At 65.8% G+C, this 51,939-nt stretch carries 56 protein-coding genes and 1 pseudogene; 33 read left to right on the top strand and 24 right to left on the bottom strand.

All coding sequences use genetic code 11. From position 1 onward, the window contains the following. The 3 genes from rsgA to QAA18_RS05135 all read left to right on the top strand — a co-directional run. A partial coding sequence (rsgA, locus tag QAA18_RS05145) for a ribosome small subunit-dependent GTPase A (protein ID WP_279411578.1) occupies window positions 1-938 on the top strand: 938 nt, incomplete at its 5' end. A 166-nt stretch (window positions 939-1,104) separates the two neighbouring features. Continuing rightward, a complete protein-coding gene (locus QAA18_RS05140) occupies window positions 1,105-2,391 on the top strand; it encodes a flavohemoglobin expression-modulating QEGLA motif protein (RefSeq protein WP_279411575.1) in 1,287 nt (428 codons plus the stop codon). 52 nt (window positions 2,392-2,443) lie between these two features. Then, a complete protein-coding gene (locus tag QAA18_RS05135; RefSeq protein WP_279411573.1) occupies window positions 2,444-4,753 on the top strand; it encodes an NADP-dependent malic enzyme in 2,310 nt (769 codons plus the stop codon). Window positions 4,754-4,813: 60 nt separating this feature from the next. Here the strand turns inward: QAA18_RS05135 and QAA18_RS05130 are convergent, their stop codons facing one another. Genes QAA18_RS05130 through QAA18_RS05105 form a run of 6 tightly spaced genes read right to left on the bottom strand, consistent with a single transcriptional unit; the run spans window position 4,814 to window position 7,944 of the window. Next, complete coding sequence (locus QAA18_RS05130) at window positions 4,814-5,308, bottom strand: SRPBCC family protein (protein WP_279411572.1); 495 nt, start codon at window positions 5,306-5,308, stop codon at window positions 4,814-4,816. After that, entirely contained in the window at window positions 5,280-5,648 is a 369-nt protein-coding gene (locus tag QAA18_RS05125; protein WP_279411570.1) for a metalloregulator ArsR/SmtB family transcription factor, read from the bottom strand. Before QAA18_RS05125 ends, QAA18_RS05130 begins: the two co-directional genes overlap by 29 nt. Before the next feature lie 56 nt (window positions 5,649-5,704). After that, window positions 5,705-6,727: an ACR3 family arsenite efflux transporter gene (gene arsB / locus QAA18_RS05120; protein WP_279411569.1), complete on the bottom strand. Its 1,023-nt coding sequence runs from the start codon at window positions 6,725-6,727 to the stop codon at window positions 5,705-5,707. Beyond that, a complete protein-coding gene (locus QAA18_RS05115) occupies window positions 6,724-7,107 on the bottom strand; it encodes an arsenate reductase ArsC (RefSeq protein WP_279411567.1) in 384 nt (127 codons plus the stop codon). The genes arsB and QAA18_RS05115 overlap by 4 nt, the downstream gene beginning before the upstream one ends. 10 nt (window positions 7,108-7,117) lie before the next feature. Beyond that, complete coding sequence (locus QAA18_RS05110; protein ID WP_279411565.1) at window positions 7,118-7,606, bottom strand: ArsI/CadI family heavy metal resistance metalloenzyme; 489 nt, start codon at window positions 7,604-7,606, stop codon at window positions 7,118-7,120. Then, a complete protein-coding gene (locus QAA18_RS05105; RefSeq protein WP_279411563.1) occupies window positions 7,603-7,944 on the bottom strand; it encodes a metalloregulator ArsR/SmtB family transcription factor in 342 nt (113 codons plus the stop codon). The genes QAA18_RS05110 and QAA18_RS05105 overlap by 4 nt, the downstream gene beginning before the upstream one ends. Before the next feature lie 121 nt (window positions 7,945-8,065). On the opposite strand from QAA18_RS05105, the gene aceE reads away from it, so the two are divergent. Beyond that, the gene (gene aceE, locus QAA18_RS05100; RefSeq protein WP_279411561.1) at window positions 8,066-10,783 is read left to right on the top strand and encodes a pyruvate dehydrogenase (acetyl-transferring), homodimeric type; all 2,718 of its coding nucleotides are present in this window, start codon (window positions 8,066-8,068) and stop codon (window positions 10,781-10,783) included. Window positions 10,784-10,893: 110 nt separating this feature from the next. On the opposite strand, the gene QAA18_RS05095 is transcribed toward aceE, so the two are convergent. The 4 genes from QAA18_RS05095 to QAA18_RS05080 form a co-directional block, all read right to left on the bottom strand. Beyond that, window positions 10,894-12,105 (bottom strand): hypothetical protein, encoded by a 1,212-nt coding sequence (locus tag QAA18_RS05095; protein WP_279411559.1) that lies wholly within the window; start codon window positions 12,103-12,105, stop codon window positions 10,894-10,896. Window positions 12,106-12,319: 214 nt separating this feature from the next. Next, window positions 12,320-14,092 carry an SIR2 family protein gene (locus tag QAA18_RS05090; RefSeq protein ID WP_279411557.1) on the bottom strand — a complete coding sequence of 591 codons (1,773 nt, stop codon included), beginning with the start codon at window positions 14,090-14,092 and terminating at the stop codon, window positions 12,320-12,322. A gap of 495 nt (window positions 14,093-14,587) precedes the next feature. Further along, the gene (locus tag QAA18_RS05085; protein ID WP_279411556.1) at window positions 14,588-16,078 is read right to left on the bottom strand and encodes a reverse transcriptase domain-containing protein; all 1,491 of its coding nucleotides are present in this window, start codon (window positions 16,076-16,078) and stop codon (window positions 14,588-14,590) included. 256 nt (window positions 16,079-16,334) lie between these two features. Next, window positions 16,335-17,285 carry an HNH endonuclease gene (locus QAA18_RS05080; protein ID WP_279411552.1) on the bottom strand — a complete coding sequence of 317 codons (951 nt, stop codon included), beginning with the start codon at window positions 17,283-17,285 and terminating at the stop codon, window positions 16,335-16,337. 72 nt (window positions 17,286-17,357) lie between these two features. Between QAA18_RS05080 and QAA18_RS05075 the strand changes: the two genes are divergently transcribed. The 4 genes from QAA18_RS05075 (at window position 17,358) to QAA18_RS05060 (ending at window position 20,327) form a co-directional block, all read left to right on the top strand. After that, a complete protein-coding gene (locus QAA18_RS05075) occupies window positions 17,358-18,302 on the top strand; it encodes an ABC transporter ATP-binding protein (RefSeq protein WP_279411550.1) in 945 nt (314 codons plus the stop codon). Between the two features lie 5 nt (window positions 18,303-18,307). Further along, complete coding sequence (locus QAA18_RS05070; protein WP_279411579.1) at window positions 18,308-19,075, top strand: ABC transporter permease; 768 nt, start codon at window positions 18,308-18,310, stop codon at window positions 19,073-19,075. Between the two features lie 20 nt (window positions 19,076-19,095). Beyond that, on the top strand, window positions 19,096-19,926 hold the full coding sequence (locus tag QAA18_RS05065) for an AraC family transcriptional regulator (RefSeq protein WP_279411548.1): 831 nt from the start codon (window positions 19,096-19,098) through the stop codon (window positions 19,924-19,926). A gap of 104 nt (window positions 19,927-20,030) precedes the next feature. Continuing rightward, window positions 20,031-20,327 (top strand): HigA family addiction module antitoxin, encoded by a 297-nt coding sequence (locus QAA18_RS05060; RefSeq protein WP_279411545.1) that lies wholly within the window; start codon window positions 20,031-20,033, stop codon window positions 20,325-20,327. Here the strand turns inward: QAA18_RS05060 and QAA18_RS05055 are convergent. Then, window positions 20,324-21,067, bottom strand: coding sequence for a TerC family protein (locus QAA18_RS05055; RefSeq protein ID WP_279411544.1), 744 nt, complete (start codon window positions 21,065-21,067; stop codon window positions 20,324-20,326). The genes QAA18_RS05060 and QAA18_RS05055 overlap by 4 nt on opposite strands. Before the next feature lie 260 nt (window positions 21,068-21,327). On the opposite strand from QAA18_RS05055, the gene QAA18_RS05050 reads away from it, so the two are divergent. Continuing rightward, a complete protein-coding gene (locus QAA18_RS05050; protein WP_279411542.1) occupies window positions 21,328-21,498 on the top strand; it encodes a hypothetical protein in 171 nt (56 codons plus the stop codon). Continuing rightward, window positions 21,495-22,265: an isocitrate lyase/phosphoenolpyruvate mutase family protein gene (locus QAA18_RS05045; RefSeq protein WP_279411540.1), complete on the top strand. Its 771-nt coding sequence runs from the start codon at window positions 21,495-21,497 to the stop codon at window positions 22,263-22,265. The genes QAA18_RS05050 and QAA18_RS05045 overlap by 4 nt, the downstream gene beginning before the upstream one ends. A 21-nt stretch (window positions 22,266-22,286) precedes the next feature. On the opposite strand, the gene QAA18_RS05040 is transcribed toward QAA18_RS05045, so the two are convergent. Continuing rightward, the gene (locus QAA18_RS05040) at window positions 22,287-22,580 is read right to left on the bottom strand and encodes a YkgJ family cysteine cluster protein (RefSeq protein ID WP_279411539.1); all 294 of its coding nucleotides are present in this window, start codon (window positions 22,578-22,580) and stop codon (window positions 22,287-22,289) included. Continuing rightward, window positions 22,577-23,239: a methyltransferase domain-containing protein gene (locus tag QAA18_RS05035; RefSeq protein WP_279411537.1), complete on the bottom strand. Its 663-nt coding sequence runs from the start codon at window positions 23,237-23,239 to the stop codon at window positions 22,577-22,579. Before QAA18_RS05035 ends, QAA18_RS05040 begins: the two co-directional genes overlap by 4 nt. A 251-nt stretch (window positions 23,240-23,490) precedes the next feature. Between QAA18_RS05035 and QAA18_RS05030 the strand changes: the two genes are divergently transcribed. The 3 genes from QAA18_RS05030 to QAA18_RS05020 all read left to right on the top strand — a co-directional run bounded on the left by QAA18_RS05030 (window position 23,491) and on the right by QAA18_RS05020 (window position 27,574). Then, window positions 23,491-25,461: a hypothetical protein gene (locus QAA18_RS05030; RefSeq protein WP_279411536.1), complete on the top strand. Its 1,971-nt coding sequence runs from the start codon at window positions 23,491-23,493 to the stop codon at window positions 25,459-25,461. Next, entirely contained in the window at window positions 25,458-26,957 is a 1,500-nt protein-coding gene (locus QAA18_RS05025; protein ID WP_279411534.1) for a metallophosphoesterase, read from the top strand. Before QAA18_RS05030 ends, QAA18_RS05025 begins: the two co-directional genes overlap by 4 nt. A gap of 95 nt (window positions 26,958-27,052) precedes the next feature. Continuing rightward, entirely contained in the window at window positions 27,053-27,574 is a 522-nt protein-coding gene (locus tag QAA18_RS05020; RefSeq protein WP_279411533.1) for a hypothetical protein, read from the top strand. 386 nt (window positions 27,575-27,960) lie between these two features. On the opposite strand, the gene QAA18_RS05015 is transcribed toward QAA18_RS05020, so the two are convergent. Further along, the gene (locus QAA18_RS05015) at window positions 27,961-28,113 is read right to left on the bottom strand and encodes a hypothetical protein (RefSeq protein WP_279411532.1); all 153 of its coding nucleotides are present in this window, start codon (window positions 28,111-28,113) and stop codon (window positions 27,961-27,963) included. A 76-nt stretch (window positions 28,114-28,189) separates the two neighbouring features. Between QAA18_RS05015 and QAA18_RS05010 the strand changes: the two genes are divergently transcribed. Then, window positions 28,190-29,386, top strand: a complete 1,197-nt coding sequence (locus QAA18_RS05010) for a HAMP domain-containing sensor histidine kinase (protein ID WP_279411531.1) — start codon at window positions 28,190-28,192, stop codon at window positions 29,384-29,386. Here QAA18_RS05010 and QAA18_RS05005 read toward each other — a convergent pair. Continuing rightward, on the bottom strand, window positions 29,352-30,689 hold the full coding sequence (locus tag QAA18_RS05005; RefSeq protein WP_279411528.1) for an APC family permease: 1,338 nt from the start codon (window positions 30,687-30,689) through the stop codon (window positions 29,352-29,354). The genes QAA18_RS05010 and QAA18_RS05005 overlap by 35 nt on opposite strands. Before the next feature lie 131 nt (window positions 30,690-30,820). Between QAA18_RS05005 and QAA18_RS05000 the strand changes: the two genes are divergently transcribed. Genes QAA18_RS05000 through QAA18_RS04990 form a run of 3 tightly spaced genes read left to right on the top strand, consistent with a single transcriptional unit; the run spans window position 30,821 to window position 33,362 of the window. Beyond that, the gene (locus QAA18_RS05000) at window positions 30,821-31,852 is read left to right on the top strand and encodes a hypothetical protein (protein WP_279411527.1); all 1,032 of its coding nucleotides are present in this window, start codon (window positions 30,821-30,823) and stop codon (window positions 31,850-31,852) included. Next, entirely contained in the window at window positions 31,849-32,853 is a 1,005-nt protein-coding gene (locus QAA18_RS04995; protein WP_279411525.1) for a hypothetical protein, read from the top strand. The genes QAA18_RS05000 and QAA18_RS04995 overlap by 4 nt, the downstream gene beginning before the upstream one ends. A gap of 14 nt (window positions 32,854-32,867) precedes the next feature. Then, window positions 32,868-33,362 (top strand): PH domain-containing protein, encoded by a 495-nt coding sequence (locus QAA18_RS04990; protein WP_279411524.1) that lies wholly within the window; start codon window positions 32,868-32,870, stop codon window positions 33,360-33,362. 14 nt (window positions 33,363-33,376) lie between these two features. Here the strand turns inward: QAA18_RS04990 and QAA18_RS04985 are convergent, their stop codons facing one another. Beyond that, complete coding sequence (locus tag QAA18_RS04985) at window positions 33,377-34,438, bottom strand: transcriptional regulator (protein ID WP_279411521.1); 1,062 nt, start codon at window positions 34,436-34,438, stop codon at window positions 33,377-33,379. 104 nt (window positions 34,439-34,542) lie between these two features. Between QAA18_RS04985 and QAA18_RS04980 the strand changes: the two genes are divergently transcribed. The 4 genes from QAA18_RS04980 to mddA all read left to right on the top strand — a co-directional run bounded on the left by QAA18_RS04980 (window position 34,543) and on the right by mddA (window position 39,016). Continuing rightward, complete coding sequence (locus QAA18_RS04980) at window positions 34,543-35,277, top strand: hypothetical protein (RefSeq protein WP_279411520.1); 735 nt, start codon at window positions 34,543-34,545, stop codon at window positions 35,275-35,277. 62 nt (window positions 35,278-35,339) lie between these two features. After that, window positions 35,340-37,058 carry a DUF885 domain-containing protein gene (locus QAA18_RS04975; RefSeq protein WP_279411519.1) on the top strand — a complete coding sequence of 573 codons (1,719 nt, stop codon included), beginning with the start codon at window positions 35,340-35,342 and terminating at the stop codon, window positions 37,056-37,058. Beyond that, a complete protein-coding gene (locus tag QAA18_RS04970) occupies window positions 37,055-38,134 on the top strand; it encodes an alpha/beta fold hydrolase (RefSeq protein WP_279411518.1) in 1,080 nt (359 codons plus the stop codon). Before QAA18_RS04975 ends, QAA18_RS04970 begins: the two co-directional genes overlap by 4 nt. A 114-nt stretch (window positions 38,135-38,248) precedes the next feature. Beyond that, on the top strand, window positions 38,249-39,016 hold the full coding sequence (gene mddA, locus QAA18_RS04965) for a methanethiol S-methyltransferase (RefSeq protein WP_279411516.1): 768 nt from the start codon (window positions 38,249-38,251) through the stop codon (window positions 39,014-39,016). Here mddA and QAA18_RS04960 read toward each other — a convergent pair. Beyond that, entirely contained in the window at window positions 39,004-39,984 is a 981-nt protein-coding gene (locus QAA18_RS04960; RefSeq protein WP_279411513.1) for a mechanosensitive ion channel domain-containing protein, read from the bottom strand. The genes mddA and QAA18_RS04960 overlap by 13 nt on opposite strands. A gap of 61 nt (window positions 39,985-40,045) precedes the next feature. Between QAA18_RS04960 and msrB the strand changes: the two genes are divergently transcribed. The 5 genes from msrB to QAA18_RS04935 are packed head-to-tail and all read left to right on the top strand — an operon-like array spanning window position 40,046 to window position 43,050. Beyond that, window positions 40,046-40,498: a peptide-methionine (R)-S-oxide reductase MsrB gene (gene msrB, locus QAA18_RS04955; RefSeq protein ID WP_279411511.1), complete on the top strand. Its 453-nt coding sequence runs from the start codon at window positions 40,046-40,048 to the stop codon at window positions 40,496-40,498. Continuing rightward, a complete protein-coding gene (msrA, locus tag QAA18_RS04950; protein WP_279411509.1) occupies window positions 40,495-40,995 on the top strand; it encodes a peptide-methionine (S)-S-oxide reductase MsrA in 501 nt (166 codons plus the stop codon). Before msrB ends, msrA begins: the two co-directional genes overlap by 4 nt. A 45-nt stretch (window positions 40,996-41,040) precedes the next feature. Next, a complete protein-coding gene (locus QAA18_RS04945) occupies window positions 41,041-41,979 on the top strand; it encodes an OmpA family protein (RefSeq protein WP_279411507.1) in 939 nt (312 codons plus the stop codon). Window positions 41,980-41,983: 4 nt separating this feature from the next. Further along, window positions 41,984-42,628 carry a DUF5671 domain-containing protein gene (locus QAA18_RS04940; RefSeq protein WP_279411505.1) on the top strand — a complete coding sequence of 215 codons (645 nt, stop codon included), beginning with the start codon at window positions 41,984-41,986 and terminating at the stop codon, window positions 42,626-42,628. Then, window positions 42,625-43,050, top strand: coding sequence for a hypothetical protein (locus tag QAA18_RS04935; RefSeq protein ID WP_279411503.1), 426 nt, complete (start codon window positions 42,625-42,627; stop codon window positions 43,048-43,050). Before QAA18_RS04940 ends, QAA18_RS04935 begins: the two co-directional genes overlap by 4 nt. On the opposite strand, the gene QAA18_RS04930 is transcribed toward QAA18_RS04935, so the two are convergent. After that, the gene (locus QAA18_RS04930) at window positions 43,016-44,050 is read right to left on the bottom strand and encodes a diguanylate cyclase (protein ID WP_279411502.1); all 1,035 of its coding nucleotides are present in this window, start codon (window positions 44,048-44,050) and stop codon (window positions 43,016-43,018) included. The genes QAA18_RS04935 and QAA18_RS04930 overlap by 35 nt on opposite strands. A 61-nt stretch (window positions 44,051-44,111) precedes the next feature. Continuing rightward, window positions 44,112-44,486 (bottom strand): hypothetical protein, encoded by a 375-nt coding sequence (locus QAA18_RS04925; RefSeq protein WP_279411500.1) that lies wholly within the window; start codon window positions 44,484-44,486, stop codon window positions 44,112-44,114. Between the two features lie 65 nt (window positions 44,487-44,551). On the opposite strand from QAA18_RS04925, the gene QAA18_RS04920 reads away from it, so the two are divergent. Then, on the top strand, window positions 44,552-45,640 hold the full coding sequence (locus QAA18_RS04920; RefSeq protein ID WP_279411498.1) for a PAS domain-containing sensor histidine kinase: 1,089 nt from the start codon (window positions 44,552-44,554) through the stop codon (window positions 45,638-45,640). On the opposite strand, the gene QAA18_RS04915 is transcribed toward QAA18_RS04920, so the two are convergent. Then, a complete protein-coding gene (locus QAA18_RS04915; protein ID WP_279411496.1) occupies window positions 45,579-46,535 on the bottom strand; it encodes a DNA ligase in 957 nt (318 codons plus the stop codon). The two genes, QAA18_RS04920 and QAA18_RS04915, sit on opposite strands and share 62 nt — an antisense overlap. 123 nt (window positions 46,536-46,658) lie before the next feature. Here QAA18_RS04915 and QAA18_RS04910 point away from each other — a divergent pair, with 123 nt between their 5' ends. Continuing rightward, window positions 46,659-47,711 (top strand): diguanylate cyclase, encoded by a 1,053-nt coding sequence (locus QAA18_RS04910; protein WP_279411494.1) that lies wholly within the window; start codon window positions 46,659-46,661, stop codon window positions 47,709-47,711. Here the strand turns inward: QAA18_RS04910 and QAA18_RS04905 are convergent. Both QAA18_RS04905 and QAA18_RS04900 read right to left on the bottom strand, forming a co-directional pair. After that, entirely contained in the window at window positions 47,708-47,992 is a 285-nt protein-coding gene (locus QAA18_RS04905; protein WP_279411493.1) for a DUF4031 domain-containing protein, read from the bottom strand. The two genes, QAA18_RS04910 and QAA18_RS04905, sit on opposite strands and share 4 nt — an antisense overlap. Window positions 47,993-47,999: 7 nt before the next feature. After that, entirely contained in the window at window positions 48,000-48,266 is a 267-nt protein-coding gene (locus QAA18_RS04900; RefSeq protein WP_279411492.1) for a DUF3297 family protein, read from the bottom strand. Between the two features lie 24 nt (window positions 48,267-48,290). Between QAA18_RS04900 and QAA18_RS04895 the strand changes: the two genes are divergently transcribed. The 4 genes from QAA18_RS04895 to QAA18_RS04880 are packed head-to-tail and all read left to right on the top strand — an operon-like array spanning window position 48,291 to window position 50,803. Continuing rightward, on the top strand, window positions 48,291-49,487 hold the full coding sequence (locus QAA18_RS04895) for an EAL domain-containing protein (RefSeq protein WP_279411489.1): 1,197 nt from the start codon (window positions 48,291-48,293) through the stop codon (window positions 49,485-49,487). A gap of 48 nt (window positions 49,488-49,535) precedes the next feature. Next, window positions 49,536-49,862, top strand: coding sequence for a hypothetical protein (locus tag QAA18_RS04890; protein WP_279411487.1), 327 nt, complete (start codon window positions 49,536-49,538; stop codon window positions 49,860-49,862). A 33-nt stretch (window positions 49,863-49,895) separates the two neighbouring features. Further along, window positions 49,896-50,426 (top strand): sigma-70 family RNA polymerase sigma factor, encoded by a 531-nt coding sequence (locus tag QAA18_RS04885; RefSeq protein ID WP_279411485.1) that lies wholly within the window; start codon window positions 49,896-49,898, stop codon window positions 50,424-50,426. After that, window positions 50,423-50,803 carry a hypothetical protein gene (locus QAA18_RS04880; protein ID WP_279411484.1) on the top strand — a complete coding sequence of 127 codons (381 nt, stop codon included), beginning with the start codon at window positions 50,423-50,425 and terminating at the stop codon, window positions 50,801-50,803. Before QAA18_RS04885 ends, QAA18_RS04880 begins: the two co-directional genes overlap by 4 nt. Window positions 50,804-50,808: 5 nt before the next feature. On the opposite strand, the gene QAA18_RS04875 is transcribed toward QAA18_RS04880, so the two are convergent. Together QAA18_RS04875 and QAA18_RS04870 are read right to left on the bottom strand one after the other, a co-directional pair. Then, a complete protein-coding gene (locus QAA18_RS04875; protein WP_279411483.1) occupies window positions 50,809-51,159 on the bottom strand; it encodes a DUF3247 family protein in 351 nt (116 codons plus the stop codon). After that, window positions 51,156-51,431, bottom strand: coding sequence for a hypothetical protein (locus tag QAA18_RS04870; protein WP_279411481.1), 276 nt, complete (start codon window positions 51,429-51,431; stop codon window positions 51,156-51,158). The genes QAA18_RS04875 and QAA18_RS04870 overlap by 4 nt, the downstream gene beginning before the upstream one ends. Before the next feature lie 105 nt (window positions 51,432-51,536). Between QAA18_RS04870 and QAA18_RS04865 the strand changes: the two are divergent. After that, window positions 51,537-51,939: pseudogene (locus QAA18_RS04865) on the top strand (16S rRNA methyltransferase); the annotation flags it as partial.

The raw sequence follows: 51,939 nt of genomic DNA, 5'->3' as shown, positions 1-51,939 counted from the left end.
AGCGCCCGGCCGGGTACCGCAAGGGCCAGGCCTCGCCGGAGGACCGGGCCGCGGTCGGCGACTGGGTCCTGGTCGAAGGCGGCGACGGCGCGCCCGGCAAGATCGTCGCCCTGCTGCCGCGGCACTCGGCGATCAAGCGCGGCGCCGCCGGCGAGCATTACCGGCAGCAGCTGATCGCGGCCAACATCGACACCGTATTCGTGGTCTGCGGCCTGGACGCGGACTTCAACCCGCGCCGGATCGAACGCTACCTGCTGCTGGTCCAGGGCAGTGGCGCGGGCGCGGTGGTGGTCCTGACCAAGGCCGACAAGGCGCTGGCCGACAACGCGGATGCCGTCACCGACGCGCTGCACGCGCTTGCCGACACCGCCGCCAACGGCACCGCCGTGGTCGCGGTCAACGCCAAGGACGCCGACACGCTGCGCGCGCTGGCGCCCTGGCTGCAGCCTGGGCGCAGCATCGTGCTGGTGGGTTCGTCGGGCGCCGGCAAGTCCACGCTGACCAACACTCTGCTCGGCGTGGAGCGGATGAAGACCGGAGAAGTGCGCGAGAGCGATTCGCGCGGGCGCCACACCACTACGCACCGTGCACTGGTACCGCTGCCGTCGGGCGCCTGCCTGATCGACACGCCGGGCATGCGCGAGCTGAAGCTGACGGGCGAGGAGGATGTCGAGCAGAACTTCGCCGACATCGAGGCGCTGGCCGAGCAGTGCCGTTTCCGCGACTGCCGCCACGACCGCGAACCCGGCTGCGCGGTGCGCGCGGCGATCGAGGCGGGCACCCTGGACCCGGACCGCTACGCGAACTTCCTCAAGCTCCGCGACGAAGTCGCCGGCGCCGCCAACCAGCTCGCGACCCGCCTCGCCCAGAAATCCGAAGCCCGCGTCCTCGGCAAGGCCCTGCACAAGCGCCTCGACGACAAGTACGGGCGACATTGAGACATATTTTTGACGCGGATCAACGCGGATGGAAAAGCGGATCAACGCGGATCAAGCGAAGAAGGATTGGCCCCACGGCAAGCGAAGTTCCACTAGTGGTTGCTCTATCCGCGTGAATCCGGCTCTTGATCCGCGTTGATCCGCGTCCAAGGAACACCCACACACCATGAACCCCCGGGAAAGCGAGATCGCCAGGTACGCCGAGCTCGACGCGCGGATGGTGCGGGCGGCGCGGGGGTTGCGGTGGTTGTCGCTGGTGAGCTGGCCGGTGGCGGTGCAGGAGGCGTTCCTGGCGGGGTGGCGGCGGTGTGAAGCGGTGCTGCCGCAATACGAATATCCGCGCCACGACTTCGGGGATGCGCGGCGCGAGCTGGAGGCGGTCGCGGCCGAAGCCGGTGCGGGCGATCCGGATCATCCGCTGGCGCAGTACCTGGTCGAATCCAGCCGCGACTGGAACCTCGCCGCGCAGCTGCTCGAGTCGCTGGGCACACCGCGGGTGGGCGAACTGTCGCAGCAGTTGTTCGGGCGGCCGGACGCGCCGCTGCCAGGCAACGGGCCGAGCACGCGCGACGCGGCGCGGCATTTCATCGACATCGCGGGCGAACTCGACCGCGAACTGCTCGCGCCCGAGGAGCGCGTCGAGATCTCCGCCACCGCGCTGCGCCTGCAGCTGCAGTCCGACCTCGACGACTTCTTCGACTCGCGCGTGATCGAGGTCGTGCTCGATCCGGAACTGATCGCCAAGGCCGCCGCCGGTTCCACCCGCATCCGCCTGCGCGCCGGCGCCGCGTTCAGCGACTACGACCGCCAGCAACTGCTGCAGCACGAGGCCTTCGTGCATTCGCTCACCGGCCTCAATGGCCGGCAGCAGCCGGTGCTCAAGAGCCTGGCGCTGTCCTCGCCGCGCACCACCGCCACCCAGGAAGGCCTGGCCACCTTCGCCGAGCAGATCACCGGGGCGATCGACATCGAGCGCATGAAGCGCGTATCGCTCCGCATCGAGGCGGTGGCGATGGCGCTGGACGGCGCCGACTTCGTGCAGGTGTTCCGCTACTTCCTCGACGCCGGGCAGGACGAGGTCGAAAGCTTCTCGTCCGCGCAGCGCGTGTTCCGTGGCGTCCCCACCGGCGGCGGCCACGCTTTCGCCAAGGACGTGGTCTACCTGCGCGGGCTGATCGGCGTGCACACCTTCTTTCGCTGGGCGCTCAAGACCGACCGCCTGCACCTGTGCCGGCAGCTGTTCGCCGGCAAGATGACGCTGGAGGACGCGATGCGGTTCGAGCCGCTGTTCAAGGGCCAGGGCGATGCCGCGCCGGTGCTGGCGCCGCCGCGCTGGTTGCCGCGCTGGCTGTCGCGCGCCAACGGCCTGGCCGGGATGCTCGCGTTCTCCCTGTTCGCCAACCGGATCCGGCTCGACGCGGTGGACCAGGCACCGATGCTGTCGCCGGAGTGACTAGAATGGTCGTTCCGCAGTCCCTGCTCCAGGCAAGACGAGTCCCGGCAAGATGACCGACCAGCCCGAAAGCCCCGCCAATTCGGTGGACGACCTGAAAAAGGCCGCCCTCGACTACCACCGCTTCCCGCCGCACGGGAAGATCAAGGTGGTCGCGACCAAGCCGATGGTGACCCAGCGCGACCTCGCCCTGGCGTACTCGCCGGGCGTGGCCTATGCCTGCGAGGCGATCGTGGCCGACCCGAACGCGGCCAGCGAGCTCACCGCGCGGGCCAACCTGGTGGCGGTGATCAGCAACGGCACCGCCGTGCTTGGCCTGGGCGACATCGGGCCGCTGGCGGGCAAGCCGGTGATGGAAGGCAAGGGCATCCTGTTCCAGAAGTTCGCCGGCATCGACGTGTTCGACATCGAATTGAACGAACGCGACCCCGACAGGCTGGTCGAGATCATCGCCGCGATGGAGCCGACCTTCGGTGGCATCAACCTCGAGGACATCAAGGCGCCGGAGTGCTTCATCGTCGAACGCAAGCTGCGCGAGCGGATGAACATCCCGGTGTTCCACGACGACCAGCACGGCACCGCGATCATCGTCGGCGCAGCGGTGGTCAACGCGCTGGAAGTGGTCGGCAAGAAGATCGAGGACGTGAAGCTGGCCACCGCCGGCGCCGGCGCCGCGGGCATCGCCTGCCTGGACATGCTGGAGGCGCTGGGCATGACGCCGGACAACATCCTGGCGGTCGACCGCGACGGCGTGCTGTACACCGGCCGCGACAACATGGATCCGGACAAGCAGCGCTACGCGCGCGACACGACCAAGCGCAGCCTGGCGGAGATAGTGGAGGGCGTCGACATCTTCCTCGGCCTGTCCGCCGGCGGCGTGCTCAAGCCGGAAATGCTGGCGACGATGGCCGACAGGCCGATCATCCTCGCGCTGGCCAACCCGCACCCGGAGATCCTGCCGGAGGACGCGAAACGCGTGCGTCCGGACTGCATCATCGCCACGGGCCGCAGCGACTACCCGAACCAGGTCAACAACGCGCTGTGCTTCCCGTACATCTTCCGCGGCGCGCTCGACGTGGGCGCGCGCGAGATCAACGAGGCGATGAAGCTGGCCTGCGTGCACGCCATCGCCAGGCTCGCGCGCATGGAATCCGGCGACCTGGCCGCTGCCTACGGCGGCGACATCCCGTGTTTCGGCCCGGAATACCTGATCCCGCGCCCGTTCGATCCGCGCCTGCTGGTGATGCTCGCGCCGGCCGTGGCGAAAGCGGCGATGGACTCGGGCATCGCCTCACGCCCGATCAAGGATTTCGACGCCTACGAGGAAAAGCTCGGCCAGTTCATCCACCGCACCGGCCTGCTGATGAAGCCGGTATACGACCGCGCGCGCGCCGACCGCCAGCGCGTGGTGTATGCCGAGGGCGAAGAGGAAGTGACCCTGCGCGCGGTGCAGACGGTGATCGACGAACAGCTGGCGACGCCGATCCTGATCGGCCGCCCGGACGTGATCCAGTCGCGCATCGAGCGCCTGGGCCTGCGCATGCGCCCCGGCGTCGACTTCGAACTGACCAACATCAACGACGACCCGCGCTTCCACGAATACTGGCAGCAGTACCACGCGCTGACCGAGCGCCGCGGCGTGACCCCGGCGGCCGCCAAGAACCTGATCCGTTCGCGGCCGACCCTGATCGCGGCGCTGATGGTCGAGCGCGGCGAGGCCGACGCGATGATCTGCGGCCTGGTCGGCCGTTACCACAAGAAGCTCGGCTACCTGCGCAGCGTGTTCGACTTCGACAAGGGCGTGACCGGCACGGCGGCCATGACCGGCGTGATCAACGACCGCGGCGTGTGGTTCTTCCTCGACACCCACGTGCAGCTCGACCCGAGCCCGGAGCAGATCGCCGAGGCCACGCTGCAGGCGACGTACCGGCTCAAGCTGTTCGGCATCGAACCCAAGGTCGCGCTGCTGTCGCACTCCAACTTCGGCAGCCACGACGACGCCAGCGCGCAGAAGATGCGCAAGGCGCTGCAGCTGATCCGCGCGCGCGCGCCCAAGCTGGAGATCGACGGCGAGATGATGGCCGACACCGCCTGGAACCAGGAGCTGCGCCAGCACATGTTCCCCAACACCACGCTGAGCGGCCGGGCCAACCTGTTCGTCATGCCCAACCTGGACGCGGCCAACATCGCCTACAACATCACCCGGGTGATGACCGACGGCGTGGCCCTGGGCCCGATCCTGATGGGCCTGGACCAGCCGGCGCACATCCTGACCACCGCCTCGACCCCGCGCCGCGTGATCAACATGACCGCCATAGCGGCAGTCGACGCCCAGATCCGCAAAGAGCGCGCCCGCCGCTAGCAAAAAAAGGGGACGGAGGGGATTAAGCGCATGCGCTTAATCCCCTCCGTCCCCTTTTTCTTACCACCCGGCAGCCAGCATCGCATCCAGCTGCTTGAACTGCTCGGGCAGCCCCTCCGCCGAGCCGGCCAGCGCTTCATCCAGCGCCTCCGCAGTCGGATACCGCTCCGAGTAGGTGACCAGCGTGCGCCCGTCGCGCTCCTCGAACACCACGGTGGTCACGCCACCCTGGTCGCCGCTCTCCTCGTTGCTCCACACCATGCGCTTGCCCGGCACGACCTCCTGGTAGGTGCCGAAGAACGCCATGCCGTCCGGCGCGGCCGGGTGCGCGAACACCAGGCGGTACTTGCCGCCGGTGCGCACGTCCATCTCGCACGAGAGCAGGGTGAGGCCCGCGCCTTCGGGCACCCACCAGCGCTTGAACAGGTCCGGGTTGCTCCAGGCCTCGAACACGAGGCGGGCGGGCGCGTCGAACACGCGCGTGACCACGAACTCGAGATCGGACTTGCGTTCCACCTTGGTGGGGTTAACGGCGGTGCTGTTTGCGCTTGCCATCTGCCTTCTCCTTGCGCTTCAGGTCTTCGACGATCCCGTCCAGAGCGTCGAAGCGGGCGCTCCAGAGCTGGCGATGCTTCTCGATCCAGGCGGCCTCGTCCTCGAGCCGGCGCGGCCCGAGTCGACAGGTGCGCACGCGCCCGACCTTCTCGGTGCGCACCAGCCCGGCCTGCTCCAGCACGCCGACGTGCTTCTTCATGCCGGTCAGGGTCATGTCGAAGCGCCGGGCCAGCTCGCTGATCGAGGCGTCGGCGCTGCCGAGCTGCTCCAGCACCCCGCGCCGGGTGACGTCGGAGAGGGCGGCGAAGGTGGCGTCGAGGTGGGCTTGATACTGAACCATATGGTTCACTGTATGCCTGCCCCGGGGGATTTGCAAGCGGCGGGACGGGACCCTCGTCAGCGGGCCTCGTACCAGGGCTTGCTGGCGTTGACGATGCGCACCACCGACAGCATCACCGGCACCTCGACCAGCACGCCCACCACGGTGGCCAGCGCCGCCCCCGAGTGCACGCCGAACACGGCCACGGCGGTCGCGACGGCCAGCTCGAAGAAGTTGCTCGCACCGATCAGGGCCGACGGCCCGGCCACGCAATGGGCGACGCCGAACCTGCGATTGAGCCAGTAGGCCAGGCCTGCATTGAAGTAGACCTGGATCAGGATCGGCACTGCGAGGATCGCGATGATCAGCGGCTGGGCGAGGATCTGCCCGCCCTGGAAACCGAACAGCAGCACCAGCATGACCAGCAGCGCGAGCAGCGACGCCGGATGCAGGCTTTGCAACAACGATCCCAGCGCGGCCTCGCCGTGCCGGCGCAGGATCCATCGGCGCATCGACACCGCAACCACGACGGGAACGACGATGTACAGCCCGACCGACAACAACAGCGTCGACCACGGCACGGTGATCGAGGAAATCCCCAGCAGCAGCGCCACGATCGGCGCGAAGGCGACGATCATGATCAGGTCGTTCAGCGCGACCTGGCTCAACGTGAAGCGCGGCTCGCCATCGCACAGGTGGCTCCAGACGAAGACCATCGCCGTGCACGGCGCCGCCGCCAGCAGGATCAGCCCGGCCACATAGGAGTCGAGCTGGTCGGCGGGCAGGTAGTCGGCAAACACGCGGCGGATGAAGATCCAGCCCAGCAGCGCCATCGAGAAAGGCTTGATCGCCCAGTTGATGAAGACCGTGACGCCGATGCCGCGCCAGTGTCGCCGGACTTCGCCCATTGCACCGAAGTCGATCTTCAGCAGCATGGGAATGATCATCAGCCAGATCAGCACCGCGACCGGCAGGTTGACGTTGGCGACCTCGGCCGCAGCGAGCTGCGCGAACACGCCGGGCGCCACCGCGCCCAGGGCGATGCCCGCGGCCATGCACAGCGCGACCCAAAGGGTCAGGTAACGCTCGAAGATCGTCACAGCGAGGCCAGCAGGTCGCGCACGCGACGTCCGATGTCGTCGCGCACCGCGCGGTAGCCGTCGTCGTCCATGTCCTTCGGGTCGGGCAGCGCCCAGTCCTCGCGCCGCTTCGCCGGCACCCACGGGCAGCTGTCGCCGCAGCCCATGGTCACCACCGCGTCGAACTCTCCGTTGATGTCGTCCAGTGATTTGGAAGCGTGGGCCGTGAGGTCATAGCCCACTTCGGCCATGAAGCGGACCGCCTTCGGATTGATCCGCCCGGAGGGGCGCGAGCCCGCGCTCAGTGCCTCGACCTCCGCGCCGCCATGCATGCGCGCGAAGGCCTCGGCCATCTGGCTGCGGTTGGCGTTCTCGATGCAGACGAAAAGAATCCGCTTCATGGCCGCCGCCTCAGCAGCACGCCGACTTCGGCCCGCAGCACGCGGCGCCATCTCCCACCTTCGGGCCGACGCTGGCGATGTCCGGGCTGCACGACGCGCCATCGGTCGCGCAAGGCGCGCCGGCCGCGTGGTACTGCGTGGCCTCGCCGGTGGTGTGGAAGGTCTCCCAGCGCGTGCCCTGCGGATCGGACGTCCACAGCTTGTCCGACTGCGCGTAGCAGCAGATCGTCGCTTCCTCCGGCACCACGGTGCCGCCGGCGGCGTCCAGGCGCGTGCCCAGCGCCGCGAGCGCCTCGCCGCTGTCGGCCTGGATGCCCAGGTGGTCGATGCCGGGTGCGCGCCCGGTGTTGGAGATCGCGAAGTTGACGCGCGGATCCTCGAGCATCCATTTGGCGTAGTCGTCCTTCAGCACGGTGGGCTGCGCGCCGAACAGCTCGGCATAGAAGCGGACGCTGGCCGCCAGGTCGGCGACGTTGAGGTGGACGTGGAAGCGGTTCATCGTTTCGTTCCCTTGGTGGGCGGTGGGCAGCAGGAAGCCGGTCCGCAGTCGGCGGCACCGGCGCAGCAGTTTTCGGTGAGGTAGGCGAGCAGGGCATCCATCCCCGCGTAATTGGCGCGGACCCGGATGACCCGGCCCTCGCGCTGGTCAAGGACCAGCCCCGCTGCGCGCAGCACGTTGAGGTGCGCGGTCAACGTGGCCGGCGGCAGGTCGAGCCGCTCGCGCAGCTCGCCGACCGACAGGCCCCCCGGCCCGGCCTGCACGAGCGCGCGGAAGGCGGCCAGCCGGGATTCCTGGCCGAGGGCGCTGAGGGCGGAAAGGGCGTTGGCGGTCTCCATGGTTCGTATATTCCAGAATTATCGAATTATGTCAACAGGACATCGGGATTTATTTTCGTCCGGACGATAATTTAATCATTGCCGCTCGCTGCTAACATCGGGCCATCAACGGAGCCCCGACATGACCCACGACAACGCCCTCCTGCGCGAAGACCCCGATCCGATCGAGACCCGCGAGTGGCTCGACTCGATCCAGGCCGTGCTCGACCGGGACGGCCCCGGCCGCGCCCACCAGCTGCTGGAGAACGTGGTCGAGGTCACCCGCCGCGCGGGCGCGAACCTGCCGTTCGACCCCACCACCGAGTACATCAACACCATTCCCCCGGGCGAAGAAGCCAGGAGCCCCGGCGACGCCGCGATGGAATGGCGGATCCGCTCGCTGATCCGCTGGAACGCCATGGCCATGGTCGTGGCCGCCAACCGCAAGCCCGGCGAGCTCGGCGGCCACATCGCCACCTTCGGCTCCAGCGCCACCCTCTACGACGTCGGCTTCAACCACTTCTGGCGCGCCCCGTCCGAGGACCACCCCGGCGACCTGCTCTACATCCAGGGCCACGGCTCCCCCGGCGTCTATGCCCGCTCCTTCCTCGAAGGCCGCATCAGCGACGAGCAGCTGCACAACTTCCGCATGGAGGTGGGCGGCAAGGGCCTGAGCTCCTACCCGCACCCCTGGCTGATGCCCGACTACTGGCAGACCGCCACCGTCTCCATGGGCCTGGGGCCGATCGCCGCCATCTACCAGGCGCGCAACTTCAAGTACCTGGAAGCGCGCGGCCTGATGCCCAAGAGCGACCGCAAGGTCTGGTGCTTCCTCGGCGACGGCGAGACCGACGAGCCCGAGAGCCTGGGCGCAATCTCCGTGGCCGGCCGCGAAGGCCTGGACAACCTCATCTTCGTCATCAACTGCAACCTGCAGCGCCTGGACGGCCCGGTGCGCGGCAACGGCAAGATCATCCAGGAGCTGGAAGGCAACTTCCGCGGCGCCGGCTGGAACGTGATCAAGACCATCTGGGGCAGCTACTGGGATCCGCTCCTGGCCCGCGACACCGGCGGCCAGCTGCGCCGGGTGATGATGGAGACCGTCGACGGCGAGTACCAGAACTGCAAGGCCTTCGGTGGCGCCTACACGCGCGAGCACTTCTTCGGCAAGACCCCGGAGACCGCCGCGCTGGTCGCCAACCTCTCCGACGACGACATCTGGCGCCTCAACCGCGGCGGCCACGACCCGCACAAGGTCTACGCCGCCTACCACGCCGCGGTGAACACCAAGGGCATGCCCACCGTGATCCTGGCCAAGACGGTCAAGGGCTACGGCATGGGCAAGGCCGGCGAAGCGCTGAACCCCACGCACGGCACCAAGAAGATGGACGACGAGGACGTCAAGGCGTTCCGCGACCGCTTCCAGATCCCGGTCACCGACAAGCAGCTCGAAGAGCACAAGGTGCCGTTCTACCACCCAGGCAAGGACTCGCCGGAAGTCGAATACATGCTCGAGCGCCGCCGCGCGCTGGGCGGCTTCCTGCCGCAGCGCCGGCGCAAGGCCACCCAGTCGCTGGAAGTGCAGCCGCTGCAGACCTACGAGCGCCTGCTCAAGGGCACCGGCGACCGCGAGATCAGCACCACCATGGCCTTCGTGCAGATGCTCAACATTGCCCTGCGCGACAAGCAGGTCGGCCCGCGCCTGGTGCCGATCGTCGCCGACGAGGCCCGCACCTTCGGCATGGAAGGCCTGTTCCGGCAGATCGGCATCTACGCCCCCAACGGACAGAAGTACAAGCCGGTCGACGCCGACCAGCTCATGTACTACCGCGAGGACGCCGCCGGGCAGGTGCTGCAGGAAGGCATCACCGAGGCTGGCGCGTTCGCCAGCTGGCTGGCCTGCGCCACCAGCTACAGCACCAACGACCTGCAGATGCTGCCGTTCTACATCTACTACTCGATGTTCGGCTTCCAGCGCATCGGCGACGCCGCCTGGCAGGCCGGCGACATGCGCTCGCGCGGCTTCCTGCTCGGCGCCACCGCCGGCAGGACCACGCTCAACGGCGAAGGCCTGCAGCACGAGGACGGCCACAGCCTGGTCCAGGCCGCGCTGATCCCCAACGTGCGCAGCTACGACCCTACCTTCGCCTACGAAGTGGTCACCATCATCCAGCACGGCATGCAGCGCATGCTGGCCGAGCAGAAGGACGAGTACTGGTACGTCACCCTCATGAACGAGAACTACGCGCACCCGGAGATGCCGGAAGGCAGCGCGGAAGGGATCCTCAAGGGCATGTATTTGTTCCGGGACTCGGGACTCGGGACTCGGGACTCGGGGAAAGCGAAGGGCAAGGGCAAGGACGCGCTCTGTGTGCAGCTGATGGGCTCGGGGACGATCCTGCGCGAGGTGATTGCCGCGGCGGAGCTGCTGGAGAAGGACTTCGGCATCAAGGCCGACATCTGGTCCTGCCCGAGCTTCAACGAGCTGGCCCGCGACGGCCAGGACGTGGAGCGCCACAACCGCCTCAACCCCGAGGCCAAGCCGCGCAAGGCCTATGTGACCGAGCTGCTGGAAGGACGGCAGGGGCCGGCCATCGCCGCCACCGACTACATCCGCCTGTACCCCGAGCAGATCCGCCAGTTCGTGCCGATGCGTTACACCGTGCTAGGCACGGACGGCTTCGGCCGCAGCGACACCCGCGAGAACCTGCGCAAGCACTTCGAGGTGGACCGGTACTACGTGGCGCAGGCGGCTGTGGCGGCGTTGGCGGCTGAGGGGAAGCTCGCAGCGAAGGATGTGGCGAAGGCGATTGAGCTTTACGGGATCGATGGGAAGAAGCCGAATCCGTTGGGGGCTTAAGACCATAGCCCTTGCAACGTTAGATATGTGGATTAGTGTCGACCCATCCCGGACTCAATTGCATTGCTAAAGCCGCATGACTTAACCGAATTCTATTCCACGAATGTCCACTACATGAACATCCGATAATCATAGACATCGTTCACGATATCCGGCGACTGCTTTACGACCTCAGCGAATACCTGCGAGTACACGAGTGTTACCGGCAATGTCTTATAGAGCGTGTTGTTGTTCCAATCGACCTTTGTAAGGGCGAGAATGCTCGCACACGTCGCATGCCATCCGCCATCTCCAGAGAACCGACGCAGCATTATCGGGTTGGGAAGAGGTTTAAGCGGTGCTTCTTTGAACACAGGTTGATTGGGCCTGTGTTGATTGATGTCATGGACGGACCCCTGCGTCCAAAGAAGACACTCGTTTCCGGTGAGCGGCTGGTAGAGGCCTCGATCAACGGAATACCCGGCAGGGGATGGCTTATTGTTCCACCTATTCGGGCCGTCAATCTTCAGGCCATACCAATTACTTCCGCGCACGATTTGAACTAGCTCGATTTCCATCCTCGAGCCGAATGCATCGAGCGCGCCTTGGATCTCGTCTTCCGTGAAGTGCGTGGTTTTATGGACATAGATCTTTTTTGGCAAGCGTCCGTTGTGGGAGTTCTGATAGAGCAATAGACTTTTCGAGAGCACTGACTGCATCTCTTGATAGGTCAAGTAGGGGTTGCCCTTACGATCAGTCTCGTACTCGCGCGTATCGTAGGCGATGAACTCAAATCCGGTGCCGTCCGGATCGAAAACCTGGCTGCAACAAGTGCTGTACTCGGCGCCATTCTCGAGGGTCTTGATGGCATAGCTGAGCCCGATATAGGCCTCGTCTTTGTCCCAGTCGGCGAGCTTCCATGGGATCCCGTTTGCCTTTGCATAAAGGGCGACGCTCAATCCCCACGCAACCTGTGCGCGACAAGTACGCTCGAATACTGTGTCATTGAGAATTTGGATTGGAATGTTGAGTGGCGCGAGCTTCGCTTTGATTCTGTCGTGAAGATCGAAGCCTTCGTACAGATAGGACGCTTTCCATGCGGCAGGCAGATAAATAACTAGCACGTCAAACGTATACTTGATCTTTTGCAGTGGAAGGATTGCATGCAAAATCAAATCGACCAGAGCGTTGCCGTTGCCTGCGACCGCCATAGCGTTGCATTCATTCGGGGTGGAAACGCGTAGAGATTCTGTCGGCGGTATAAGTTGTGCGCGAAAGACTTTTTCAAATCCTTCATACGCGATGTAGTAGTTCGGGGCTTCGCGAACCTGCTGCTTGTTCATCAATTCTCTTACAAGGGCATCGAGTCTTGGAAGAAGGGCGTTAGGCGCAAGAAAAGCAAGGCGGACCACTCTTGGTGCTCCGATGTCGAGGCTGTATGGCCCGTGGTCTGTTAGGCCGCGAAGCGGATGAGCGTGAGTCTTTGCGCTCGCGAAGAGTAAGCGCGGTTCGGGAAGAATAGAGCTGGCTGGCAATGCATTTGGATCATTACTCATACTAGCCCCCAATTCTGCTGAACGCGGAGCGCATGCTGATCTGAAACTGCGCTGGGTAGTTGGACCCATCGTATGCGGTGATAATGGCGTCTCCCTTTCCAAGGCCTCCAAGAAGAATCGCAATCCAAGCGCTCAGAATTTCGGATGCCTGTTTGTTATAGCGGCGTATCTTCTTCCTGTAGAGAAAATCTGTTGCTTCTTCGCGCATCTTACTCGGAGAAATCCAAACATCAGGTCGTAGGAGCAGCCACAGCCGACCGTTCCGCTCTTCCACTTTCAGCGAAATGGCCTCAGCCCAATACACATCTTTGAGGCCAAAGACCTGACCGTTCACGACTCCGCTGTGAAACTTGCCGTCTCGATCCTTCCAAGAAAGCGCATCTCGCAATGGTTTCAAGGCTTCGCTGTTTTCCTCTTTGTGGCTAGTGATGGCGTACCAAGTATTACCCTGCTTACGCAGAACTAGGGGGGCATTCGAGACCAGTGCTGATGCTATAGTGTGCTCCACCATCGATTTGAAGTAAGTCGAATCGTTAATCGCACGGAGCATGTCACCGATCTCGAACGACGAAACGGACTTCGCCCGATCGGACTCGTATATCTTGGCGAGCGCCTCGCCATCTCCCCAAAATAGGACGCGGTCCGTGTAGCAGGCTGAACATGGAGGTTGCTCTTCGAACAAAGCCCTTTTCAGCTGTCCAATGTCCAGAGTTCCGTCATAATCGATTGTGCCGCAGGCACTCGGAAACCCGGTAATTTGAAGCGCATTCGTTCGAAGCATAGGGTACGCGGTGCCAACAGGCGGAAGCGGAATATTTACGGACTTAGCCGCGGCGCTTCTGACTTTGCTGTCAATGCTTGGGTTCTTTTCGGCGACCAGACGCCAGATTTTTGACAACATCTCGTCGAACGTACCCGTTTCGACTATTCCAGCCTTTATTCCCTTCCTGTGCGCGTATTCGATCAATTCACGTACTGGCGCTTCTACTGCGGAAATTCGCGGAACCGTCCAATACAAGCCATGCGGAAAGGCATTGTTCTGATCGATAGCTTCGTGAAACATTGCGATTACGTTGCCATCGCGCCCACTGTATCCACTGACCACAATTCCGAAGCGAACAGCGGCGGCCACAAAGCACCTCTGAACTTCACGGTCGTTGTGTAGCAGATCGTCAGAAAGATTCTTCACGGTCTGATACCGAAAATCACCGTGAATTTTCGCGTAGAACGGGAACTTCTCCGCGTTTAACGCTTCAACCGCGGCGTAAGAGCCTTCAAGATGGAAGGTCGCTAGATTCTTGCCTGAAATAGAGGCGTAGGCGGATTCGACAACTTCGTCAAAATTTGTCGTGAAGATTATTCTGGCAAGGCCGAGATGCAACAGCGCGGCTAACGCGCGGTGGCCGATGGCTGAGGAAACCTTCTCTGTTGCAAGTGCCTTGCTGAGGTACCTCTGCTGTGCCGCATAGTCTCTTCCGAATAGCAGCTCGAAATAGAAAGAATATTCCGTGGGATCTCCAGGGGGCGGAAAGCCTTTACTGTCCATATACGTCTGTATGCGCGCTTGGACAGCTCGATTGCTCACGTCATGAGCAACAATGTCTTGATTTTCCTGGGAACAGTAGTAGCGAAGCTTAAGATCCCAAATTAGGTCTGTTGCAGTTGGAAGTCCGGAACTGCGTGACGCCCCGGCTCCGAGGAACCACATCAAATGCTGCCCATTCTGGGCGACATATTGGCGGAGCTCGATTTCCTTGATCTCTGGCGCAGACATTGCGAGCCGTACCTCTATTTCGAGTATCGCAGCTATACGAGAAATGGTGACGGGCCGCAAGCGATTCGGCTCGCAATTGGCCGAATGCCGCAATCCTTACGCCCGGGCCCGCGGAGCGCGTGCGATCGACCCGGAAGGGCTTTGAGATCGTCGGCGTCGCCGGTGACCTTCACCGCTGCGCTAGCGTCGGGCGACCCTAAGCGAATCGCGCTGGCGAGAAGGCCGTGGCGGTGCTGGGTAGTGGTGCTGCGATGCGCGGTTGGTTACTGCGTTTCTGGCGGCCATCGCGGCACTGTTAGCGTAGGGGAGGTTACGGCAAAGACTGTTTCGAAGGCGATCGAGCTGAAAGGGTAGAAGGGAAAAACCCTACTCGATTAGCGGTTTGAATGTTGAAGTAAAGCAATGCAGAAGGCGGCCGATTTGGATCTCCCTTGCGTTAGGGATCACAACGTCCACGGCGGGGAGAGGAAGTAGACCCAAGTGAGGCTTAGTAATTCAGTATTTGTAGGCATTCGATTGACTATTCATAACATGCTGAATTCCGTGCTCGCGGAGCCCATGCTGCATGGCAGTTTGCACTACGACGAAACTCGGAATTTCTAGTAGAGGCTTGCCGCGAATTTGGTGCTTATCAAAATGCTCAACCAAATCGCTTCTTGGCACATTAAATGGAAACATCGAATGGCGAGTGAATCCATGGGCGGCGAGGAGCTGGACTCGAAGCTGCAATGCCCGATATATCGTGGAGACAAGCCAGCCATCTAGTGCCCTCAACTGATCAATGTCGTCCACCAATGGATAAAAACTCATTGCCCCCTTGAATCTCAGCTGCCCACCATGACCGAATGTGTAGCGCCTCAGTGTTGCCTTGTATAGCCCGCCACAAACGTATCGACGGACCTGCATCATGGCGGTAAGGAGGCCTTCATCTCTGCCGCCGGATGGGATGGATATGCCTGCTAATGCAGGAACCTTCAAGGGTTGAATAAGATTGCGATAGAGAAGATAGGAAATTTCTTTCTTTATCTTCAAGACAGAGGAGCTCTTAATCGATAGCCTTCCCGGCGCGAGTGCGTAGCCAAGGAAGTCAAACGATGACTTCGCGCGTATTTCTGCGTTCTTTGGCTGGCTAGAAATTAGGTGAATGCCAGCAGATTTCTTAAAATTGATCGGTACAGCTGATCTTTCCGAAAAGTTGAACAGAGCTTGCACGGCCGCGCAGGTTGCCTCGTAGCTGGGGCTGCAAATGACTGTATCGTCAGCGTATCGCGCGAATTTAACGCCTAAGCGCTCTAGCTCTCGATCTAATTCAAAGCAGGCTACATTTGCGAGAAAGAGCGAAACAGAAGTTCCCTGGGGAACTCCGTCTCGTCCTGAAAGAAACGCTTTGATGATGCGCAGATCCTGCTCACTGAGCAATAGGCCATGTTTTCCTAGTTCGCCAAGTAGATAGGCGTGATCGATTTTTCCGAAGAAGTCGGAAAAATCGAATTCCGCAATAAAGGCGCGATCTTTCTTAGAAAGGTCGACATACATGTCTTGTATGGCGAAATGTACATTCCGGTCGTCACGGTACGCATATGCGAACGAACTAAATCTATGCCTATTCTTGGTTAGCAGCCTCGAATAGACAATTTTGGAGACAGCTGCGTCAGGAATTTGGTAAATGTGAACGGTTCGCGTACCGCCTAACGTTTTTGGAATTATTTTTACATGTGGTGTGTGTGGTGCGTACGTGCCGAGCTTGATCTTTCGTGCGATCGATCGTGCAATCGCCTTCGCTTTATGCTTGCAGTAAAAAGGGTCGAACTTTGGATCGATGAGCCAATAATCTGGCCGCAAAACTACTTTTGGACCGATCGTGGGAAATCGCCTTTTATTTCTAGTCCAATCGACATGTAAGTTGTTGTGATACGAGTTGAATCGTTCTATGAGTTTCGCCGATTCTTCGGCGATCGCTTTTTCGATGTTGCGCGCGTCAAGCATGTTGGCTCCTTAGCGATTTCGCAACTAAAAAAGGCCCGAGCGAACTCGGGCCTTCCACGGACACCAACCTAGTTAAAGTAAGTTTCAGTTGCCATGGATTTTGAACTCCATGCCCCAAAGTACAAGTACCGCTGAGGGGTGCCGTTACTCCCCTTGGGAGATGCCGAAGTGTTGCATGCGTGAAGGATGACATCAAGCGACCTGTTTTTTTGTCAACCGGCCTGCTGAGCGTCGTGTCGAAGGCCAGTCAGCGGAACTAAGCGCCTGATTTAGTCAGAAGCTCTAAGAGGGTGTCGGGCATCGTCTTGAAGGTCTTCTCAAAAATCTTGTTACGGTGATATTGGAGATATTTCTTTTGAACTTGGCTGAAAGTCCCGCACTTTCGACCTTGCGTAAGATCTATTCCGATTCGGCTAATGACATCACCGGGAAGCGCATCCGATCGAACGAGAGCACCGTCATCTTCAAAAGTAATCCAACCACGATCAAACAGATGATCCGCTGCAGGACTCAGCAACAGGCCATTGCTGCCATCAATGCGTTCGTCCCCAGAGGCGCATTTCGACCATGGCTTGATATGGCTCGCGCGTAGAAAACGCAAATCAGCGATCCGAGTCAAGCGACATTCCTTTTCTACGGTCAACAGACGGCGCTTAAAGAGTGACTGCTTAGTTCTGACTTCCAATACTTGCGACGAAATGGTGGAAGAAAGTTCAATCTCCGGACTCCGCGCGTCGCCAATTGATTTGTCGAATGGTTCGAATGAAGATTCGATCGGTTGCAGCATAAATACAAGCGCTTTACGTAGCTCACCGCTTGTATCCGGGATTCCGGATTGCTCGTAGGCATGCACGAAGCGGAATTCGCCCAAGAACCTGCATGGCCGACCATGACCCATCATCTGGAAAAGCAACAGGCGCTTAAGATTGTTCAGATGTTCGCGAATGGCTAGGTTGCCACCCGAGAACTTCATATCGCCCCGTTGTCCCTCACCATAATAGTGAAGGACTCCGTTGTCGTCCCAGAAGTCGTGATAGCCGTGCTGTTTGCCCGCTTCGCCTGTAAATAGGATGACGAAGGGGCTGGTAGCAGGTGTGGAGATGCCACCTTGCCGCTGTCCGCCCAATGGGCCATGGATTTGATCGCGGCGACTGTAAAGCGCCCCTACTTCGAAGGGCAGATCGGTCGCGGGCGGGAGGCGCTCCATGGCCCCAGGATACTAATTTCCGGAGCAGCATAGCTGTCGCTCTCCTGCCTGCTGCTAGCTATGATCGGCCCCATGCCCCCCATCATCTCCATCAGCAACCTGACCAAAACCTACGCCTCCGGCTTCCAGGCCCTAAAGGGCATCGACCTGGACATCCACCCCGGCGAGATCTTCGCCCTGCTCGGGCCAAACGGCGCCGGCAAGACCACCCTGATCAGCATCGTCTGCGGAATCGTCAACGCCAGCGGGGGCACGGTCACGGTGGACGGGCACGACCACGTCCGCGACGCCCGGGCCGCCCGGGCGCTGATCGGCCTGGTCCCGCAGGAGCTGTCCACGGACTCCTTCGAGTCGGTCTGGGCCACCTGCCGGTTCAGCCGGGGGCTGTTCGGCAAGCCGCCGGATCCGGCGCACCTGGAGAAGGTGCTGCGCCAGCTGTCCCTGTGGGACAAGCGCGACAGCCGGATCATGGCGCTGTCGGGCGGCATGAAGCGGCGGGTGCTGATCGCCAAGGCGCTGGCCCACGAGCCGCGCATCCTGTTCCTGGACGAGCCCACCGCCGGGGTGGACGTGGAACTGCGCCACGACATGTGGCAGATGGTGCGCGGGCTGCGCGAGCAGGGGGTGACGATCATCCTGACCACGCACTACATCGAGGAGGCCGAGGAGATGGCCGACCGCATCGGCGTGATCAACCACGGCGAGCTGGTGGTGGTGGAGGACAAGGCCACGCTGATGCGCAAGCTGGGCAAGCGCCAGCTCGCGCTGACCCTGCAGGCGCCGCTGCCGGCGATCCCGGAAGCGCTGGCGGACCTGCCGCTGGAGCTCTCGGACGACGGCACCACGCTCACCTACACCTTCGACGTGCAGCAGGAGGAGCGCACCGGCATCGCCGGGCTGCTGCGGCGGCTGTCGGAGCTGGGCGTGGACTTCAAGGACCTGCATTCGAGCGAGAGCTCGCTGGAGGACATCTTCGTCAGCCTGGTGAGGGACACACCGATGGAAGCCGGCGCATGAGCCGCATGGGCCTCAACCTGCACGCCATCCGCGCGATCTATCGCTTCGAGATGGCCCGCACCGGGCGCACGCTGATGCAGTCCATCGCCGCGCCGGTGCTCACGACCTCGCTGTACTTCGTGGTGTTCGGCTCGGCGATCGGTTCGCGCATGGGCGAGATCGACGGGGTCGGCTACGGCGCCTTCATCATTCCCGGCCTGATCATGCTGTCGCTGCTGGGCGAGAGCATCTCCAACGCCTCGTTCGGGATCTACATGCCCAAGTGGTCGGGCACGATCTACGAGCTGCTGTCGGCGCCGGTGTCCTTCGTCGAGGTGGTGATCGGCTACGTCGGCGCGGCGGCGACCAAGTCGCTGATCCTGGGCGTGCTGATCCTGGCCACGGCGCGGGTGTTCGTAGACTACGAAATCCAGCATCCGTTCTGGATGCTGGCCTTCCTGCTGCTCACGGCGACCAGCTTCAGCCTGTTCGGTTTCATCATCGGGCTCTGGGCCGACGACTTCCAGAAGCTGCAGGTGGTGCCGCTGATGGTGATCACCCCGCTGACCTTCCTCGGCGGCGCGTTCTACTCGATCAAGATGCTGCCGCCGGTGTGGCAGACCATCACCCTGTTCAACCCGGTGGTGTACCTGATCAGCGGATTCCGCTGGAGCTTCTACGGCAATGCCGACGTCCCGGTGGGGATCAGCATCGCCGCCATCCTCGGGTTCCTGGTGGCCTGCCTGGTGGCGGTGTGGTGGATCTTCCGCAGCGGGTGGAAGCTCAAGGCCTGAGGCCTCGGCTGGGCGCGCGCATGTCGGAGTTCCAGGTCCAGACGCTGCTGACCACGCCGCTGGTGGAGATCCGCGACGTCGCCTGCACGGGCACCCACCGCCACAAGGGCGACACCGAGCGCTCGCCGCGCACTACCCTGGGCTTCCCCTATCGCGGCACCTACGTGCGCCACACCGGCGACGAGGAGGCCGTGGCCGATGCGAGCCAGGTGTTGTTCTTCAACGCCGGCGAGGACTATCAGGTGAGCCATCCGAACCCGGGTGGCGATGCGACGTTGTCGTTGTGGGTGGACCCGCACCTGTTGCGCGAGATAGCGCCGCCAGGGCTCGTGCACGAAGGCAAGCCGCTACGCTTCCGCCTGCCGCGGCTGCGCATCGATCCGCGCGCGCAGGTGCTGGTGGCGATGCTGCGGCATTCGCTGCTCGAGGGCATCGCCGAGCCGCTGGAAGGCGAGAGCCTGGCGCTGACGTTGGTGCATCGTGCGTTGGCGCCGCGGACCACGCATGCGGCCGGTTCCAGCCACGTTCGCCAGCGCCTGGTCGATCGCGCCAAGCTGGTGCTGGCCAGCGACCTGGCGCGGCGATGGACCCTGGCCGAAGTCGCGGCGGAAGTCGGCGTGTCCGCGGTGTACCTGACCCAGAGCTTCCGCCAGGTCGAGGGCGTGCCGCTGTACCAGTACCAGTTGCGCCTGCGCCTGGCGCGCGCGCTGGACCTGCTGCGCGAGTTCGACGACCTCACCGCGCTCGGCCTGCACCTTGGCTTCTCCAGCCACAGCCATTTCACCGCGGCGTTCCAGAAGGTCTACGGGCGCACGCCAAGCGAGTTCAGGCAGGCGGTGCTGGGAAAGTGAGTCGCCCGATACGCTTGACGTAGTACGTGATACGTACTAACATTCGCACATGATCGCGTCGTTCCGCGGCAAGGAAGCCGAAGCGCTTACCACTGAGCATCACCATGAGCAAACACCTCGATCCCATTCCGCCAGGCGAAATCCTGTTTGAAGAGTTCATGCAGCCCCTCGGCATCAGCATGAACGCGCTGGCCCGCGACCTGGGTGTCCCGCCGAATCGCATCAGCGAGATTGTTGCCGGGCGTCGGGCGCTCACTGCTGATACCGCCTTGCGCCTGGCAGTGTATTTCCGCACCAACCCCGAGCTCTGGCTCAATCTGCAGACAGACTATGATCTGCGAATGCTTCGTCGCGAGCGCGGACCTGATATCGAAGCACAGGTCAGAAGGCGCGCTGCCTAGGGGCGAGCTCCCTGCCGCTCCGCCCGCCGCCTGATCCACAAATTGATCATCTCCACGAACACCGAGAACGCCATCGCGGTGTAGACGTAGCCCTTGGGTACGTGGTGGCCGAAGCCGTCGGCGACCAGCACCAGGCCGATCATGATCAGGAAGCTCAGCGCGAGCACCTTGACCGTGGGGTGGCGCTCTACGAACTCGCCGATGGGGCGGGCGAAGGCGAGCATGAACACGATCGAGGCCAGGATTGCGGTGACCATGACCCAGCGCTGGTCGACCATGCCGACCGCGGTGATGATCGAGTCCAGCGAGAACACGATGTCGAGCAGCATGATCTGGCCGATCACGGCGCCGAAGGTCGCGGTGCCGGCGGCGGTGGCCGCGCTCGCGACCGAGGGCGGCATGCCCGCGCCTTCGACCTTCTGGTGGATCTCGTGCGTGGCCTTGGCGATCAGGAACAGGCCACCGCCGATCAGGATCAGGTCGCGCCAGGAGAACGGGTGGCCGAACACCGAGAACAGCGGCGCGGTGAGGCCGACGATCCAGGCGATGGCCATCAGCAGCGCCAGCCGGGTCACTGCGGCGAGCAGGATGCCGACCTTGCGTGCGCGGTCGCGCTGCGCCGGCGGCAACTTCCCTGCCAGGATCGAGATGAAGATGATGTTGTCGATACCCAGCACCAGTTCCAGCGCGGTGAGGGTCGCGAGCGCGATCCAGATTTCCGGGTTCGCAAGCTGTTCCATTGTGTGGTTTTCCGAAAGGGAGGGACGCCATGCATGGCGAAGGTCTCGCTCACAGGCGTCTAGCCTGCTGCCGCACCGGAGCATGGGGCGTGAAGCCCGGCTCGTAATGACGGTGGTGGCAATTGGGAGCTACTCCCCTTCGAGGCAAAGCCTAGCACGCGAATCCCGTCGGCCGCTAAAGTTTTCGACAGCCGCCGGGGGCCGCCCGCGGTCCAATGGTCCTGCCCGATCCCGGGCGTCAATCCAAACGGAGCAAGACCATGAGCGAGAAGACCTGCGCCGCCTGCGACTACCCGCTGGACGAGAACGCCATCCAGGTCCGCGTCGGCGGCAAGACCGTCGAAGTGTGCTGCGAGGACTGTGCCATCAAGCTGCGCGAGGCCTATGCCGCAGCCTCCGCCACCATCCAGCAGGCGTCGACCCGCGCATGAGCGGCCAGCAGCAGAAGGCAGCCGCGTTCCGGGGGCTGCACGTCGCCGGCGATCCGCTGGTGTTGTTCAACGCTTGGGACGCGGGCAGTGCACGCGCGGTGGCCGAAGCCGGGGCAAGGGCGATCGCGACCGGGAGTTGGTCGGTGGCCGCGGCCAACGGCTACCCCGATGGCGAGAACCTGCCGCTGTCGGTGGCGCTGGACAACCTGCGCCGTATCGCCGCCGCGGTCGCGGCGCTGCCGGTGACCATCGACCTGGAGAGCGGCTACGGCGAGGCGCCCGGCATCGTGGCCGCAACCGTCGCCGCCGCCATCGACGCCGGCGCCATCGGCTGCAACCTCGAGGACAGCTTCCCCGTCGACGGCATGCTGCGCGACACGGGCGACCAGGCCGTGCGCCTGGCCGCCGCGCGCAAGGCGGCCGACGCCGCAGGCGTGGCGATGTTCATCAACGCGCGCACCGACGTGTTCTTCCAGAAGCCCGCCCCCGAACACGACGCGGCCATGGCCGACGCCGCGCTGGAACGTGCGCGTGCCTACGCCGATGTCGGCGCCAGCGGCCTGTTCGTACCCGGCCTGGTGGCCGAGGCGCTGATCGCGCGCATCGCCGAGGCCTCGCCGCTGCCGGTCAACGTGATGGCGATGCCGGGCCTGCCGCCGCGCGCGCGCCTGGCCGAACTCGGCGTGGCCCGCATCAGCCACGGACCCGGTCCCTACAGCGGGGCAATGCGCTGGCTCACCGAGGCCGCGAAAGCCGCGATGGCCTGATCGCGACCGCGCGGTGATGCATCAGTAGAGTTGCAGCGGAATCCCGCGCAGGTTGCGGTCGCGGTAATCGGCCCGGATCTCGCGGCAATACGGGCCGGACATGACGAACCGGCGGCACACCTGCGGCCGCGTCTGGTAGATGCCGCATTGCATGCTCGCGCCGTCGATCGCCACGCACCAACCCTCGGCGTCGCGCGCCATCACGTGCAGGCCGGCGTCGGTATGCGTGGTGTAGTGGTCGGGAATGCGGTCTTCGGGTTGCAGCACGACCGTGAGCCGGCAACACACCGCATCGCATGTGCTGCAGCCGCTCATGCGGGCATGCCGCGGCGGAAATGCAGCAGCCGCCCGCGGTGCGGCGGCGGATCGCCGTCGTCCATCGGGCATCGCTCGGTTTCGACGCTGAATCCCAGTCCTGCGAGCAGCGCGGTGAAACGCCCGCTGTTGCCGCGGCCGGGATCGGCGACCAGCACTTCGGCCATCGGCAGCGCGTGGCGTTCGACCATTCCGGCGATGAGCTCGGCGTGGCCGCGTTCGTACAGCACGTCGCTGGCGACGATGGCGTCGAACATGCCCAGGTTGGGCGTGTCCAGGTCCCAGTGGATGTGCCGGAAAGGCACGGCCGGCAAGTCGTTCAGCGCGGCGTTGTAGGCCAGGAACACCTCGGCCAGCGGATGAAGGTCGGAGGCGACCACATCGGCGCCGCGCCGCTGCAGCACCAGGCTGGCCAGGCCGATGCCGCAGCCGAGTTCGAGGATGCGCTTGCCGGCGATGTCGAAGCGGTCCATCGCCTGCGCGAGCATGCGCCCGGCCGGCCACAACTGGCCGAACAGGCTCCATTGCGCCGACGAGACGCCGGCGCGCGCGCCATGGCCGTCGGGATCGGCGAACTGCTGGGTGTCGCTGAGCAGGCGCAGCCGATAGCGGTGGCCACCGATCGGTTGCTCGATTTCGCGGACCTGGTAACCCGGCATGCGTGCTCCGGTATGGCGTCGCCCGGAACGAGCGGGGCGGAAACGCGTGAAGGAGCGGCCAGCGGTGCTGGGAGGGGATAGCGTGTGTCGCGGCGAACGCCTGGGTGGCGCCCATGCTACGCCAATCAGCGATTGCTCACCCTTTGCCCAGACGCAGCTCATGCGCCCTCCGGAGACCGGGCTGACCTGAATCGGCCCATATCCCCGTTCCACGCTTCAAACGCCCATGGAGTTCGGGCGAAGGGGGCGGGATGAAGAAGGAACTTCCCTTGTTGGCCATTGCGACCGCGCTTCTGGTCGCCGCAGTGGCATCGACCTGTTCGATGCGGGCCAATCGAGACGCCCCTGGCGATTCGAGCGTAGGGGGTGGTGGCGGCGGCGGTGGTTTCCAGGATGTCGAGGCGGCCGCAGCGGCGGATGCCGCAGCGGCTGAGGCCGCTGCCGTCGCCGAGGCCGCCAGACGGCTCGAGATGCAGCAGGCGTCCGGAGCCGTGGTCCCGCAACCTGCGCAACCTCCGCCGCCGGAGGAAAATCCCGCGCCCACGCCCGGCCTGTACTGGAAGGCGGCTGCCTTGTCGCCATACTGCGACGAAGAGTGCGAGGACCAGACGCAGGTCCGGCGCGGTGATGAATACCGCCTTCGTGTCCGCCTCAATGAACGCGTGGAAGATCGCGGCAGGGCAACGGAAAGCCTGGGCAGGGCGGTCGCCGACGGGAAGGTGCACCGGTTCAAGCTGATTCCCCTGTATCTGGATGGCGTGGGTTTCGGTGGGGGCGTCCACGCGGTCGACCTGACGATCATGCGGCCCGGTAGCGCCTTGGAGGATTGGGGAACTGCAGACATCCCGTTTTCGGTGCTGCCGGAAGCGCGAAGGTGCGCACAGATGATCGTCTCGGTGTGGGACACGGGAATGCGCCAGGCCTTCGATGCCTTCCTGGTGACCTTCCCGGTGGTGGACGCGGGTGCTCCCGGGTGCCAGGACCCCCTCCACCCCGCGACGATCCTGGCGGAGCCGTCGCTCGTCAGCGTTACGGATGTCTTCCACCCATGGGTGGCAAGCGAGTTCGAAACGGCCCAGGACCGTATCTCCATCTACGCGTTCGAACTGCCGCTAACAACCAGGGACAGCTATGGCGTTGCCGTCCTCGATCATGGTGGCACGAAGTCTTTCGAGGGGTGGAAGCTCAACTGGCCGTTGTCGAGAGGCTTTGGTGACCATGCGGCCAACTTCAGCGCGGTCGCCGAGCAGGACCGGCAACGGATGCGTGGCGCGACTCCGGGGCAATGGATCTACCGGCAGACCGCCGAATTCATCCGCGACAACCTTTTCACAGACAAGGCGGGGCGACGCGACGCTTTCGATCGCATCAGGGGGTTCGTCAATGCGCATGAGGGCGTCGATGTTTCGTTGCAGCTCTATGTGCCGCTGCCCGGGGGCGATGAATACGGATTGATGTTTCTCCCGCTGCGGATCATGGCCGCGCCGGGCTCCGAAATCTTCAGCAACGATTTCAACCAGTATTCGCCACTATCCGGCGCGGTGGAGCCGGTCGATCGCTGCATTTCACGCTGGCAGGTCATCGTCAATCCGGATTTCGCGAAGTCCGATGGCTCGCCGGCCGGCATGTCGTTCGCCGTCGCCGACGCAATCGCCAGGTTGAAGGCACTGGAAAAGAACAGTTGGCGAAATGCGTCGCTGTCGTCCTACGACGATATCAGGGAGTATCTCGGCGCCGACGAAGACGGGAACGATACCGGCGACGACGGTGCCACGGGACTGGTCGTCATCGCGCACTACGGCCGCGGGATGCTGGGCCTCGAGAACGAAGAGAAGCTGCCGATCTCCGCCATCAGGAGGCGGTTTCCGCCAGGCAGTGCTGCCTTCCTGGCGGCATGCGAGACGGCGATTCCCACGGAGGCCGATGGTCTCATTCGACAACTGCGGAATGGCAACGTCGAAACGTTCGTCGCGTCCCCCCTCCAGGTTCCCGTGACCTACGCGGTACCGCTGATGGACCGCTTCGTCACGCAGCTCGGCGATGCCTATGCCAAAGGCAGGACGCCCACCGTGGGAGAGCTGTATCGCGATGCGATCGAGGCGATGAAGGCGGAATCCGGCGCTGGTATCGGCGACCGGGTGCTCGGTCGCGAGTTCGTGCTGGTCGGGAATCCCGACCGACGCCTGTGCAAGCTGGAGTCGACACTGGAGAATGAACAATGAAGACCCGAATGGCCGTAATCGCCTTGCTGGCAGCGTGCAGCCTGCTCCTCCCGTTTCAGCCTGCGGCGCAGTCGGCGCGGCCAACCGAACGTGCCCTGGTGTTCATCAGCGACGTGCACTTGGGCGTCGGCAAGGATGCCGGCGGCAACTGGATGCCGATCGAGGATTTCCGTTGGCCGAACGCACTGGACGGCTTCCTGGCCTACGTGGAGCGAACCTACGAAGGCAAGGCGGATCTGGTCATCCTCGGCGACTTCCTCGAATTGTGGCAGCCGTTCCCGGGACTGGCCTGCACGGATCCGGAGGCCGAGGCCGGCTGCAGCGTGGCGGAGACCGCGGTCCTTGCGGCGCATGTTGCCGCCGCGCATGCCGCCGATCTGAAACGGCTCGGCGACTTTTCCAGGCGTGGCGAGAATCGGATTTACGTGGTGCCCGGCAACCACGACGCCGCGCTGATCCTGCCCGAGGCCTGGGCGAACGTGGCACCGGCATTCGGAGCCGGCGCCAGGGTGGAGCTCGTGGAGGCTGGTGTCTGGACGAGCCCCTCGGGCCTGACGGTCGCCGAGCACGGCCATCAGATACATGGCGATGCGAACAGGTTCGACCGATGGCCGACAGTGACGAAACAACCACGGCCCGGCCACCTGCAGCGCCCCTGGGGCCAGCTGTTCGTGCAGAAGATCTACAACGATGTGGAGGGTGAGTATCCGATCATCGACAACATCGGCCCCGAGTCCGTGGGGGTGAAGTACCGGATCATCGACCGGGGCGTGGTGGCGAGTGCCGCGGACATCGCCCGTTTCCTGAAGTTCAATCTCTTCGAAACGTCCCGGTCGCAGCTGGGCAGGTTCATGTCCGTTGCCGACGCGGAGCCGGCCTGGCGCGTGGATCTCGGACGGCAGGCGGGCCACCAGCTGGTACTGGCCAGCCTTGAACCCGGCGATGAACTGGCGGCGCTGATCGCCGAGGATTCGGAGACGGGACAGTCGCTCAGGGACAGCCTCGATGCCGAAGTGCGGCAGATGCCCGACGACGGGATCCGCCAGCTGTGCGAGATTGCGGCGATGCAGGACAACCATCCCTGCGCTCCGTCGGTGGCGTCGCACATGGGCCAGTCGCTGCTGCGCTCGGAGCGGGCCGTGGTGACGCCGCACCTGAGGGCGAGGGAGGCGGATCATCCGTCGATGATCAATTTCGTCTATGGACACACGCACGCATTCCGCGAGCCCTGGAGCGCAGTCGCCGACGGCGTCAGGTTCACCGTGGCCAATACCGGTTCGTTCCACCGGGTAGTCGACGAAGCGGGATTCAAGCGCCGCACCCGCTCGCTTCCACGGTCCCGGGCCCTCATGTCCCTGGTGCCCGAGGACCTGCCGGCGTGCTACACATTCGTGGTGATCACGGATGAGCGCCGGGGAATGGAGCTCTGGCGTTGGCACCAGCCCGAGGACGGGACAGGGTCGCGGGTCCACGCCTCCGATCCCAGGTGCCTCTGATCAGCAATTGCTCATCCATTGCTCATGGGCCGCTCATGCGCCTTGCTGGCCGCGCCGGCAAGCTGCAGCCCTCATTCGATCGGAGGAGGACGGCAATGGCGGGCAATCGTTTGCGGATCGCGATCTGGGGGCTGGCGGCGGCGCTGTGGCTGCTGCCGCTGGTGGCGATGCAGTTCACCGACGAGGTCAACTGGACCACGTTCGACTTCGTGTTCTGGGCCGGGATGCTGCTGGTGGCCTGTGCCGCCTACGAGGTGGTGAGCCGGATGTCGCCGAGCCGGGCGTACCGCGCCGGGGTGGGCGTGGCGGTGGTCACCGGCTTCCTGGTGGTCTGGGTCAATGGTGCGGTCGGCATGATCGGCAGCGAGGAAAATGCGTACAACCTTTTGTTCCTGGTCGCGCTCGTGGTCGGCGCGGCGGGAGCGCTGCTGTCGTGGTTCCGGCCGGCGGGGATGGCCTGGTCGCTGTATGCGACCGCGGCGCTCCACGGTGCCATTGGCCTGGTCGCGCTGGTCGCGGGCTGGGACACCCGCGGTGCCGTGCTTGCGCTCGGTTTCGTGTTGCCCTGGCTGTTCTCGGCAAGCCTGTTCCGCCATGCCGCGCTGCACCCCGGGTGAACCGGATTGCTGCGATGCGGCACGATGCCGCCGACTCGCGCATAGTGGCTGCAACTTCAGGAGCAACCGATGGATTCCCCTACTCAGCCCTTCATGCAACGCGCCAGGCACTTCCTGTCCGCCCTGGCGACCTGTCCCGTGCAAGTCCGCCGCGTAACACCGCTTCGCGTCGGTTGGCCACCGATTGCCGCGGTGGCGGTGGCGTCGTGTCGGCCGGCCGTAGCGCCGCGCTGGTCCTCCGCCGGTCCCGCGGGCGAATGGCGGCGGCGATCGCTTGACCGGTATGCCCCTGCGCGCCGCCGCTAGCGCCATGCGGCAATGCCCCATGTGACAGCGCCGCCCGAGGGCGGCGCTGTCGTTGCATCCATCCCTGGAAACGCCGGGGACTACTTCCTTTCGTTCCCGGTGCCGGGTTCGGTCCTGCCGGTGCCCTGGTCCTTGCCCGGCGCGGCCTCCTTGCTCTTGTCGCCATCCTTCTGCGCGCCGTCCTGGTTCGGGTTCTTGTTCTGGCCGGTCTTGTTGTCGGTGTCGTTGTTCATGGTGTTTCTCCGGGAACCGAAGGAATGCGGGTTCCACATCGCAAGGCCACCGTACCGGGGCGGTGGGTAAGGTGTGGTGAAACCCGCCACGGCCATTCATGTGACGACGGTCGCCGGCAGCGCGAGTAAACTGCCGGCCATGTTGCATCGCTTCCTCACCGATCACCGGAGCGAGCTCATCGCCCGCTGCCGGGCCAAGGTCGCCTTGCGCGCCTTGCCCGGGCCGCTCGCCATCGAGCTCGACCACGGCATCACCGTGTTCCTCGACCAGTTGATCAAGACGCTGCAGGTCGAGGAAGGCGTCGAACCGCTGCGCAGCCGCGAGGTGTCCGGTCCCAGTGGCGGCGGCCAGCCGGTGCTGTCCGAAATGGGCAAGTCGGCTGCCGCGCACGGGCGCGAACTGCTGGAGAACGGCTTCACCGTGGAAGAGTTGGTCCACGACTACGGCGATCTGTGCCAATCGATCACCGGACTGGCGCTCGAGCAGGATTCTCCATTCACGATGGAGGAGTTCCGCACCCTCAACCGGTGCCTCGACAACGCCATTGCGAACGCGATTACCGAATATACCTACCAGCGCGACTTCGTCGTCGCCGATCGCCAGGCCATTGCCTTCAAGGAGCACCTGGGTTATTTCGCCCACGAACTGCGCAATCACCTCAGCACCGCCACCCTGGCGCTGATGGTGATGAAGACGGGCAACGTCGGCGTGAACAGCGCAACCGGCGCCGTGCTCGACCGCAGCCTGGTGAACCTGCGCAATCTCATCGACCGGTCGCTGTCGGAAGTGCGGATGAATGCCGGCGTGGATGTGCGCCAGAAAGTGTTCTCGCTCGCCAGCTTCATCGGCGAACTCAAATCCGCCGCGGACCTGGAGGCATCGGTGAAGGGCTGCACGTTGCGCGTCGCGGAAGTGGACCCGGAACTGGCGGTCGATGCCGATCGCGACCTGTTGTTCTCGGCCGTCGGCAATCTGCTCCAGAACGCATTCAAGTACACCCGCCCGGGCACCGAGGTGCGGTTGCAGGCCTATGCCGCGGCCGATCGCATCCTGGTCGAGGTCAAGGACGAGTGCGGCGGCCTGCCGGGCGGCGACGTCGAGGCGCTCTTCATGCCCTTTGTCCAGGCCGACGAGGACAGGTCGGGCCTGGGACTGGGGTTGGCGATCGCGCGCCGCAGCGTAGAAGCCAATGGCGGCCACCTCCGCGCCCGGGATCTACCGGGCCGCGGATGCGTCTTCACGATCGATCTGCCGCGGCTATCGATGCCGTGAGGTCGCGGCGCCAGAATCGGTAGATCAGCGCGCCGGCCACCAGTGCCACGGCACCGGCGACCAGGTTGTGCACGCTGGCGCTGGCCAGCAGGCCAAGCGACAGCACCGTCGCGGCCACCGGAATCACCGCGCCGCCGGGCAAGCGCAGCGAGCCCTCGCGTTGACCATGGCGGCGCTGCAGCACCACCGCCGATAGGGCGGTGCTGACGTAAGTCACCAGCCGCGCCACCACCGACAGCAGCGCCAGCTGCACGAACGATCCGCTCAATGCCAGCACCAGCGACAGCACGCCGATCACCATGATCGCGGTCACCGGCGTGCGGAAACGCGGATGGATGCGGGTCATCGAACGCGGGCCGAAACCGTCGTTGGCCAGCGCGAGCAAATAGCGCGGCCCGAGCATCATGGTGTTGCCGGTCGTGCCCAGGATCGACACCGCCGCGCCCACCGTGAGCACCCACACCAGCCAGCTTCCGCTGAACAGCGAGGCGGCTTCGGCCAGCGGCGTCTGCGACTGCGCCAGACCTGGCAAGGTGCCCAGCGCGACCCATTGCACCGCGACGTACACCGCCGTGACCGTGGCGATCATCGCCAGCATCGCGAACGGCACGTCGCGACGCGGGTTGCGATATTCGCCGGCGGCCGCCGGCAGGTTCTCGAACCCGGCGTAGGCGAACAGCAGCAGCAAGGCCGCCTCGCCCAGGTCGGCCAGCGGAATGTCGGCGGCCAGCACCGCGGCCTGCGACATGTCCACGTACATCGCACCGATGGCGATGAACATCAGCAGCGGCAGCATCTTGGCGATCGCCAGCAGCACGCCGGTGCGCGCGGCGGCGCGCACGCCGAGGATGTTGATCGCGATCAGGAAGGCGATCGACGCGGTCACGATCGCGACCCGGGCTCCGCCGCTTGCCGCGCCGGGCCAGAAATGCGTCACCGCCTCGGCCAGGCCGTTGCTCAGCGCGGCGGCACTGGCGATGCGCGTGAGCACCAGCATCCAGCCGATCTCGAAGCCGACCAGCGGCCCGAACGCCTCGCGCGCGTAGAGATAACTGCCGCCGGGCGTATCGAAGTAGCTGGCTGCCTGCGCGTAGCACAGCACCAGCAGGCTCACCGCCAGGCCGGCCAGCAGGATGCCCCACAGGCTCGCCGGTCCCAGCAATGCAGCCGCTGCGGCGGGCAACAGGTAGATGCCGCTGCCGACGACGTCGTTGATCGACAGGCCGAACAGCTGCCAGCGGCCGACGGCACGGCGCAGGGCGGGCTGGGACGGGTTGGGCTGGGCCGGCGACGGGGTCGTCATCAGCCGCAAGCTAGCACGGCGGGGCGGGCGTTGCCCCAAGGGTCAAATGACGCTTGAAATCGGGGTCGGCCGATCGCTATATTCGGCGAGCCGGCATGCAATGTGCTGGCGACATCAAATGGAGTATGGCAATGGAATGCCTGATCGAACCCAAGAGCATCACCGTGCTGTGCACATACCAGTGCACGGCTGCCTGCAAGCAATGTTGCTTCGAGTCCAGCCCAGCCATCAAGGGTGGCCTGGAAGGCGAGGTGATCCGGGCGCGCATTTCCGAGGCGAAAAATGAGTTCCGCGAGTTGGGACTCGTCGTCTTCAGCGGCGGGGAAGCATTTCTCCTGAAGGAGGAGCTGACCCGGAGCGTAGCGCATGCAACAGCGCTCGGACTCAAGACCAGGATCGTCTCCAACGGCTCGTGGGCCAAGCGCCTGGAGCGAGCTATCCGGGTCTGCGCGGAACTGAAGGAGGCCGGTCTTGGGGAGCTGAACTTGAGCACCGGGCGGGACCATCAGGAGTTCGTACCAGAAGACAGCATCATCAATGCAGCCGAGGCGGCGATCGGGAGTGGCATCGAAGTCCTGGTCACGGTCGAGACGGACACATCCGAAAGCGACTGTTATCTGTCGCTCAGGGGGAACGCGCGTATCAAGCGGCTCCTGGATGACAGGCGCTTCAGGATCGTCAACAACTTCTGGATGCCATTCCACGACGACGCTCCCGTTCGACGGCAGGAAGCCGACATCGCCTTGCTTCGCAAGGGGTGCTCGCAGGTTTTCGAGAATGTTGTCTTGACGCCGCACGACAATCTGTCCGCGTGTTGCGGACTCACCTTGGAGCATATTCCGGAAATGCGCCTCGGCAAGAACGACGGCAGCAACATGGGTTCGCTGTACCGCGCCCAGGCAGATGATTTCATGAAGTACTGGATCCGCATGGACGGCCCCTATTCCATTATCGAAAAGGTCATGGGGGATGCCGCTGGAACCTACTTGGAGGGCGTTGTACACGGATGTCAGGCTTGCGCGATCCTGCACAAGACTCCAGAAATAAGGGAAAAGATTGTTGCGTTGTTCCCGTCATATGTCGAAGAGGTAATGACCCGTTTCGCGATCAAACAGGCCGTGGATGGAATCCAGGCCTCCAACGCAAGGGAGATGTCCAAATGAAGCGGAGGAAGTTCATCAAGGCGGCGTTGGTTGCGCCGGTACTCGCAGGAAACGTATCAGCGGGGACCCGGTTGTTTGGAACGCCGGGCAGCGTGTCTCCAGGTTGCAATGATCTGGGGGAAAAGCTTGTGCTTCCGCTTGCCCGCTCCGGCTTGCCACCGCGATTCTGGGCCAAGCTGAAAGGGGTGTCGTCGGTCGTTGTTGGCGTGCTCAATTCACCTGAAGAAAGCAGGGCATTTGCCGAATCTCCCGCCAAGTACCTGGAGATGCACGGGTTGGATCATTCGGACGGGACGCTGGAAGACGAGACGGTCAAGCTTGTCGTGGCCTTGTCTAGTCCCGCTGCGCGCGACGCAATTACCAGGAAGGATCATGTTGCGTTCATGCAGCATCTCAAGACAACGGGAGTTCTTGGGTTCGATGCGAGTTTTCTCCAGAAAGAACTCGAGAAGACCTTGGCCAAGAATGCGGACGAGATTCGCGATCTGCTGTTGTCCAACATCGATAGGATCCCGACTGCAGACCGCGAAGCTTTCCTTGCGATCCTTTCGGCATCGGGGTGTGGCGCCTCGGAAGACGATCTGGCGATTACCTACAAGCTGATGTCATCCGAGCTCGAAGGATCGCCATCGATCGCATTGGTCGTCGTATCAATCGCTCTTGTCGTAGTTACGGTGGCAGCCGCCGCGGTTCTCTGGGTGTACACGGCAGGATGGGTGATCGGCGGACCGCTTGTGGCGAATTTCCCCGGCACGAGTTTTGGCCGGCTAGCAGAGGCCGACCCGAATCTCGTCAAGAACTATGAACGTGCCACGAGATTGGCCGCGCTTACCGGGGACAAGGAGATTCTCGCGCACGGGGCGCGGGAGTTGATCCTGGCCGAGAGCGTTGCCATTGTCTCCGCGATGAAGGGCGCAGGCATCCTGGACATCTCCGAAGATGGCGTTGGCCGCCTCGCGGAGGCGATGTCCCTTTATGCTTATAGAATGATCGGTGTGTAGACGCGATGGGAAGCATGGATACGCAGGTTTTCGCTATAGGCGCACTGAACTGGAAATCCATCGGTGCATTGGTCCTGATGGCCCTGGCTGTCGTGGCGTCGGTCGTCCTGGGTATGGACAAGGGATTTCGAGCCGTGCCGGTCGCGCTTGCCATTGTTGTCTTCGGTGTAGTGCTGGCGCTCATCGGATCGGTACGGATCGTCGTAACCGATGGGAATCTCATTGCAGGCGGAATGTTCTACAAGGTCAGGATGCCATTGGCGCAAATCGATGCACGCAATGTGCGATTGCTGCCGGCGGACGATCCCTTCAGGCTCCGGTGGAGGACCAATGGGTTGGGGTGGCCCGGATTGAGTTTGGGATGGTTTACCACCAACGGCTCCAAACGCGTGTTCGCGGCGATAACCGGCAAAGCGAACCGCGTCTACATCCCGACGTCGGGAGGCTTCGATATCGTCCTGACGCCGGAAGATCCTGCGGCGCTGATCACCGCGATCGAAAGGCCCTGAATCTCGCGCAACCTTCAATCGCGTGACGGCCCGAGCCAGGCCATCGCTGCGACGATGCAGGCGGCGAACAAGGCACCTTCCATCGCGCCGGTAACGGCCTGGCTGATGGGGCCGAAGGCGGTTTCGCCGAACAGTGCGCCGATCCGGTCCAGCTGCAAGCGCGAACCTTCGAAGGTGTTCGCCAGCAGTTGCAGGCTGCCGCCCATCAGGCGGCCGCCAGCGAGCGGAATGGCGATGCCGGCGACCACGCCGGCGATCGCCGCGCCGGTGACGCTGCGCCCTGTCCATGGTGGAGTGCCGCCGCGTGCCCCGAACCACACGCCGAAGCCGACCGCTGCACCGAGCACCAGGCCTTCGGCGCCGCCGGTGATGTCGCCGGGCGAACGCCCGAGCAGCAGGTTGAAGGCGTCCAGGCCGAGCAGTTTCACCACCGTGCCGACGAACATGCCGCCGATGGCGCCACCCAGGATCGTCCAGCGCCAGTGAGATCCGGGCAGCAGCGTCGATGCGGCGATGCCCAGGCTGACGCCAGCGCCGCCAGCGACCGCGGCGACGATGGTCAAACACACCATCACCAGCAGCATCGAGACCGCGCCCATGCCGGGCGCGAGCGGTTGGGTGGCGCCCGCGAAACCGTAGAACAGCCCGCCGAGGACGCCGGCCACGCCCGCGCCGGTGGTGCCGGCGGCGGCTAGCAGCAGGGCGCTGCGCCAGTTCCATCCGGAAGCGGGTGTTGCTGCACTCGCTTTATCCCCATCCGCCGCCGTCACCGGCGCGATGAAGCGGTAGCCATGCTTGGGCACCGTCTCGATGAAAATCGGATCCGAGGCGTTGTCTCCCAGTGATCGGCGCAAGGTGCGGATGCACTGGGTCAGCGCTTCCTCGGTTACCGGCACGCCGTTCCAGACTTCGTCCAGGAATCGGTCCTTGCTCACCAACCGTCCCGGCTCTCGGACCAGCAGGGCCAGGGCGTCGAAGTAGCGGGCATTGAGCTCGACCCGCTCGCCACCGCGCCAGAGCTGGCGCTGGGCCGGGTCGAGGACGAAGTCGGCGAAGCGGTGGGAGGGGCCTGGCATGTGCGACAAGCCTAGCCTTTCTGCGCGCTGAACGGCACCGGCCGGTAGCTACCGCGGCCTGCGTACACGCAATATCTTCCACGCCTGCGCCTCGGGAGCCGGCCATGCGACAAGTGATCTTGATGAGCGTGATGGGTGCCGGCCTGGCCTGCCTGCTGGCCGCCTGCGCACCGGTGCGGCTGCAGATGCCCGAGGGCTTCGCTGCCGGCGCCGCGGCATGGCCGGTCTCGGGACATTCCCCGCGCAGCTACGGCGAAACGTTGCGGTTCGGGCCTTACAGCGCGCTCGAGCCGGAGGACGGCGGCACGTTCTCCTGGGCCGTGCCCGTGGGCCGCATCGACATCGCCGGCAGCAGCCGGGACTACGCCTTCAGCCTGGAAGCGCCCGGTGAAATGCCGGTCGAGGTGCAATGTGCGGTGCGCTCCCGGGCCGTGGGCCACGACACGGTGACCGGCCGGGTGGACTCGCGCACCGAGCTGGACCTCACCGCGCTGCGCGGACCGGTCCTGGGCTGTGGCCTGCGAAGCGTCGATGTCGACGACGTCGCCGATGCGATGGTGCTCGCGCTCGCCCGACACGGCACGCAATTGCACGGCCGGCTCGAGTCGCCGTGGGGCGACCATGAGGTACGCAGCCTGCATCGTTACGAGGGAACCTCCATCCCCGCGTACGGCGTCAACGGCTTCGAGGTGCTGCGCGACGGCAAGGTGGTGATGGTGGTGGACATGCTCAACGCCGGCCACGTGCACATGGCCGATGGCGTCGCTGCCGCGCAACGCAGCTGGCTGGCGGCCGCAGCCGCCGCCCTGTTGCTGCTGGGCGCCGACGCCGAGACCTGACCCGGAGTTTCGAGGCTGCGGGCCGGCCGGGCTATGCTGCGCCCGTCCGCACGGAGAATCCCATGAGAGCGTTGTTCCTCATTCTTGCCATCGTCCTCGGCAGCACCTTGCCGTCCCTTGCGTGCGCGCAATCCGGCAACGCGCTCAAGACGCTGTATACGCAGGAATGGCAGTGGCGCCAGCACGAGTTTGGTTACCAGACCGACGACGGCGAGTGGAAGTCGGGCGACCGCTTCCCTTCGGTGACGCCGGAAGCCTGGGATCGTCGCGCGGCTTACTGGAAGCAGGTGCTGGAGCAGCTCGACGCGATCGACGTCGCATCACTGCCGCACGAAGAGCAGGTGAACGCGGCGGTGTTCCGCGCCGACATCGAGGCGCAGTACAACAACGCGAAGTGGCGCACTTACGAAGCGCCGTTCAACAGCGACAGCTTCTTCTGGAGCTACCTCAATCCGTCGCAGCCGTACCGCGACGTCGCCGACTGGCGCGCCTTCATCGGCCGACTCGAGGACCTGCCGCGCTACTTCGACGAGAACATCGCCAACATGGAGCGCGGCCTGGCGCGCGGCTGGAGCGTGCCGCGCATCTCGGTGCAGGGACGCGAGCGCACGCTGGAACCGTACGTGGTCGCGGAGGGCAATCCGTTCCTGGCCACGTTCGACGCCATGCCCGAGACCATCCCGGCGGACGTGCGCGCGGCGCTGCAGGCCGAAGGCCACAAGGTGGTGCTCGAACGGGTGGTGCCGGCCTACCGCAAGCTGCTGGCCTACCTGCGCGAGGACTACCTGCCGAACACGCGCATCACCACTTCGGCCAGCGACCTGCCCGACGGCGCGGCGTTCTACCAGTCGCAGATCCGCGAGTACGTCACCCTGGACATGACCGCTGAACAGATCCACGCGATGGGCCTGGCCGAAGTCGCGCGGATCGAAGCGGAAATGCGCGAAGTGATGAAGCGCGCGGGCTTCGAGGGCACGTTCCAGGAGTTCCTCGCGTTCCTGCGTACCGATCCGCGCTTCTACGCGAAGACGCCACGGGAACTCATGGCCACGGCGGCATGGATCGCCAAGAAGATCGACGGCCAGCTCAAGTACACGCTGGGCACGCTGCCGCGCTACCGCTTCACCATCATCCCGGTGCCGGACGACATCGCGCCCAACTACACCTCGGCGCGCGGCGGGCTCGACGCGTGCCTGTTCAACACCTACGACTTGCCGTCGCGGCCGCTGTACAACATCCCGGCGCTGGTGCTGCACGAGTGCGCGCCCGGCCACAGCCTGCAGGCTGCGCTGGCGCTGGAGGCGCCGGAGCGGCCGGAATTCAGGCAGAACCTCTATTTCTCCGGCTACGGCGAGGGCTGGGGCCTGTACTCGGAATGGCTGGGCACGCAGATGGGCGTGTACGAGACGCCGTACCAGGACTTCGGCCGCCTGACCATGGAAATGTGGCGCGCGGCGCGCTTGGTGATCGACACCGGCCTGCATTCGAAGGGCTGGACGCGGCAGCAGGCGATCGACTACCTAGCCAGCCACACGGCACTGGCGCAGCTCGACATCGAGAACGAGGTCGACCGCTACATTTCCTGGCCGGGCCAGGCGCTGTCCTACTACATCGGCTATCGCACGCTGCGCGACCTGCGCGCGGAAGCCGAACGCGAGCTGGGCGCGCGTTTCGACCAGAAGCGCTTCCACGACACCATCCTCGCCCTGGGCGCGGTGCCGCTGCCGGTGCTGGAGCAGGAAGTGTCCAGGTTCATCGCCGGGCAGAAGGCCGGCCCGTGAGACAGCGCGTCGGCTACGTGCGCGGCGACGACGGGGTCCAGCTGGCCTGGTCCGAGATCGGCCGCGGCAAGCCGCTGGTGCGCGCGGCGACGTGGATGACGCACTTGCAATACGACATGGAAAGCCCGGTTTGGGCGCACTGGCTGCGTTTCCTGGGCGGCCATTTCCGTGCCGTGCGCTACGACGAGCGCGGCTGCGGCATGTCGGACTGGAACACCGGCGACCTGGACGCATCGCACTGGCTTGGCGACCTGGAACAGGTGGTGGACGCGGCGCACGTCGATGAGCCGATGGTGCTGCTGGGCATCAGCCAGGGCGCGAGCACCGCCATACGCTATGCAGTGCGCCATCCCGAGCGCGTCTCGCACCTGGTGCTGTACGGCGGCTACGCGGTGGGCGGAAACCGCAGCGAGGATCCACGGCGGCGCGAGCTGTACAAGGCGGTGATGCACGTCGTCGGCCTGGGCTGGGGCGTGGACAATCCTTCGTTCCGCCAGCTGTTCACCACGCGCTTCGTGCCCAACGGCACGCCCGAGCAGCTCGCCTGGTTCAACGAGCTGTGCCGGCGCACGACTTCCCAGGCCAATGCGATCCAGTTGCTGCGCGCGCGCGGCGAGATCGACGTGCGCGAGGAACTGGCCAAGGTCCGCGTGCCTACCCTGGTGCTGCATTCGGACCGCGACCAGGTCGCGCCGCTGGCGCAGGGGCGGGCGCTGGCCAGCGGGATCCCCGGTGCCAGCTTCGTGCAGTTGCGCTCGGACAACCACGTGCTGCTCGAGGACGAGCCGGCATGGCGCGAGTTCCAGGCGGCGGTGCTGGAGTTCACCGGCGTGGCGCCGAAGGCCGCGCGACCGCAGGCCGACATCAGCGCTGCACAGCTCACCGGCCGCGAGCGCGCTGCGCTGCGCCTGTTGTGCGAAGGCCGCAGCAATGCGCAGATCGCGTACGAGCTGGGCGTGGCGGAGAAGACCGTGCGCAACCACGTCTCCAACCTGTACCGGAAGCTGGGCGTGCGCAGCCGGGCCGAGGCGATCGTGGCCTGGCACCGGCAGTCGGGAGGCGACGGCGCCGGCTGACCGACCGGGACATTTGTCCCGATCGGATCCGGCGAACCGGGACAAGGTTCCCATTGGCGCGGCGGCTTCGGCGTTCCACCCTGCCGCCACCGTTTTCCCCCAGGACCTTCCCGAATGTTCCGTCTGCTCTCGCTCGCCTACGCCGCGGGCTGCTATGTCTTTTTCCTGGTGACGTTCCTGTACGCCATCGCCTTCGTTGCCGGCCTGGACATCGTCCCCCGCCATATCGACAACGGCCCCGCCGCCGCGCTGCCGGTGGCCATCGGCATCGACGTCGCGCTGCTGCTGCTGTTCGCCGTGCAGCACAGCGGCATGGCCCGCCCCGGCTTCAAGCGCTGGTGGAAGCAGATCGTCCCCGAGCCGGTCGAGCGCGCCACCTACGTGCTGGCCAGCACGCTGGTGCTCGCCCTGCTGATGTGGCAGTGGCGCTCGCTGCCGCAGGTGGTCTGGCACGTCGAAGCCGAAGCCGCGCGGATCGCCATTTACGCGCTGTGCGCGTCGGGCTGGCTGCTGTTGCTGTACAGCACCTTCCTGATCAACCACTTCGACCTGTTCGGCCTGCGCCAGGCATGGTTCCATGCCACGGGCCGCCGCCCCGACCCGCACGTGCCGTTCGTGGCGCGCGCGTTCTACCGGGTCGTGCGCCATCCGCTGATGCTCGGCTTCCTGGTCGCGTTCTGGTCCGCGCCGACGATGAGCGTGGGGCACCTGCTGTTCGCGATCGCCACCACCGGCTACATCCTGGTCGCGGTGAAATTCCTGGAGGAACGCGACCTGATCGCGATCTACGGCGATACCTATCGCGAATACCAGCGCCAGGTGCCGATGCTGCTGCCGTTCGGCCGGCGCAAGGCGGCGCGGCGCAAGCCTCAGGAAGCCTGATGTTCGCGTGCCGGGGCATCGGCGTCGTTCACGTCCTCGGCGCCCGGTGAGGCGGTGCTCTCGGCGACCTGCGCCGAGCCCGCCTCCAGCGCGTCCAGCGCTTCGGGCTGCGGAACCGCGGCCACCGCCTCGGGCGCCTGCCGGCCCATGTCCACGCGCATCCGCGGCAACGATTCCGGATGCGCATGGCTGAGGTAGTCGATCATCCGTTCGCGCACCGCGCAGCGCAGGTCGAACAGTTCGCCGGAGTTGCGCGCGCTCACCAGCAGGCGCACCTGGATGGTGGTCTCGGCGGTCTCGGTGACCTGGGCCACGCATACCCGCCGGTCCCAGCGTTCGTCGCTCTCGCAGATGCGCTGCAGCGCCTCGCGCACGTCCTGCATCGGGGTGCGGTAATCCAGCCACAGGAACGCGGTGCCGAGCAGCTGCGAGGTCGTGCGCGTCCAGTTCTGGAACGGATGCTCGATGAACCACTGCAGCGGCACCACCAGGCGCCGCTCGTCCCAGACGCGCACCACGACATAGGTGCGGTTGATCTCCTCGATGCGGCCCCATTCGCCCTCGACGATGACCACGTCGTCCAGGCGGATCGGCTGGGCGAGCGCGATCTGCAGTCCGGCGATCAGGTTGCCGAACACGGGCTTGGCGGCGATGCCCGCCACCAGGCCGATGAGTCCTGCCGAAGCGAGCAGCGTGGCGCCGATCTGGCGGATGCCGGGGAACGTCATCAACGCCAGCGCCACGCCCACCAGGACCACCAGGCCCTGGGCGACGCCGCTGACCACGCGGGCCTGGGTCAGGATCTTGCGCGCATGCAGGTTGTCGGCCACGTCCAGCGGGTTCTCGCGCGCGACGCGGCGCTCCATGGCGCGGATCGCGCGCACGCCCAGCCACACGGCGAGCAGCAGCAGGAGGATGACGAGCGCGTGGCCCACGGCGCCTTCCGGCAGGTTCGCGATGCCTGTCATGACGCCATGGTGCCTGCCGCGGCGTTAGCATGGCGTGGCCACCCCACGGCAGGATCACGACATGACGAATACCTACAGGAAGGATCCCGATGCGATCGCCCGGCTCACGTCCGAGCAGTATCGCGTGACCCAGGAAAGCGGCACCGAGCGCCCCGGCACCGGCGAATACCTGCACAACCACGAGCCCGGCATCTACGTCGACATCGTCTCGGGCGAGCCGTTGTTCGCCTCGTCGGACAAGTTCGACGCGCATTGCGGCTGGCCGAGCTTCACCCGGCCGCTGGTCCCGGCGCACATCAAGGAACTGCGCGACGGTTCGCACGGGATGATCCGGACCGAGGTGCGCTCCGCGCATGGCGACAGCCACCTGGGCCACGTGTTCGAGGACGGTCCGCGCGACCGCGGTGGGCTGCGCTACTGCATCAACTCGGCGTCGCTGCGCTTCGTGCCGCGCGATCGCATGGAGGCCGAAGGCTATGGCGCGTACCTGGACCAGGTGGAGGAGCGGCCATGAGCACCGAGCGCGCGATCCTTGCCGGCGGCTGCTTCTGGGGCGTGCAGGACCTGCTGCGCAAGATGGACGGCGTGGTGTCCACGCGCGTGGGCTACAGCGGCGGCGACGTTCCCGACGCGACCTACCGCAACCATGGCACGCATGCCGAGGCGGTTGAGATCGTGTTCGACCCCGAACGCATCGGGTACCGCGACCTGCTCGAATTCTTCTTCCAGATCCACGACCCGACCACCGAGAACCGGCAGGGCAACGACGTCGGTACCTCGTACCGCTCGGCGATCTACTACACCACGCCAGAGCAGCAGGCCACGGCGCTGGAGACCATCGTCGACGTCGAGGCCTCGGGCCTGTGGCCGGGCAAGCTGGTCACCGAGGTCGCCCCGGCGGGCGACTTCTGGGAAGCCGAACCCGAGCACCAGGACTACCTGCAGCGCTATCCCACCGGCTATACCTGCCACTACGTCCGTCCGGACTGGAAGCTGCCGCGCAAGACCTGATCCTGGGGTAGGCTAGCCGCCAGCCATTCCATGGAGGAGTCCGCGATGCGCATGAGGCTGGTGTTGTCGGTGGTGCTGGTGATGCTGATGGCGGCGCCCGCGGGCGCGCAGGACTTCGACCCCGGCAGCGTGCCGGTGACGACGGCGGCGCTGCCGCCGTTCCCGTTCTTCAAGGCGCCCGACGGCCTGGCCAGCGCGGTTCGCGAGGGCGAGCACGAGGTGCCTTACGACGGCCAGTACTTCCTGGCTGGCGACAAGGCCGTGCTGGTCGAGGGCCGGATCTTCCACGACAAGTTCAACCTGGCCAACAAGGCGCGGCCCTACACCGCCCTGGAATTCCACCGCAATTACCAGGACGCCATCGCCGAACTCGGCGGGGTGAAGATCAACACCGTGCAGTACACGCCTGACGTGGCCAAGGCCGCGGGCGGCCGCGCGGTGATCGAGCAGAACCAGTACGGCGCGGTCGCGGTGCCGGGCTATCGCCACGACAGCTACCTGCTGCGCACCGCGGACAAGGAGTACTGGATCGACATCAGCTCCGGCGCGATCCCGCTGCACGGTTACGTGGTGGTGCTCGAGCGCAAGGCGATGGCGCGTTCGCTGGGCTTCCTCGATGCCGCCGCGATGAAGCAGGCGCTCGACGCCGACGGCCGGGTGGCGCTGCAGGTCAACTTCGATGTCGACAAGGCGACGCTGCGCCCGGATGCGCAGCCGCTGGTCGAGCAGATCGCAAAGCTGCTCGAAGGCGAACCGGGTCTGCGCCTGTCGATCGAGGGCCATACCGACAACACCGGCGACGCCGCGCACAACCAGGAGTTGTCGACCGCACGCGCGCGCAGCGTGCTCGGTGCGCTCGTCGGCCTGGGCGTGGATCCGGCGCGGCTGCAGTCGAAGGGCTTTGGCCAGGACAAGCCGGTGGCCGGCAACGACACCGAGGAAGGGCGCGCGAAGAACCGCCGCGTCGAACTGGTGAGGCTGTAGCGCCATGGGCGTCGCGACGCGGGAACTCGAGCAGTTCGTCCATGCGGCACTGTCGCGAGGCGAATCCAAGCAGTCGGTGCTGGCGGCGCTGACGGCGGCGGGCTGGCCGGAAGAGCAGGCCGTCGATGCGCTCGATGCCTACGCCGACGTTTCGTTCCCGGTGCCGGTACCCAAACCGCGCCCCTACCTGTCCGCCCGGGAAGCCTTCCTGTACCTGGTCCTGTTCGCGACGCTGTACATCAGCGCCTACCACCTGGGCAGCCTGCTGTTCGACCTGATCAACCGCGCGTTCCCGGATCCGGCCGATCCGGCCTGGCGGGCGACGCACGCGGCCTCGTCGATGCGCTGGGGCGTGGCGTCGCTGGCGGTCGCCTTCCCGGTGTTCCTGTACGTGGCCAACCTGCTGGGCAAGGAGCTGGCACGCAGCCCGACCAAGCGCCAGTCCGCGGTCCGCCGCTGGCTCACCTACGTGACCCTGTTCCTGGCCGCCGGCATCGTTATCGGCGACCTGATCACGCTGCTGTACAACGTGCTCGGCGGCGAACTGGGCGCGCGCTTCCTGCTCAAGGTGTTCGTGGTGGGCGCCATCGCCGGCTCGATCTTCGGCTACTACCTGTCCGACCTGCGCCGCGAGGAGAAGCAGCCATGAGTCCGGGCCGCCGTCTTTCGGTGATCGCGTCGCTGGTCGTTGGTGCCACGCTGGTGGCCGCGATCGCGGTCCTGGATTCGCCGCCGCAGCAGCGCGAACAGCGCCTGGATGCGCGTCGCGTGCAGGACCTGCAGCAGCTCGAGAACGCGATCGGGGTCTACCATGCCGGGCACAAGGCGCTGCCGGCCGACATGGCGGCACTGCGGGCGGAAATGCCCGGCTGGAACCTGGCGCCGGGCGATCCGGCCAGCGGCACGCCGTACGGCTACGAAGTGCTGGGCGAGCGCAGCTACAGGCTGTGCGCGGAGTTCACCACCGACACCGCCGCCGACACGCCGTATGGCCCGGTGGTCGACGCGTGGAAGCACGGCGCCGGGCGCCAGTGCTTCAACCGCGAGGTCGCCAGCCCCCCACGGAAGTAGCGGCGGGACGCGTGGGGTCGATGCCCTGCACGGTGCAGGCGGCGATGCGCCCTCGACCGGCCGACTTGGCCGCGTAGCACATGCGGTCGGCGGCCTCGATCACGTCGCGCGCGGACAGGCCGTGGCCGTTGAATTCGACCTGGCCCACGCTGGCGCCGGTGCGGTGGACGCGGCCTTCCCAGGTGAACTCGAACGCGCCGACCGTGTCGCGGATTTTCTCCGCCACGGTGTTGGCGCGCGCGCTGCCGCAGTTCTCCAGCAACACGGCGAACTCGTCGCCGCCCATGCGCGCCAGGGTGTCGTGCTCGCGCAGCTGGCGGCGCAGCAGCAGCGAAAGCTGGCGCAGGAGTTCGTCGCCGGCGACATGGCCGGCGCTGTCGTTGATCGCCTTGAAGTGGTCCAGGTCGAAGTAGAGCAGGGCGTGGCGGCAGTCGAGTTCGTCTGCGCTGTCCAGCGCCCGGCCCAGGCGCGCCTCCAGCACGCGGCGGTTGAGCAGGCCGGTCAGCGCGTCGTGGTTGGCGTGGTAGGACAGCTCGCGGGCCATGCGCGTGGCCGCGGTGACGTTGCGGAAGGTCACGATGTTGCCGACCTGGCGGCGCTGCGGGTCGTGGATCTGCGCCACTGTGCCGTCGACCAGGATCACGTGGCCGTCCAGGCGCACCAGCGAACCGGTGTCGTCGTTGCCGTTGCCGAAGCCGTCGCCGAGCAGGTCGATCATGTCGCCGTGGGTGTCGATGATCCGCACGACTTCGGACAGCGGCCGCGACATCGCCTCGGCCTGGGTCCATCCCGTCAGGTGGCAGGCGACCGGGTTGAGGCTGGTGATGCGGCCCTGCAGGTCGGTGACGACGATGCCGTCGGCGATCGCGGCCAGGGCGCTCTCGCTGCGCTGCAGGGCCTCGCGTGCGGACGCGAGTTCGCGGCGCGCTTTTGCCAGCTCGCTCGCAAGGGTCTGCGTCGACGCATGGTCGACGCGGTGGGGGCGCGGGGAGGACGCCATGCCGGGTCAGGCTAGCGGCGCAATGCGTAAGGCGCGGTGAGCGAAAACGCTGGAGCGCACGCTACTTCTGTGACGCAATCCGCAGGTTCGGCACGGAATCTCGATCACATGGCTGAACGTCGCATCCGGAGCGCACCGATGCCTGCGCCGGAGGCTGCAGCCGGAATGCGTCGCCGACTTCGATGTCCAGGGTTTGGCCGCTGTTCGGGCCGGTGTGTGGGGCGTCGCCCGCATCGGTCTGCGCGCCGCGCATGGCTTCCTGGCGCAGTGCCTCGATCATGATGCCCATCACCCGGCCCATCGCGCTGCGCGGGGCATCTGCCGCGGGCGCCTGTTCGCCTGCATCCGCGGCGACGGCATCGCCGGGGCGCGACTGGGCCAGGCAGGCGGGCGCCAGCAGGGTCATGCACAGCAGCAGGGGCAGGGGGGATCGCATGTGGCGACGGTAGTGCGCGATACTCGCTGACCGCGTGAAGGACCCCCGCCGAGGCTGAACGATTCATGATGACGCCGATCTCGGAACAACATTTCCGCCTGCTCGTGGAGAACGTTCGCGACTACGCGATCTTCATGCTCGACACGCAGGGCCGCGTCAGCACCTGGAACGCGGGCGCCAAGCTGATCAAGGGCTACGAGACCGACGAGATCGTCGGCAAGCACTTCTCGGTGTTCTATCCCGACGAGGTCGTCGCCAGCAGCTGGCCGGCGCGGGAACTGGAGCTCGCGCTGGCCGAGGGCCGCGTGCAGGACGAAGGCTGGCGCGTGCGCAAGGACGGCAGCCGCTTCTGGGCGAGCGTCACCATCACCGCGCTGTTCGAGCCCGATGGCACCCACCTGGGCTTCGCCAAGATCACCCGCGACCTGACCGACCAGCGCCGGGTCAAGGCGCTGGAGGACGAAGGCCGGCGCATGACCACGTTCCTGGCGATGCTCGGCCACGAACTGCGCAACCCGCTGGCGCCGATCGCCAACGCGGTGTCGGTGATGAAGCTGGAAGACATCGCGTCGGAGAACGTCAAGCGTTGCCGCGACATCATCGACCGCCAGGTGACGCAGCTCACCCGGCTGGTGGACGACCTGCTCGACGTCGGCCGCATCACCAGCGGCAAGATCCGCTTGTCCACCGCGCGCATGGACCTGGCGCGCGTCGTCGCTGGCGCGGTGGAAATGGCCGAGCCCGAAGCGATGCGCCGCGACCATCTGCTGCGCCTGGACATGGCGCCGGGCTACACCTGGGTGAACGGCGACCGCGCGCGCCTGCTGCAGGTGTTCAGCAACCTGCTCAACAACGCGGTCAAGTTCACGCCCAACGGCGGTTCCATCGTCGTCGAGCTGCGCCGGGACGGATCGAACGCGGAAGTGTCGGTGCGCGACAACGGCCCCGGCATTCCCGCCAACCGACTCGAGGACATCTTCAACCTGTTCGTGCAGGGCGACTCGCAGCCGGACAGCATGGCCGCGGGCCTGGGCGTGGGGCTGAGCCTTGTGCAGCAGCTCGTCGCCCTCCACGGCGGCGAGACCAGCGTTTTCAGCGCGGGCGTTCCCGGCAAGGGCGCGGAGTTCGTGGTGCGCCTGCCCCTGGTGGATTGACCGGCGGCGGTAGCAGGTGACGCACGTGCAGGAAGCGTGCGAACCGCGGCACGCCGTTGCTGCCCAGCCCGTTGTAGCGATACGTGACCACGCTGCCCGGCGGCGGCGGATCGGCGCGTTGTGCGTCGCTGAAGCCGGTGCCGATGCGGAAGCGCAGGCCGTCGTCGCGTTCCACCACCAGCGCCCCGAGCATCCCGGCGTACTTGCCGCGCCCTGGCGTGTGCCCGACCACGCATGCCTCGGCGTCCCGGTAGGGCTTGTACTTGAGCAGGTCGCCGCTGCGCCCGGCGCGGTAGTGCGCATCGCGGCGGTGCAGCACCAGGCCTTCGCCGCCCGCCGCCGCGGTCGCGGCCAGGCGCGCATCCAGCGCGATGCGGTCGGGCACTTCGAACTGTTCCACCGCGCGCAGCCACGGCACGCCGGCCGAGGCCGTCAACTCGCCGATGCGGCGGGCGCGTTGCGCGAAGACCGCGCCATCATCGGGCAGGTCGAAGACCATGAAGCGCATCCGGCGCCACTCGGCATCGTTGCCGGGCGCGCCGCGGACGATGGAGCTGGCCGCTTCGAACTGGCCGCGGCCGATCCACAACTCGCCGTCCATCGGCACCGGTGGCCAGCCGGCCGTGAACCAGGCCGGCGCCGCAACCGGGAGACCGCCGCGCGTCCACAGGCGATGCCCGTCCCAGCGCCCGCGCACGCCATCGAGCTTCTCGCTGACCAGGTACTGCGATACGTCGATCCCGGTGCCGTCCTCCAGCACCATCGGCAGCATCACCGCCGGCGGCTGGTGCGCGGCTGCCCCGTCCGTGCCGGCGGCCGGTGGCGGCCAGGCGGCCAGCAGGCAGGCGGCGAGGCAGGCGAGCAGCCAGTTGGGCATTGGCGGGTTCGGGCGCATGGCAGCAGCATCGAGGAGGCCAGGCGCGGGATCTGTAGGGAAATCCCGCGCCCGGTGCGGGTTTTTCCCCGGCCGCGCAGGCGGCGGCGTTAGACTCGGCTCGTACCGCCGGCGTGAACGACGATGGGTAGCGAGGGAGCAGCACAAGGCCACGAAGCAGCGCTGACCGCGATCCTCGCCCAGGTGTCGCGCGAGGCGCTGCAGGGCGACGGCCTGGACGAAGTGCTGCAGCACATCTGCGATTGCCTGGTGCGCAACCTGCCGGTAGCGATCGCCAGCATCATCCTGCTCGACGAGGGCGGCACCACTTTCGTGCAGGAAGTCTGGTCCGGCGAACTCGACCTCAGCCCGCCGGCGCTGGCCAGCGGTTGGCCGGTGACCATGGGCGCTGCCGGTCGCTGCGTCCGGATGGGCACGCCGCAGCTGATCGTGGATGTCGACAGCGATCCGGACTACGTGCCCGGCAATGCGGCGGTGCGCTCCGAATACCTGGTGCCGATCCGCCATCGCGACCGCCTGCACGGCGTGCTCAACATCGAGAGCACGCGGTCCGACCTGTTCGACGGGCAGGTACGCGACATGTTCGACGCCATCGCCGACCAGGTGGCGGGGGCGATCCACCTCGCGCGGCTTGCGGCGGAGCTGGAGGAAGCCAACCGCAAGCTCGAAGCGCTGTCGATGAGCGACGGCCTGACCGGCATCGGCAACCGCCGCCTGTTCGACCGCCAGCTGGCCGCCGAGTGGAAGCAGATGGCGCGGGAACGCAAGCCGCTGGCCCTGCTGCTGGTCGACGCCGACCATTTCAAGATGCTCAACGACGCCTGCGGGCACTTGTACGGCGACGAATGCCTGCGCGAGCTCGCGCGACTGTGCAGCCGAATCGCCGAGGGCGAATTGGTGGCGCGTTTCGGCGGCGAGGAGATCATGGTGATGTTGCCCGGTCGCGACCTGGCACAGGCGCGCACGATCGCCGAACGCATCCGCCTGCGGATCGAGGATGCGTCGATGGCGCACCCGTCGTCGCCGGTGGCCGGGCACCTGACCGTCAGCATCGGTGTCGCCGCGCTCTGGCCGGACCTGGACACCGAGCCTGCGCGCCTGGTCGCCGCGGCCGACCGCGCGCTGTACGCGGCCAAGGCCGGCGGGCGCAACCAGGTGGTGGCGGTCGAGGGTTAGGGCGCCTCGTGCCGGCCCTGGGCCTTGGCGCGGCGAATCACCGCACGCACCAGTTCCCGGTCGCGGTGGCGCGAGATCGCGATCGCGCCCAGGGCGATCGCCCGCTCGCGCAGGTCCGCATCGACGTCGTAGTGGGCGCCGCTGGTCTTGTCCTGGAAGGCGCGGCGCGGGATGCCCAGGCGGCCGGCCATGTCGTGCAGTTCGGCCAGGGTGTCGGCCATCAGGTGCGCCCAGCGATGGCCGCGCCACAAGGTCACGGCATCGTCGACGTAGACCGCCATGGCGGGTTCAGCCGGCGTCGCCGCCGTCGCTGCTGCCGGCATCCATGAGGTAGGGCTCGACGGTGCCCTTGAGCTTCATCGTCATCGGGTTGCCGCGGCGGTCCAGGGACTTGCCGGCCACGACCCGGATCCAGCCCTCGCTGATGCAGTATTCCTCGACGTTGGTGCGCTCGGTACCGTTGAAACGGATGCCCACGCCGCGCTCGAGCAGGGCGGCATCGTGGTGCGGGCTGCGGGGGTCCAGGGACAGGCGGTCGGGAAGTTCGTTGCTCATGGCGCCATGATAACGTAGCCGCCCATGGCGATCCGGCGCGAACTGTTCGCAGGCGAGGTGCTCTACCGGCAGGGCGACCCGACCGATTGCGCCTGGCTGATCGAGAGCGGCCAGGTCGAGCTGGTCTCGGTGCACGGGCGGCGCACTACCCGTCATGGCGTGCTCGGCGCCGGCGAACTGATCGGCGAGCTCGGCCTGCTCGACGGGGCGCCGCGCAGCGCCACCGCCACCGCCCGCGCCGACAGCGTGCTGCTGGCGATCGAACGCGAACAGTTCATGGAGCGCCTGCAGGCCGGCGATCCCATCCTGCGCACCCTGGTCGACAGCCTGCTGCAGCGCATCCGCGGCTTGGTCGCGAGCCTGCCGGCCGATGCCGAAATGCCCTCCGAGGACGTGCCCTGCGACGACCCGGTCGAGCGCCTGGGCATCGACAAGATCCGCCTGGAAGCGCAGCTGCGCGACGCGCTCTCCAGCGGCGAGCTCGAGGTCCGCTACCAGCCCATCTACGACATCGCCGCCGCCCGCGTCGCCGGCTACGAAGCGCTGGTGCGCTGGGACCTGCCGGGCAGCGGCCCGGTGTCGCCGGCGCAGTTCATCCAGCTCGCCGAGGAAACCTCGCTGATCGTGCCGGTCGGCGAATACGTGCTCGACAAGGTGATCGGCGTGCTGCAGGCGCTGCGCGACGACGGCGCCGACCCGCTGCCCAGCATCGCGGTGAACCTGTCGGCACGGCAGTTGGTGGAGCCCGGCATGGCCCGCCAGATCGTGGCCCGCGCCGAACGCGCGAAGCTGCCGGCCGGCGCGCTCAAGCTCGAGGTCACCGAGAGCCGGATGCTGGACTACGCGCCCGTGGCCGCGGTGATGAAGCACTGCCGCGAGCAGGGCCTGCCGTTTGCCCTGGACGACTTCGGCACCGGCTATTCCAACCTGACCCACCTGCACTCCCTGGACTTCGAGTTCATCAAGGTCGACCAGGCCTTCGCCCGCCACATGTTCGACAGCGAACGCGCGATGGCGATGGTCGAGGCCATCGTCAACATGGCCCACGCCATCGGCGCCAAGGTCATCTGCGAGGGCGTCGAGACCCGCGAGCAGCTGGACCGCCTGCGGGCGATGGGGGTCGAGTACGCCCAGGGCTACCTGATCGGCAAGGCCGCCCCGGCGGAGGAGGTCCTTTCCGGCGCGGCCGCCCGGACCGGCGAGGAAGCTGCAACCGCCTGAGGCCCGGCCGTATCCCTTGTTCCGAACGCCCACCACCGGAGCAACGACATGCAGCTCGAATTCCTCATCCCGATCGTCCTCTTCATCTGTATCGCCTCCACCATCAAGGCGGTCGTCGACGCACGCGTGCGCCCGCGCTTCATCGAATCCAACGGTTCCGACGACCTGGTGCGCGCCATGCTCGCCGGCGAAGAACAGCATCGCCGCCACGGCTCGCTGCGCTGGGGCGTGACCCTGGTCGCGCTGGCGATCGGCTTCGCCCTGGTCGACGCCGGCAACTGGGACGAGCTCACCCCGGGCGTGCTGGCGATCCTGCTCGGCGCCACCGGCATCGGCAACCTGGCCTACTGGTTCATCGCCCGCAAGCAGGGCTGACCCCTGGACGAAGACCGCAAGCTGGTCGCGGACGTGCTCGGTAACGTGCCGGGCGCGTTCGAGCGCCTGGTGCGCCAGTACCAGGGCCTGTGCTGGCACATCGTGCAGCGCATGGTCCGGCACCCGGAGGACACGCGCGAGCTGTGCCAGGAAGCCTTCCTGCGCGTGCACCGCAACCTGCACCAGTACCGCTTCGACGCGCCGCTGAAGTCCTGGATCGGCCAGGTCGCGTACTCGGTCGCGCGCCGGCACCTGGAGCGCAAGCGCATCGCGCTGGTCGAATCCGGCGACGAGGAAGCGCCGCTTTACGAGCGCATAGGCGACGATTTCGACCTGGAAGCGGCGACCGCCGACGACGAAGTCGCGCGACTGCTGCACGCGGCCATCGAGGCCCTGCCGCCGCTGCAGCGCACGCTGCTGACCCTGTACCACCTCGACGAAATCCCGATCGGCGAGATTTCACGCATCACCGGGCTCGCCGAGGGCACCATCAAGAGCCACCTGTTCCGCAGCCGCAAGCGCCTGCGCGAGTTGCTGGAACCCCGGATAGGAGCCGCCGCATGAATCCGCACGACATCGGTACCCACGACGTCGGTACCCACGACCCCAGCACCCGCATCGACCGCCACATCGACCTGGCGCTGCGACGCGAACCCGATGCCGGGCCCCCGGCGGATTTCGCCCGCAGCGTTGCAGTGCTCGCCCGGGAGCGCGCGGCCGATCCGGCGATCGAGCGCTGGCTGGTGCGCGCGCTCGTGGCGGTCTTCGGGCTGGCCGCGGTGGTGGTGACCGTGGTCTACGGACGGGAATGGCTGCCCGCCTTCGGTTCGTTGCCGGTGCCCGTCGACGCGTCGACGCTCAACTGGGTGGCGGCAATGCTGGCCTGCATCGCGTTGACCTGGCTGATGGGCCGCGCCGGGCAGCCGCGAACGGCCAGGTAACCGGCTCAGGTCGCCGGGGCGTTCGGGTCCGGCGGCACGCGCGTGGAGCGTTCCGGCGGCGTCGGATTGGGCAGCTGCTCGACGTTGCCGATGGTATCCAGCCACAGGTATTGGCTTTGGCCGGTCGCCGCGCCGTCGGCTTCGCACTCGATCCGGGCGACGCCGTTGAGGCCCTCGTTGCCGTCCGGGTCGAAGAACGACTGCACCGTCGGCGTCATGCTGACCATGCCGCGCAGGCGGCTGCCGTCGTCGAGTTCCACTTCCACGCGGGCGTCCTGGGGCAGTTGCACCGCCACCTTCTCCAGGCGCGCGATCGCGACCGGATCAGCGTAGACCCGCGGCGCATCGCGGCTCATGCAGGCGATGCCCATTCGGACGCGGGGACGGGTTCGGCGTCGAAGCGGCGTGCGTAGTCGCGTTCGCGCGCGATGCGCTCCACTTCCTCGTCGGCCAGGTCGGGTGCCGCGTACACGGCGTAGGCGATGCCACCGTCGCGACTGCCCACGTGGTGCAACTGGTACCGCGCCAGGCCCGAACCCGTGTTCTCCGGGTAGTGTGTCGGCGGCTGGTCCACGGCCAGGTCCAGCTCGCTGTTGTCGACCGTACCGCCCACGAACAATGCCCGCATGGCAACCCCCTCGCTGTGGTGTGGCCCCCATCCTCGGCGTTGCGATGTTGAGGCGGCATAAAGCCGGCGTTAGGGTTCCGTAGCGCGGCTCCGTAGAATCGCCTGGTGAGTACGCGCACCGATCCCGCACTGGAGACCCTGCTGCTGCCGTTCGCCGGCGGCGGATTGGCGTGGCCGCGGGAAGGTGGCGCGCTTTTCATCGGCGGCCGCGATGGCTGGCCGTTGCACGCACAGCCCTTGCCCGGACTGCGCATCGAGCCGGACGACTCCGACTCTGCGACCCGGTATCCGCTGGTCCTGTTGCTGCCCCCGCGGCAGCGCGACCAGGCGCGCGCGCAATTCGCACGCGCGCTGGCACGCCTGGCGCCGGGCGGGGTGCTGGTGGCCTGCATGCCGAACAAGGAAGGGGCCAAGTCCGGCGAAGCGGACCTGGCGCGCCTGGCCGGCCCGCTGAACGTGCTGACCAAGAACCACTGCCGCGTCTTCTGGACCGCCCCGCTGGAGGCAC

This window comes from Luteimonas sp. 8-5 (assembly GCF_029763755.1).
In the GTDB taxonomy this organism is placed as follows: Bacteria; Pseudomonadota; Gammaproteobacteria; order Xanthomonadales; family Xanthomonadaceae; genus Cognatiluteimonas.
The sequence above is the reverse complement of the archived record's forward strand: the minus strand, read 5'-3'. Positions and strand labels throughout refer to the sequence as shown.

What these genes read in the sequence shown, in the direction of transcription:
- QAA18_RS05140 (WP_279411575.1), top strand. Translation starts at nt 1,105, where the DNA reads ATGAACCCCCGGGAAAGCGAGATCGCCAGGTACGCCGAGCTCGACGCG.
- QAA18_RS05135 (WP_279411573.1), top strand. Translation starts at nt 2,444, where the DNA reads ATGACCGACCAGCCCGAAAGCCCCGCCAATTCGGTGGACGACCTGAAA.
- QAA18_RS05130 (WP_279411572.1), bottom strand. Translation starts at nt 5,308, where the DNA reads ATGGCAAGCGCAAACAGCACCGCCGTTAACCCCACCAAGGTGGAACGC.
- QAA18_RS05125 (WP_279411570.1), bottom strand. Translation starts at nt 5,648, where the DNA reads ATGGTTCAGTATCAAGCCCACCTCGACGCCACCTTCGCCGCCCTCTCC.
- QAA18_RS05115 (WP_279411567.1), bottom strand. Translation starts at nt 7,107, where the DNA reads ATGAAGCGGATTCTTTTCGTCTGCATCGAGAACGCCAACCGCAGCCAG.
- QAA18_RS05110 (WP_279411565.1), bottom strand. Translation starts at nt 7,606, where the DNA reads ATGAACCGCTTCCACGTCCACCTCAACGTCGCCGACCTGGCGGCCAGC.
- QAA18_RS05105 (WP_279411563.1), bottom strand. Translation starts at nt 7,944, where the DNA reads ATGGAGACCGCCAACGCCCTTTCCGCCCTCAGCGCCCTCGGCCAGGAA.
- aceE (WP_279411561.1), top strand. Translation starts at nt 8,066, where the DNA reads ATGACCCACGACAACGCCCTCCTGCGCGAAGACCCCGATCCGATCGAG.
- QAA18_RS05095 (WP_279411559.1), bottom strand. Translation starts at nt 12,105, where the DNA reads ATGAACAAGCAGCAGGTTCGCGAAGCCCCGAACTACTACATCGCGTAT.
- QAA18_RS05090 (WP_279411557.1), bottom strand. Translation starts at nt 14,092, where the DNA reads ATGTCTGCGCCAGAGATCAAGGAAATCGAGCTCCGCCAATATGTCGCC.
- QAA18_RS05085 (WP_279411556.1), bottom strand. Translation starts at nt 16,078, where the DNA reads ATGCTTGACGCGCGCAACATCGAAAAAGCGATCGCCGAAGAATCGGCG.
- QAA18_RS05080 (WP_279411552.1), bottom strand. Translation starts at nt 17,285, where the DNA reads ATGGAGCGCCTCCCGCCCGCGACCGATCTGCCCTTCGAAGTAGGGGCG.
- QAA18_RS05075 (WP_279411550.1), top strand. Translation starts at nt 17,358, where the DNA reads ATGCCCCCCATCATCTCCATCAGCAACCTGACCAAAACCTACGCCTCC.
- QAA18_RS05070 (WP_279411579.1), top strand. Translation starts at nt 18,308, where the DNA reads ATGGGCCTCAACCTGCACGCCATCCGCGCGATCTATCGCTTCGAGATG.
- QAA18_RS05065 (WP_279411548.1), top strand. Translation starts at nt 19,096, where the DNA reads ATGTCGGAGTTCCAGGTCCAGACGCTGCTGACCACGCCGCTGGTGGAG.
- QAA18_RS05060 (WP_279411545.1), top strand. Translation starts at nt 20,031, where the DNA reads ATGAGCAAACACCTCGATCCCATTCCGCCAGGCGAAATCCTGTTTGAA.
- QAA18_RS05055 (WP_279411544.1), bottom strand. Translation starts at nt 21,067, where the DNA reads ATGGAACAGCTTGCGAACCCGGAAATCTGGATCGCGCTCGCGACCCTC.
- QAA18_RS05050 (WP_279411542.1), top strand. Translation starts at nt 21,328, where the DNA reads ATGAGCGAGAAGACCTGCGCCGCCTGCGACTACCCGCTGGACGAGAAC.
- QAA18_RS05045 (WP_279411540.1), top strand. Translation starts at nt 21,495, where the DNA reads ATGAGCGGCCAGCAGCAGAAGGCAGCCGCGTTCCGGGGGCTGCACGTC.
- QAA18_RS05040 (WP_279411539.1), bottom strand. Translation starts at nt 22,580, where the DNA reads ATGAGCGGCTGCAGCACATGCGATGCGGTGTGTTGCCGGCTCACGGTC.
- QAA18_RS05035 (WP_279411537.1), bottom strand. Translation starts at nt 23,239, where the DNA reads ATGCCGGGTTACCAGGTCCGCGAAATCGAGCAACCGATCGGTGGCCAC.
- QAA18_RS05030 (WP_279411536.1), top strand. Translation starts at nt 23,491, where the DNA reads ATGAAGAAGGAACTTCCCTTGTTGGCCATTGCGACCGCGCTTCTGGTC.
- QAA18_RS05025 (WP_279411534.1), top strand. Translation starts at nt 25,458, where the DNA reads ATGAAGACCCGAATGGCCGTAATCGCCTTGCTGGCAGCGTGCAGCCTG.
- QAA18_RS05020 (WP_279411533.1), top strand. Translation starts at nt 27,053, where the DNA reads ATGGCGGGCAATCGTTTGCGGATCGCGATCTGGGGGCTGGCGGCGGCG.
- QAA18_RS05015 (WP_279411532.1), bottom strand. Translation starts at nt 28,113, where the DNA reads ATGAACAACGACACCGACAACAAGACCGGCCAGAACAAGAACCCGAAC.
- QAA18_RS05005 (WP_279411528.1), bottom strand. Translation starts at nt 30,689, where the DNA reads ATGACGACCCCGTCGCCGGCCCAGCCCAACCCGTCCCAGCCCGCCCTG.
- QAA18_RS05000 (WP_279411527.1), top strand. Translation starts at nt 30,821, where the DNA reads ATGGAATGCCTGATCGAACCCAAGAGCATCACCGTGCTGTGCACATAC.
- QAA18_RS04995 (WP_279411525.1), top strand. Translation starts at nt 31,849, where the DNA reads ATGAAGCGGAGGAAGTTCATCAAGGCGGCGTTGGTTGCGCCGGTACTC.
- QAA18_RS04990 (WP_279411524.1), top strand. Translation starts at nt 32,868, where the DNA reads ATGGATACGCAGGTTTTCGCTATAGGCGCACTGAACTGGAAATCCATC.
- QAA18_RS04985 (WP_279411521.1), bottom strand. Translation starts at nt 34,438, where the DNA reads ATGCCAGGCCCCTCCCACCGCTTCGCCGACTTCGTCCTCGACCCGGCC.
- QAA18_RS04980 (WP_279411520.1), top strand. Translation starts at nt 34,543, where the DNA reads ATGCGACAAGTGATCTTGATGAGCGTGATGGGTGCCGGCCTGGCCTGC.
- QAA18_RS04975 (WP_279411519.1), top strand. Translation starts at nt 35,340, where the DNA reads ATGAGAGCGTTGTTCCTCATTCTTGCCATCGTCCTCGGCAGCACCTTG.
- mddA (WP_279411516.1), top strand. Translation starts at nt 38,249, where the DNA reads ATGTTCCGTCTGCTCTCGCTCGCCTACGCCGCGGGCTGCTATGTCTTT.
- QAA18_RS04960 (WP_279411513.1), bottom strand. Translation starts at nt 39,984, where the DNA reads ATGACAGGCATCGCGAACCTGCCGGAAGGCGCCGTGGGCCACGCGCTC.
- msrB (WP_279411511.1), top strand. Translation starts at nt 40,046, where the DNA reads ATGACGAATACCTACAGGAAGGATCCCGATGCGATCGCCCGGCTCACG.
- msrA (WP_279411509.1), top strand. Translation starts at nt 40,495, where the DNA reads ATGAGCACCGAGCGCGCGATCCTTGCCGGCGGCTGCTTCTGGGGCGTG.
- QAA18_RS04945 (WP_279411507.1), top strand. Translation starts at nt 41,041, where the DNA reads ATGCGCATGAGGCTGGTGTTGTCGGTGGTGCTGGTGATGCTGATGGCG.
- QAA18_RS04940 (WP_279411505.1), top strand. Translation starts at nt 41,984, where the DNA reads ATGGGCGTCGCGACGCGGGAACTCGAGCAGTTCGTCCATGCGGCACTG.
- QAA18_RS04935 (WP_279411503.1), top strand. Translation starts at nt 42,625, where the DNA reads ATGAGTCCGGGCCGCCGTCTTTCGGTGATCGCGTCGCTGGTCGTTGGT.
- QAA18_RS04930 (WP_279411502.1), bottom strand. Translation starts at nt 44,050, where the DNA reads ATGGCGTCCTCCCCGCGCCCCCACCGCGTCGACCATGCGTCGACGCAG.
- QAA18_RS04925 (WP_279411500.1), bottom strand. Translation starts at nt 44,486, where the DNA reads ATGCGATCCCCCCTGCCCCTGCTGCTGTGCATGACCCTGCTGGCGCCC.
- QAA18_RS04920 (WP_279411498.1), top strand. Translation starts at nt 44,552, where the DNA reads ATGATGACGCCGATCTCGGAACAACATTTCCGCCTGCTCGTGGAGAAC.
- QAA18_RS04915 (WP_279411496.1), bottom strand. Translation starts at nt 46,535, where the DNA reads ATGCGCCCGAACCCGCCAATGCCCAACTGGCTGCTCGCCTGCCTCGCC.
- QAA18_RS04910 (WP_279411494.1), top strand. Translation starts at nt 46,659, where the DNA reads ATGGGTAGCGAGGGAGCAGCACAAGGCCACGAAGCAGCGCTGACCGCG.
- QAA18_RS04905 (WP_279411493.1), bottom strand. Translation starts at nt 47,992, where the DNA reads ATGGCGGTCTACGTCGACGATGCCGTGACCTTGTGGCGCGGCCATCGC.
- QAA18_RS04900 (WP_279411492.1), bottom strand. Translation starts at nt 48,266, where the DNA reads ATGAGCAACGAACTTCCCGACCGCCTGTCCCTGGACCCCCGCAGCCCG.
- QAA18_RS04895 (WP_279411489.1), top strand. Translation starts at nt 48,291, where the DNA reads ATGGCGATCCGGCGCGAACTGTTCGCAGGCGAGGTGCTCTACCGGCAG.
- QAA18_RS04890 (WP_279411487.1), top strand. Translation starts at nt 49,536, where the DNA reads ATGCAGCTCGAATTCCTCATCCCGATCGTCCTCTTCATCTGTATCGCC.
- QAA18_RS04880 (WP_279411484.1), top strand. Translation starts at nt 50,423, where the DNA reads ATGAATCCGCACGACATCGGTACCCACGACGTCGGTACCCACGACCCC.
- QAA18_RS04875 (WP_279411483.1), bottom strand. Translation starts at nt 51,159, where the DNA reads ATGAGCCGCGATGCGCCGCGGGTCTACGCTGATCCGGTCGCGATCGCG.
- QAA18_RS04870 (WP_279411481.1), bottom strand. Translation starts at nt 51,431, where the DNA reads ATGCGGGCATTGTTCGTGGGCGGTACGGTCGACAACAGCGAGCTGGAC.